The organism is Microbacterium sp. NPDC077644 (genome assembly GCF_040702785.1).
Lineage (GTDB): Bacteria > Actinomycetota > Actinomycetes > Actinomycetales > Microbacteriaceae > Microbacterium.
In genome coordinates, this window is the sequence record NZ_JBFBME010000002.1 from 899,689 (window position 1) to 955,650 (window position 55,962).

Below are 55,962 nucleotides of genomic sequence, written 5' to 3' on the forward strand. Positions count from 1 at the left end.
GCTCGGGGCTGCCGGGGGCGGCCTTCAGCGCCTGCTGGAACCAGACGTGCTGGTCGGAGGAGTGGTTGGGGACGAGGTCGACGATGACGCGGATGCCACGGGCGTGGGCCTGCGCGAGCATCTCGTCGAAGTCGGCCAGGGTGCCGAAGATCGGGTCGACGTCGCGGTAGTCGGCGACGTCGTAGCCGGCGTCCTTCTGCGGGCTCGTCATGAACGGGCTCAGCCAGATCGCGTCGATGCCGAGATCCTTCAGCGAGTCCAGGCGGCTGGTGATGCCGGGCAGGTCGCCGATGCCATCGCCGGAGGCGTCTGCGAAGGAGCGAGGGTAGATCTGATAGATGACGGCGCTGCGCCACCACTCGGAACCGGGGGCTGCGAACTGTTCGAGCTCTGTCATGGGGACGAGCCTACTGCAAACGCTTACAGACGCGCTACCGTGCGGATCGAATCGGTTCGATGTTCAGCCGTCGATGACGATGTTCGCCGGAGTCTCGCCGCGCAGCATCCGCTCGATCTGCTTGCGGATCAGGCGCGCGATCCGCGGATTCATGGCGGTGGATGCCCCACCGACGTGCGGCGCGATGAGGACGCCGGGTGTGCTCCACAGCGGATGCTCTGCCGGCAGCGGCTCGGGGTCGAGCACGTCGAGCGCGGCGCGGATGCGACCCCGCTGGCGGGCGAGCGCATCGCTGTCGACCAGCGTGCCGCGACCGACGTTGACGAGCAGCGCGCCGTCGGCCATGCGGCCGAGCATCCCGTCGTCGAACAGGTGGCGGGTCTCGGGTCCGCCGGGGAGGGCGAGGATGACGATCTCGGCTTCAGGCAGCAGCGCCGGGAGCTCGTCGATCGCGTGCACCTGCACGCGCCCCAGACGCTCGTGCCAGACCGGCCGAGCGGTCCGGGCGACGACGGTCAGGTCGACCTCGAAGGGCTCCAGGCGCATCGCGATCGCCTCGCCCACGCCGCCGAACCCGACCAGCAGCACCTTGCGATCGGCGAGGCTCTCGGCGAACACCGGCGACCACTCGCCGCTCTGCTGGGCGAGCACGAATCGGGGGAGCTGCCGCTGGGCGGCGAGCGTGAGCGCGAGCGCGAGCTCGGCCGTCGAGGTCTCGTGCACGCTCGCGGCGTTCGCGAACGGGATGCCGGCGGGCAGGGTGTCCTCGACGCCGTCGTAGCCGATCGACTGGCTCTGCACGAGGCCGATGTCGAGGCCGGTGAGGGCGCCGAGCGCCTTCGTGCCGCCCATGTACGGGCCGACCACCATGTCGATGCGTTCGCGCGGGGCGGGGGATGTCAGATCCCAGACCTCGAGTTCGACCCCCTCGGGGAGATCGCCGAGGTTCTCGGCCAGGCGCGTGGTGGGGACGGTGACGAAGAGGCTCACCCATCGAGCCTATCGACCGCGGTGCCTATCGACCGCGGATGACGCCGCGCGGTACGCTCGGCCTCATCGCACCTGAGGAGGCGTCATGGTTCCCGAGATCAACTACTGGGCAGTGCTGCTCGCGATGCTCTCGAGCATGGTCGTCGGTTCGCTCTGGTACACGCCGAAGCTGTTCGGCACCCGGTGGGCGCGGCTAGCGAACGTCGACATGACCGGTTCGGCGCGCAGCGCCGTGTGGCCGATCATCACCACGGTCATTGTCAGCTTCATCACCGCGTGGGTGCTCGCCGGAGCATCCGCCATCGCCTGGCACTTCTACGAGGGGTCGTTCTTCCTCGGCACGGTCGTGACCGGCGTGCTGCTGTGGGCCGGATTCACGGCGGCGCGATTCATCACGCACGATGCGTTCGAGGGGCGGCCGACTCAGCTCACGACGCTGAACATCGCGCACGAGCTCGTGACGATCGTGATCATGGCCGTGATCATCGGCGTGTGGCCGCCGGCCGGTACGGTCTGAGCGGGATCTACGCGGCGACGCGGGCGACGGCGGCGATGGCGCTCGCGAAGAAGCCGAGTCCGTCGATGCCGGAGCGCATGGCCGCCGACGTGTCGGGGCCGAAGCCCGGCTCTGTGGCGTGCTCCGGATGCGGCATGAGACCCACGACGTTGCCCGCCTCGTTCGTGACACCGGCGATGTCGCGCAGCGACCCGTTCGGGTTGACCCCGGCGTAGCGGAAGGCCACCAGCCCCTCGCCCTCGAGCCGGTCGAGCGTCTCGTCGTCGGCGATGTAGCCGCCCTCGCCGTTCTTCAGGGGGATGACGATCTCCTGGCCCGTTTTGAACGTGTTGGTCCACGCGGTGTCGGAGTTCGCGACCGTGAGCTTCTGATCGCGTCGCACGAAGTGCTGGTGATCGTTGCGGATGAGCCCGCCGGGCAGCAGGTGCGCCTCGACGAGCATCTGGAAGCCGTTGCAGATGCCGAGCACGGGCATGCCCTTCGCGGCGGCATCCTTCACCTCGGCCATGATCGGCGAGAGCGCGGCTATCGCTCCGGAGCGCAGGTAGTCGCCGTAACTGAATCCGCCGGGCAGGACCAGCGCGTCGACGCCCTCGAGGTCGTGCGAGCCGTGCCACAGGGCGACGGGTTCGGCGCCGGCGAGGCGGACGGCGCGCTGCGCGTCGCGATCATCGAGCGATCCCGGCCAGGTGATGACCCCGATGCGGACGGTCACTCGACGACCTCGATGCCCACGACGTCCTCGATGACGGAGTTCGACAGGACGTCGCCGGCGATCTTCTCGGCCGCGGCGAGCACCTCGTCGGTGACCTCGCCGTCGACCGTGAGCTCGAAGCGCTTGCCGATGCGGACGTCGCTGAAGTCCGTGACGCCCAGGCGCGCGAATGCACCGGAGACGGCCTTCCCCTGCGGGTCGAGCAGTTCGGACTTGGGCATGACGTCGACGACGATGGTGGGCATGAACGGCTCCGGATGTCGCGGGATGGCGGGCGCTGCCAGTCTACCGGCCCGACGGCCCGAGCCCGATGCGGGTGCAGGTCGCCCGGGCGGACGATGGACCCCCCGTTCATCCGCCCGAGCACGTCGAGAGCAGCTCATCGACGCTCCCGCACCCTGCACCCCCAGCGGCGAGAAGAGTCCCTGCGTATGCAGGTTAGAGTCATCGCCCGCATGGCGCACCGTGGAGAGTTGTGAGGCCCGCTACTCTCCAAGGGCAGGCCCGGGGAGGACGCCATGAAACTCAGCGAGCTCGCCGCCCGCAGCGGGGTCAGCACGACGACGCTGAAGCACTGGATGCGGGTCGGCATCCTCCCGACGGGAAAGCTGCGCAACCGGACGACCGCTGTGTACGAACAGGGCCACGTCGACCGGGCCCTGCTGATCGTCGTGATGCGCGACTCCTTCGGCGCATCCACCACCGCGATCCGCTCCCTGACCGATCTGATCGACTCGGAAGGCGTATCCACGCTCGAGGTCATGAACGCGTGTCAGGCCTTCGCGCTCGGGACGCCGGAGGGCATCGCCGCCGATCCCGAGATGCAGGAGTACCGCGAGCGCACGTACGAGCTGATGCGGCGGCGGGACTGGCGCGGCTACCCCGGGGCCGCCGAGCAGGGTCTCGCCCACGCCCTGGCGCAGGCCGCCGAGGTCGGCCTCGACTACGACGTCGACGAGCTCATGCAGTACGCCGATGCGCTCGAGCCCTTCGCCGGTCGCAACATCGCAGCTCTCCAGCCGGACGGATCACCGGACGTGGTCGCCCGGCGGATGCTCCTGGCCGTCAACGCTCGAGCCCGCCAGCTCGTCGCCGTGAGCAGCCTCGCGCATGCGGCGATCTCGATCCGCACCGCGATCGAGCGCGGCGTCGCGCCGCCGGATCTCGCGAAGCCGCCCGCGGCCGAGCGCTGAGGCGGCGCCGCGGACTCCTCAGGAGTGGAAGACCGTGTGCAGGTCGCCGATCGCGTCGCGTCCGCCGAGCCCCTCGATCTCGAACAGCACCGAGATGCCCGTGACGTGAGAGCCCAGCCGCTCGACGAGTTCGCGCCCCGCGGCGAGGGTTCCGCCGGTTGCGAGCACGTCGTCGATGAGCAGGACGCGTGATCCTGCCGGGAGGTCGTCGTGCATCTCGATCGTCGCGGTGCCGTACTCGAGCGCGTAGTCGACGGATGCTGCGGGGCGCGGCAGCTTGCCCGCCTTGCGGATCGGGATGAGTCCGACACCCGCGGCGATCGCGGCGGCGCCGGCGATGAGGAAACCGCGCGCCTCGATGCCGGCGATGACGTCGAACTGCCCGGCGAACGGCTCGACGATCGCGTCGGTGGTCGCCCGGAGCGCCTCGGCGTCGGCGAGCAGGGGCGTGATGTCGCGGAACAGGATGCCGGGCTCCGGGTAGTCCGGGATGCTGCGGATCAGCGATTCGGCGCGGGCGAGAGCGGGTGAGAGTTCGCTGGAGGGCACCCGGCAAGGGTACCCGAGCGCCTTCAGCGCGTGGTTCGCAGCTGCTCGATTCCGCTGATCAACGCGTCGCGTCCGAAACGGTACGAGCGTTCGGCGTCTCCGAGCCCGTAGTCCTCTCCTGCCGCCTGTCCGACGCGGCCGGAGACCGGGTACTGCGATCCGTCCATGACCTCTTCGAGCACCGCGCCGGTCGAGGTCCACCACTCGATGTCCGTGTCGCCGAGGCGCATTCGCGCCTGCTCCCCCGCCCAGTGGCGTGCGGCACCGTGCACGTAGGCGACGATCGCCGTGACGATCTGATCCATCGTGATGTCGTCGAACCCCTCGCCATCGATAGCAGCCACCTGCCACTCGTACCGATGCGATCCGCCGGGCCCGATCCACGGGCGCGGCAGTCGAGCATCGACGATCCACGGGTGACGACGGCACTCCGCGAACTGCTCGTCCGCTACAGCCTCGAGTCGTTCGCGCATCGTCCCCGTGTGCGGCGGGCGCACCCCTTCCGTGGCGATCTGGTCGATCATGAGCCCGAGCAGCTCGTCGCGACCCGGGACGTAGCCGTACAGAGTCATGACGCCGACGCCGATGCGGTCGGCGACTGCGCGCATGGTGACGGACTCCAGGCCCTTCTCGTCCGCGAGCGCGACGGATGCGTCGACGATCGCGTCGACCGAGATCCTCGGCCGAGGGCCGCGCCGCGGAGCGCCGTCGTCGATGGATGCCCGCCACAGCAGACGCAGCGTTCGCGCCGGCTCGTCCGGGGGAGTCTGCTCTGCTGCCATCTCATGATTGTACATCTTCTCCGTATGGTGTACGGTATCTCAGCGACAGTTACTTCGTACACTGTACGCGGAAAGGGTAATCATGAGTTCAACACCGGCCATCTCGGCGGATGGCCTCCGGAAGAAGTACGGAACGCTGGATGCCCTCGACGGTTTCGACCTGCACGTCCAAGCCGGAACGATCCATGGCCTGCTCGGGCCGAACGGGGCAGGCAAGAGCACGGCGGTCGGCGTGCTCGCGACCCTGCTCGATGCGGATGCCGGCACGGCGACCGTCGCGGGATTCGACGTGGGCACCCAGGGTGCGAGCGTCCGCCGCTCGATTGGTCTCGTCGGCCAGGCGCATGCGGTCGACGACATCCTGGGCGGCCACCAGAACCTCGTCATGTTCGGCAGGCTGGCGGGTCTCGGCAAGAGTGCGGCGCTCTCGCGGGCGTCAGAGCTGCTCGCCCGCTTCGACCTCGAGGGCGCCGCCGATAAGCCCGCGGCGCAGTACTCGGGCGGTATGCGCCGACGCCTCGACATCGCGATCGCGCTCATCTTGGAACCGGCAGTGCTGTTCCTGGACGAGCCGACCACCGGCCTCGATCCCCGCGGGCGTGCCGAGGTGTGGCTGGCTGTTCAGGAGGCCGCCGCGCGCGGAACAGCTGTGCTGCTGACCACGCAGTACCTGGACGAGGCCGATCGCCTCGCGGCTCGCATCGCAGTCATGCAACAGGGCCGGGTGATCGCCGAGGGCTCACCCTCGGAGCTGAAGCGCTCGATCGGAGGAGACCGCATCGTCGTCACACCGTCCGTGGCTTCGCAGGTGGCTGCGGTCGCGAGCGCGATCTCCGGCGCCGGCCTCGTGCCCGACGCCGATGCCAACGCCGGATGGGTCACGGTGGCCGCCCCTCGAGGCACGGCCGAACTCGTCCGGGTGGTCAGGGCCATCGACGAGGCCGGTATCCCGTTGGCCGACTGCGAACTGCGTCGGCCCACCCTCGACGATGTCTTCCTCACCCTCACAGCGAAGGAGTCCCGATGAACGCCACTCTCACCCACGCGTGGGTCCTCACTCAGCGCGAGCTGCTGCACTGGGCGAGGCAGCCGATGATGCCGGTGTTCAATCTCGCGTTCTCCATGATGCTGCTCCTCATGTTCGGGCTGCTCTTCGGTGGCGCGATGGACGTGCCCGGCGGCGCGGACTACGTGTCGTTCCTCGTCCCGGGCATGCTCACCGTGACCATGATGTTCGGCATCCAGGCCACGATGATCTCGATGGCCGCTGACGCGAAGCGGGGCATCACCGACCGGTTCCGGTCGCTGCCCATCGGCGGCTCGGTCGTCGCTCTCGGGCGAAGCGGCGCGGACATGATCACATCGATCGTCGAACTCGCCGTGCTCGTCGGCGGCGGACTTCTCATCGGGTGGCGTGTCGATGCGGGACCTGGTCCCGTGCTGCTCGCCCTGCTGCTGCTGCTCTGGCTGCGCTACTCGCTCATCTGGTTGGGCATCTTCCTCGGGCTCACCTTCCGAACCGAAGGGGCCTCGACCGCGATACAGGTGCTGGTGTGGCCGATCGCGTTCGCCTCGAACGCGTTCGTCGCTCCGGAGACGATGCCCGCCTGGCTGCAGCCGGTAGCCGACTGGAACCCGATCTCCGCCACCGCCACGGCGACGCGCGAGCTCTTCGGGAACGCCACCGGCATCACCGCGACTTGGCAGGTGGACGCATCCATGTGGCTCGCGATCGCCTGGCCGCTCGTCATCACGCTGGTATTCCTGCCTCTCTCGGCGCGCGCATACCGGCGGCTCCGCCGCTGAGCGCGACAGCACCCTGACCGTCTGCATCGTCGCCCTTCGGCGGTGCAGACGGTCTTTCGCGTGTCGGGGCCGCGCCGTCTCGCAGGTGCCGCTTGACAGTCGTGGGAGCGCTCCCATAGATTGGCTCAAGCGTTCGTGAGAGCGCTCCCATCGCACTATCCATCCACCGCACTACATCCACTGACACGAAGGAGTGACCTGTGAACACGCATGCCCGCCGACGGATGCTGGCAACAGCCGCCGTCGCATCCATCTCAGCTCTCGCCCTTGCCGGCTGTGCCGCGTCCGGCGACGACCAGGCTGCCGATCCCGAGGCTGACGTCACACTGACCATCACGACGTTCGGCACGTTCGGCTACGACGACCTCTACGAGGAGTACGAGGACCTGCACCCGAACGTCACGATCGAGGCGACCAACATCGACACCGGCGGCAATGCCCGCACCGACGCCTTCACGAAGATCGCCGCTGGTTCCGGCCTCAGCGACATCGTCGCGATCGAGGAGGGCTGGCTCGGCGCGATCATGGACGTCTCGGACACGTTCGTCGACCTGCGCGACTACGGCATCGAGGACCGCAAGGGCGACTGGGTGGACTGGAAGTACGCCCAGGGCACCGATGCCGACGGCCGCGTCATCGGCTACGGCACCGACATCGGACCGAGCGGCATCTGCTACAACGGCGCCGCGTTCGAGGCGGCGGGCCTGCCCAGCGATCGCGAGTCGGTCGCCGAGCTGCTCAGCGGCGACTGGGAGAACTTCTTCGCCGTGGGCCAGGACTACACCGACAAGACCGGCAAGGCCTGGTACGACCACTCCGGCTTCGTGTGGAACGCCATGGTCAACCAGCTCGACGAGGGCTACTACACCGCTGACGGCGAGCTCGACGTCGACGGCAACGCCGAGCTGAAGGAGCGCTTCGAGCTGCTGGGAGCGGCAACCGAGGGCGGCCAGTCCGCGGCTCAGGCGGCGTGGGACTGGAACGGGGGCAAGTCGTTCGTCGACGGCACGTTCGCGACCTTCGTCTGCCCCGGCTGGATGCTCGGCGTCGTGCAGGGCCAGGTCGAGGCCGGCGGCGGCGACGCCTCCACCGGCTGGGACTTCGCCGACGTCTTCCCCGGCGGGGCTGCGAACTGGGGCGGCGCGTGGCTGTCCGTTCCCGAGACCTCGGCGCACAAGGAGGCCGCCGCGGCGCTCGCCGACTGGCTGACCCAGCCCGAGCAGCAGGTGAAGCAGTCGGCTGCGGCCGGCAACTTCCCCTCGACGGTGGAGGCGCAGGAGACCCTCGCCGCCGATGCCACCCCGAACGCGTTCTTCAACGACGCGCCCACCGGGGCCATCCTCGCCGAGCGCGCCCAGGGAGTCGTCGCCCAGTTCAAGGGCGCTGACGACTCCGTGATCCAGGAGAACGTCTTCGGTCCTGCGCTGAGCGCGCTCGACCGCGGCGAGACCGACACGCAGGGAGCGTGGGATCAGGCCATCGATCTCCTGAACGAGCTCGTCGGATGACCCCGTCGACAGGCTCGGTGATCGAGGAGACAGGCTCCGTGATCCAGAACCCGGTCTCCGAGCCTGTCGACCCGCCCCGCGCTCCCCGGGCGTCCTGGCGGCACCGCCTCTCGCGGTTCGATCAGAACGCATCGCCGTACTTCTACGTCTCGCCGTTCTTCCTGCTGTTCGGGCTCGTCGGCCTGTTCCCGCTGCTGTACACCGTCTACGTCGCGGTTTTCGAGTGGGACCTGCTCAAAGGCCAGGGCGAGTTCGTCGGGATCGGCAACTTCGTCGAGATCCTCGGCGACAGCATGTTCTGGAACTCGATCCTCAACACGCTGAGCATCTTCCTGCTCTCGGCGATCCCGCAGCTCGCCGTCGCGCTGCTCATCGCGTATCTGCTGGACCGCGGGCTGCGGGCGCCGACGTTCTGGCGCATGAGCATCCTCATCCCGTTCGTCGTCACCCCTGTGGCCGTGGCCATCATCTTCTCGAGCGTCTTCAACGAGGCCGACGGTCTCGCCAACAACCTGCTGAACCTCATCGGCATCGCCGATCAGGAGTGGAAGCACAACACGTTCCTGTCGCACATCGCGATCGCCACCATGGTGAACTTCCGCTGGACCGGGTACAACGCCCTCATCCTCCTGGCCGCGATGCAGGCCGTGCCGCGCGACCTCTACGAGTCGGCGGCGATCGACGGCGCAGGCCCCATCCGCCGGTTCTTCTCGATCACGATCCCGACGATCCGGCCGACGCTGATCTTCGTCATCATCACCGCGACCATCGGCGGGCTGCAGATCTTCGCCGAGCCCCGGCTGTTCGACGTCTCTACCGCCGGCGGCATCGGCGGCAGTGACCGGCAGTTCCAGACGACGGTGCTGTTCCTGTGGGAGATGGCGTTCTTCCGTCGCGATCTCGGCGAGGCATCCGCCGTCGCCATCCTGCTGTTCGTGCTCATCGTGCTGATCGGCGTCGTCAACTTCCTCATCACCAGACGCATCTCCACCGGCGACGCGCCGCGCGCGGCGCGTCGGAGAGCACGCCGCACCACGAGAGGAGTCCGGCGATGACCGCGACCCAGGCACTGAGCGTGCCGGAGAAGATCCGCCGACGCCGCAGCAGTGCGACCGGCACCGCGGGGATCGGCAGCCGCCCCGGCTTCCTGACCTACGGTCTGCTCGCCGCGTTCATCATCGGCAGCGTCTACCCGCTGTGGTGGTCGGTCGTCGTCGCCAGCGGAACCAATGCCACGCGCGGCGAGACGCTGCCGCTCATCCCCGGCGGCAACTTCCTGGCGAACGCCGCGAAGGTGTTCGACGCCATCCCGTTCTGGCTGGCGCTGGGCAACTCCGTCCTCGTGTCGGCGGTGATCACGGTATCGGTCGTGAGCTTCTCGACGCTCGCCGGCTACGCGTTCGCGAAGCTGCGGTTCCGCGGTCGTGACGGACTCATGATCTTCGTCATCGCGACGATGGCGATCCCGACCCAGCTCGGCATCATCCCGCTGTTCATGGTCATGCGCGAGCTCGGCTGGACGGGAACGATCGGCGCCGTCATCGTGCCGACGCTCGTCACCGCCTTCGGGGTGTTCTTCATGCGGCAGTACCTGGTCGACGTCATCCCGGACGAGCTCATCGAGGCGGCGCGGATGGACGGCGCGAACCAGTTCCGCACGTTCCTCACCGTCGGGCTTCCTGCGGCGCGACCCGCGATGGCGATCCTCGGTCTGTTCACGTTCATGACGGCGTGGACCGACTACCTGTGGCCGCTTATCGTGCTCTCCCCGCAGAACCCGACCCTGCAGACGGCACTCAGCCAGCTGCAGTCCGGCTACTACATCGACTACTCGATCGTGCTCACCGGTGCGGTGCTCGCGACCCTCCCCCTGCTCGTCCTGTTCGTGATCGCGGGTCGGCAGCTGGTCAGTGGCATCATGGCGGGCGCGGTGAAAGGATGACCCCTATGACGTCTCGGCCGTTCCCGGATCGGTTCCTCTTCGGTGCGGCGACCGCCGCCTATCAGATCGAGGGGGCGGCCTTCGAGGACGGACGCACGGCTTCGATCTGGGATGCCTTCGCCCGCGTGCCCGGGGCGGTCATCGGCGGCGACGACGGCGACATCGCGTGCGACCACTACCACCGCCACGAGGACGACGTCGCGCTCATGCGCGAGCTGGGGCTGCAGACGTACCGCTTCTCGACGTCGTGGTCGCGCGTGCGCCCGGACGGCGGAGCGGTGAACCCGGCAGGCGTCGACTTCTACAGCCGCCTCGTCGACGAACTGCTCGGCGCCGGCATCCTGCCCTGGCTCACGCTGTACCACTGGGACATGCCTCAGGCTCTCGAGGAGGACGGCGGTTGGACGAACCGCGACGTCGTCTCGAGGTTCCTCGACTACGCCGGAACCGTGCACGACGCGCTCGGCGACCGCGTGAACGTGTGGACGACCCTCAATGAGCCGTGGTGCTCGTCGTTCCTCTCGTACACCGGCGGTGAGCACGCCCCGGGGCGGATGAGCATCGCCGACGGCCTGCTCGCCGCGCACCACCAGTTGCTCGCACACGGCGAGACGATCCGCGAGCTCCGCGGGCGCGATGCGGGCCTGAACCTCGGCATCACCCTGAACCACACGGTCGCCGACGCGGCCGATCCGCAGAATCCGGCGGATGCGGATGCCGCGCGCCGGGTCGACGGGCAGTTCAACCGCTGGTTCCTCGACCCCATCCACCGAGGCGAGTACCCGGCCGACATCGTCGAGGACATCCGCGCGGTCGACGCCGAGGCGGTCGCCCGCTTCGAGGCGGCGGTGCACGACGGCGACCTCGAGACCATCTCGCAGCGCATCGACACGCAGGGCGTGAACTACTACCACGGCGATCTCCTGTCGGGCACGGCGCCGGAGCATCCGCCCGTGTCCGGTGCCCCGGCGACGACGCGGAAGGGGCGCAGCCCCTACCCCTCGGATGCCGGCATCCATGCGGTCGAGCGCGGGCTCGACCGCACCGCGCAGAACTGGGAGATCCAGCCCGAAGGGCTCACGCGCCTCCTGCGCCGGCTCTCCGACGAGTACACCGGCGAGCGCGGTGTGGCGCTGCACGTGACCGAGAACGGCGCCGCGTTCGACGACGTCGTGGATGCCGACGGTCGCATCCGCGATGCGGATCGCACGGAGTACGTGCGCGCACACCTCGGCGCGGTGCTGGATGCTGTGGATGCCGGCGTGGACGTGCGGGGCTTCTTCTACTGGTCGCTCATGGACAACTTCGAGTGGGCATGGGGGTACGACAAGCGCTTCGGCATCGTCCGCGTCGACTACGACACCCAGCAGCGCACGGTGAAGGACAGCGGTCGCGAGTACGCTCGGATCATCGCCGCACGATCCCTCTGACCGCCGGGAGCGGCGGCAGAAGGGAGCATCGTGGCCTCACGCGCGACGATCGAAGAGGTGGCCGCCGCGGCCGGGGTCTCCCGGTCGACGGTTTCGCGCGTCGTGAACGGCTCCACCGCGGTCAGCCCCGAGGCGCTGCACGCCGTGCAGTCGGCGATCGCGGAGCTCAACTACGTCCCGAACCGGGCGGCGCGCTCGCTCGCCTCGCGGCAGACGCACGCGATCGCGCTGATCGTTCCCGAGGACACCACGCGCTTCTTCGGCGACCCGTTCTTCGCGTCGATCGTGGCCGGGATCACCGGCGCGCTGGGGGGCTCTGACTATCTGCTCAATCTGCTGATCGCCACCGGCGACCCCGGCGACAAGATGACGAGCTTCGTGCGCAACGGCGGAGTCGACGGGGCGCTGATCGTCTCGCACCACACGAGTGACGCGTTCGTCGAGCGCATCGCCGACGCCGTCCCGGTGGTCTGGGGCGGCCGGCCGCTGCACCAGCGGCCCAGCGAGTACGTCGTCGACGTCGACAACGCCTCGGCCGCCCGCATGGCGACGCAGCACCTCATCGACACCGGTCGCACGCGCATCGCGACGATCACGGGCCCGCGGACGATGCTCGCCTCGGTCGACCGGCTCCAGGGGTTCCGATCGGCGCTCGCGGATGCCGGGCTCGAGCCGTTCGCCGAGACGGCGGGCGACTACAGCGAAGCCAGCGGAGCGGAGGCGGCCAGGCGTCTGCTCGCCGCAGGACGGCCGGATGCGATCTTCGCCGCCAGCGACCTCATGGCGCGCGGGGCGCTGCGGATGCTCAGCGCCAAGGGACTGCGCGTTCCCGACGATGTCGCGATCGTGGGCTTCGACGACTCGCAGGTCGCCCTGAGCACCGATCCGCAGCTGACGACGGTCCGGCAGCCGATGTACGCGATGGGCGAGACGATGGCCGGGGTGCTGCTGTCGCGCCTGGCCGGCAATGAGCCGCCCGAGGTTACGATCCTGCCGACCGAGCTCGTGGTGCGCGGGTCGGCGTGAGCCGCACGGCGTCCCTCGGGGCGCCTACGCGGCCAGCTGCGCCTTGAGGGTGTTGTTCCACGGGTCCTGGAAGGTCAGCGTCCGCCCGTCGTCGGCGACCTGCGTGCCGAAGTGCGTCAGACGCTCGCCGAGCTCGCCGAGGGCGTCGGCATCCGGCAGGGCGAGGTCGACCTGGCCGAGGCCGAGCGCCGGCATCCGGGGTCCTGCGCCGCGCGAGTTCCAGACGTTCATCGCCATGTGGTGGTGGTAGCCGCCGGCGCTGACGAACAGAGCCTGCTCGCCGAGGGATGCCGTGGCATCGAACCCGAGCCGCCGAACGTAGAAGTCGCGGGCTGTCGCGACGTCGCCGACCGACAGGTGCACGTGGCCGATCCGCGCGGCGTCGGTCGCCGTCGCGCCGGCCGCAGCCTGCTCCGTCAGATGCTCCTGCAGGAACGCGTTCGGATCCAGGTACAGGGTGGCCATCTCGACCTGCCCGTGCGTCCACGACCACTCCGTCCGGTCGCGGTCCCAGTACAGCTCGATGCCGTTGCCCTCGGGGTCATTGAGATAGAACGCCTGGCTGACGAGGTGGTCGGCGCTGCCCGTGAACAGCTGAGGCGCGCGCTGCGCGACCGACAACAGGGCGGATGCCAGCGCCGCCTGCGTCTCGAACAGGATGGCCGTGTGGAACAGACCGGCCGAGCCGCGCGCCGCGTGCCCCAGCTCGGGCGAGTGATGCAGCACGACCAGCGGCGCGCCGGCCCGGCCGAGCGTCACGGTGTCGCCCTCGGCGCCGAGCACCTGCAGGGTGACGACGTCGCGGTAGAAGGCCGTCATGGCGTCGAGATCGGCGACATGGAGGGTGACGGCACCCATCGTAGTTGCCGCGGCAAGTTTTTCGTTCATGCGGGATGAAACGCCTCCGGTCGCGATCTATTCCCTAGCCCCGGCCCATCCGGGCGAAGGCGCCGAGCACGAGGCGCTCGGACTGGATCAGGTACTCCTCGAGCGCGTCGGCGGCAGCCGCCGGACCCTTGCTGAGCAGAGCGTCCAGGACGATCCGATTGCGCCGGACGAACGGCTCGTGCAGCGCCCTCGGGTCGTCGATCTCGAGGAAGACGAGTCGCAGTTCTGCGGCCAGGTTGCGATAGGTGCGGGCCAGGCGCGGGCTGTCGGCGAGGTCGATGATCGCGACGTGGAAGGCCATGTTGGCGCTGCCGACGAGCTGCCACTCCTCCTTGGGCAGCCATCGCTCCGACTCGGCGAGCGCATCGCGCATGCGCTGCACGGCAGGATGCTCCGGCTCGCACTCGCGCAGCACTGTGCACTCGATCGTGCGCCGTGCGCGATAGATGTCGATGACGTCGCCGATCGTGGGGGCGGCGACGGAGACGCCGCGGTGCGGTGCGTGGTCGAGCAGTCCCTGCTCCGCGAGCACGCGGAAGGCCTCGCGCACGGTGTTGCGGGAGACCTCGAACCGCTCCGACAGCATCGCCTCGGACAGCTTCGACCCCGGCGCGAACTCGCCGTCGATGATGCTCTGCCGGAGCGAGTCGGCCAGCACGCCCTGCTGGATCAGGCCCTGTTGGATCACGCCTTCATGTTAGGCGCCTGCGACCTCGTCGTAGCATCCCCGAAACAAAGTTGTAGAACAATCTGACCCCAAAGTGTTCTACACTCGGTGTCACTCGACACCCAACAACGACGATGGGAACCCTCTCCATGCCTGAGCACACGCAATCAGAGCAGTCTCAGACCGGCGCGAAGCTCGCAGCGGTGAAGAAGCGCGCGGGCCGCAGTGCCGTCATCGGCGCGATCTTCCTGATGGCCACCAGCGCCATCGGCCCCGGCTTCATCACGCAGACCGCCACCTTCACCGCCACGATGGGCGCGGCGTTCGCCTTCGCCATCCTCATCTCGGTGCTCGTCGACATCGCAGTGCAGCTGAATATCTGGCGCATGATCACCTCTTCGGGCAAGCGCGCCGGCGAGCTCGCCAATGCCGCGATCCCGTTCTCGGGCCACGTCATCGCGATTCTCGTCGTCATCGGCGGTCTCGCCTTCAACATCGGGAACATCGCCGGCGGCGGACTGGGCCTGAACGCACTCCTCGGTATCGACGCCAAGTGGGGCGGGCTGCTCACCGGCGCCCTGGCGATCATCATCTTCCTGATCAAGAAGGCCGGCAAGGTGATGGACATCGTCCTCGTCATCCTCGGCGTGGGCATGATCGTCATGACCGTGATCGTCGCGATCATGTCTCAGCCGCCGATCGGCGACGCCCTGCGACAGACCTTCGTCCCCGACACCCTGAACTTCGCCACCATCACCACGATCGTCGGCGGCACGGTCGGCGGTTACATCACCTACTCCGGCGCGCACCGCTACCTCGACTCCGGTCACACCGGCCCCGAGCACGCCGGCCCCGTCATGCGGGCCGCGGCCAACGGCATCCTCGTCACCGGCATCATGCGCTACGTGCTGTTCCTCGCGATCCTCGGCGTCGTGGCATCCGGAGTCGCGCTCGACCTGTCGAGCCAGGCCGCCAACCCGGCCGGCCAGGCGTTCGGCATCGTCCTCGGTGACGCGGGCCTGCGGATCTTCGGCGCGATCTTCTGGGCCGCCGCGATCAGCTCGGTGATCGGCGCCGCCTACACTTCGGCGACCTTCCTCTCGACCTTCCACAAGCGGTTCCTCGGCGGCTGGTCGCTGCAGTGGGCGACGATCGGCTTCATCGTCGTCTCGCTGATCATCTATCTGCTCATCGGCACCGCGCCCGCCGCGATCCTCGTGTTCGTCGGCGGCTTCAACGGACTGATCCTTCCGATCGGCCTGACGGTGTTCATGTACATCGGGTGGTTCCGCCGCGACCTGCTCGGTACCCGCAAGTACCCGCTCTGGCTGCTCATCGCGGGCACCCTGGTGACGCTGCTGACCTGGTACATGGGTATCGTCTCGATCGGACCCATCTTCGCCTTCCTCGGAATCGGAGCCTGACCATGGCAGTGATCGACCTCAACTCCGACCTCGGAGAGAACGTCGCCGACCGCGTCGTGAGCGACGACGCGGCGATGCTCGAGATCGTCACGAGTGCGAACGTGTCGTGCGGCTTCCACGCGGGCAGCCCCGAGGGCATCCGCGAGACGCTCGCCGCGGCCGTGCACCGCGGCGTGGTCATCGGGGCCCACCCCGGTTACCGCGACTACGAGAACTTCGGTCGCACCAACGTCGAGATCGACTCGCCGACGCTGCAGGCGCACGTCGAGTACCAGCTCGGGGCGCTGATGGGTCTCGCTGCGGCGGTCGGCGGTCGCGTGGCGTACGTGAAGCCGCACGGCGCGCTCTACAACAACATCGCGCGGGACGAGCGACAATCGGCGGACGTCGTCGCGGCGATCAAGGCCATCGACCCGAGCCTCGTGCTGCTCGGGCTCGCCGGCGGCGTCGTGCTCGACGTCGCTTCTCGAGCGGGTCTGGCGGTCGCGGCCGAGGCCTTCGCCGATCGGGCTTATCAGCCCGACGGCCAACTCGTCTCGCGCACGCAGTCCGGGGCCGTGCTGCACGACCCCGCCGCGGTCGCCGAGCGCATGGTGCGACTTGCGGACGAGGGCGTCATCCGCGCGATCGACGGCACCGACGTGCGCGTCGACGCGCAGTCGATCTGCGTGCACGGCGACAGCCCAGGATCGATCGCGATGGCCGCCGAGACGAAGCGGATGCTGCAGGACGCCGGCATCGCGATCGCGCCGTTCGCGGGGGCGTGAGGATGGCCGTGCTCGCATCCGCCGATCAGGTCGCCTCCGCGCGGGCAGCCCGCGCCGCCTACCGTTCCGGTGTCGCAGAGCCGACCAGCGGCGTCGCCGCCGGCCTCACGCAGGCGAACCTCATCGCGGTGCCGGCGGACTGGGCCTTCGAGACGCTGCTCTACGCGCAGCGCAACCCAAAGCCTTGCCCGGTGCTCGAGGTCATCGAGGCGGGACAGGTCGAGTCCGCGCTCGCGCCGGGCAGTGACATCCGCACCGACATCGGGCGGTACCGCATCTGGCGCGACGGCGAGCTCGCCTCGGAGCAGAACGATGCGCGAGACGCGTGGGAGGAGCATCCCGATCTCGTCGCCTTCCTCATCGGCTGCAGCTTCACGTTCGAGACCGGGCTGGTGGATGCCGGCATCCCGATCCGTCATCAGGAGCTCGGCCGCAACGTGCCGATGTACCGCACGAACATCGACTGCACCCCCGCCGGACGCCTGCGCGGCGAGATGGTCGTCTCGATGCGTCCGATCCCCGCGGGGCGGGTGGCGGATGCCGTGCAGATCTCGGGCCGCACCCCGGCTGTGCACGGCGCCCCCGTGCACGTCGGCGACCCGTCCTCGCTCGGCATCGCCGACCTGTCGCAGCCGGACTTCGGCGACGCTCCCGAGGTGCGCGACGGCGAGATCCCCGTGTTCTGGGCCTGCGGCGTCACCCCGCAGGCGGCGATCATGGCCTCGAAGCCCCCGTTCGCGGTGACCCACGCGCCGGGATACATGTTCATCACCGACGTGCCTGATGCGGAGTACATCGTCTGATGCGCATCCTCACGGCATCCGACCGGTCGCTGCTCGTCGAGGCGGCCGACCTCGACGAGGCGATGCGCCTGAACCTCGCGTGGGACGGCGTGCCCGGAATCGTCGAACGCATCCCCGGCGCGCGCACCGTGCTCGTGCGGTTCGATCCGGTGCGGGTGTCTTCTTCGTCTCTCGCGGCGGTGCTGTCGGCGACGGTGGTGGATGCCGAGCACGTGCCCCATACGCGCGAGGTGACGATCCCCGTGCAGTACGACGGTTCTGATCTGTCGGAAGCAGCTTCGCTGTTGAGCGTCTCTGCTGAGGAACTCGTGAACCGCCACCTCGCCGCCGACTGGCAGGTCGCCTTCTCGGGCTTCGCGCCCGGGTTCGGGTACGTCGTCAGCAGCGACCCGCTGTTCGACGTGCCGCGGAGGTCATCGCCGCGCACGCGGGTTCCGGCCGGGTCGGTCGCGCTCGCTGGAGCCTTCACGGGCGTGTACCCGCGCGAGAGCCCCGGCGGCTGGCAGCTCATCGGACGCACGGATGCCGTCATGTGGGACATCGACCGCGACCCCCCTGCGCTCCTGGCGCCGGGAACGTCGGTGCGGTTCGTCGCCTCTCGGGAGCGCCTCGCGATGGGTGCGGCGGGGAGCGCTGCGCAGGGGATGCCTCGGGGGAGCTCCGCGATGGATGCCTCCGGCCGAGACATGCCCCTGCACGCCTCCGGCGCGCTCCCGCCAGACCCGATGCCAGCTCGACCGGAGGCATCCATCGCTCCGCTCGAGTCCGCTGCGGGCGCACGGGATGCTGAGGAGGAGGAGAGGCTTCGGCTCGCTGCGCTCGCTCAGCCCGTTTCGTCTGCGGAGGCTTCGCCTCCTCCGCTCAACGACCCGGAATCTGTGTCCGCGGGCTCTGGTGGCGGGGCGTTGAGCGAGCGAAGCGAGACGAAACGGGGTGAGCGAGCCGTAGGCGAGTCGAAGCCTCACCCAACCCTCGAGGTCGTCCGCCCGTCACTGCAGTTGCTCGTGCAAGACCTCGGCCGTCCGGGCCACGCGGCCCTCGGAGTCTCCGAGTCCGGAGCCGCCGATCGCACGGCCATGCGTGACGCCAACGGAGCTGTCGGTAACCACCGCGGCGCCGCGGTGCTCGAGAGCGTCGGCGGCGCGACCCTCCGTTTCCACGGCGATGGCGTCGCCGCCGTCACCGGTGCCGCAGGTGACATCACGCTCACCGACGTGGCCGGGCTCACCCGCAGCATGCCTCACGGCACGCCGTTCGCCACCGTCGACGGCGACGAGCTCACCCTCGGTCACCCGACGCACGGGCTGCGCTTCGTCATCGGTATCCGAGGCGGCATCGACGCGGCATCCGCCCTCGGCAGCCGTTCCAGCGACACGCTCGCCGGCCTCGGACCGGCCGTGCTCGCGGCGGGCGACGTCCTCGCGATCGGCGATCAGGCGTTGGCGGCGGTCGACCCCGACCCGCAGCCGCGTGAGCTCCCGGCATCCGGTGACCTCGTCGAGCTCGACATCACCCTCGGCCCGCGCGACGACTGGTTCACAGCATCCGCTCTCGAGACTCTGACAACGCAGGAGTGGCTCGTCACGCCGCGCTCCGACCGCGTCGGCATCCGTCTGCAGGGCGACGTGCCGCTCGAACGCGAGACTCCGGGGGAACTGCCCAGCGAGGGCGCGGTCACCGGCGCGATCCAGGTGCCGCCGGACGGCCAGCCCGTGCTGTTCCTCCCCGACCATCCGCTCACCGGCGGCTATCCGATCATCGGCGCGGTCACCGACCGGTGCCTCGATCTCGCAGCTCAACTGCCTCCCGGCGCCCGCATCCGCTTCCGCATCGAAGGAGCACAGTCATGAAGAAGGTCCTGATCGCCAACCGCGGCGAGATCGCCGTGCGCGTGGTCCGCGCGTGTGCTGAGGCCGGGTACGGTTCGGTCGCCGTGTACGCCGATCAGGATGCCGATGCGCTGCACGTCCGCCTCGCCGACGAGGCCGTCGGACTCGGCGGGCAGGCCGCGGCGGATACCTACCTGTCGATCCCCGCTCTGATGGACGCTGCGCGGAAGTCCGGCGCGGATGCCGTGCATCCCGGGTACGGATTCCTGTCCGAGAGTGCGGCATTCGCGCGCGCCGTGGAGGAAGCCGGGCTCACCTGGATCGGTCCGACCCCCGACAGCATCGACGCGCTCGGCGACAAGATGACCGCCCGCCGCATCGCGCAGAAGGTCGGCGCGCCGCTCGCAGCCGGCACCGACCAGCCGCTGTCAGGACCCGCCGAGGCCGTCGCCTTCGCGGAGGAGCACGGCGTGCCGATCGCGATCAAGGCCGCCTACGGCGGAGGCGGCCGCGGTATCAAGGTCGTGCGCGAGCTGTCCGAGGTCGCCGAGGCCTTCGACGCCGCGACGCGCGAGGCGATCGTCGCGTTCGGTCGCGGTGAGTGCTTCGTCGAGCGGTTCCTGGAGAGCCCTCGCCACATCGAGGTGCAGGTGCTCGGCGACGGGCGGGGCAACGTCGTCGTGGTCGGCGACCGGGACTGCTCGATGCAGCGCCGCAACCAGAAGCTCATCGAAGAGGCTCCTGCGCCGCGTCTGACGTCCGAGCAGCGCCAGCAGTTCCACGAGGCAGCCCGTCGCATCTGCGCCGAGGTGTCCTACCGCGGCGCAGGCACGGTCGAGTTCATGCTCGCCGCCGACGGCACGATTTCGTTCCTCGAGGTGAACACGCGCCTGCAGGTCGAGCATCCCGTCACCGAGGAGGTCACCGGTGTCGACCTCGTGCGCGAGCAGTTCCGCATCGCCTCGGGCGAGGGACCGTCGTTCGCGGCCACGCCTGAGCCGCGTGGCCACGCTTTCGAGTTCCGCATCAACGCGGAGGACCCGGGGCGCGGCTTCCTGCCGAGCCCTGCGCTCGTCACCGCGCTCGGCGTTCCGGGTGGCCCCGGTGTGCGCTGGGACAGCGGCATCGAGGCGGGCGATGCGGTGCAGCCGGCGTTCGACTCGATGATCGCCAAGCTCATCGTGCACGCCGATTCGCGGGATGCCGCGCTGGTGCGCTCGCGCCGCGCGCTGCGCGAGCTGCAGATCGAGGGGCCGGCGACGGTCGTCCCGTTCGACCGGCTCGCCGTGGATCAGCCGGAGTTCGCCACCGACACGTTCGGGGTGCACACGCAGTGGATCGAAGCATCCCTGCTTCCGCGTCTCGAGCCGCAGCTGCGCCCGGCGCCCCTCGAGGATGCCGGGATGCAGCGCTTCGGCGTCGAGATCGACGGTAAGCGCGTTGTGCTCGGAGTTCCCGCGGCGCTGCTGCGCGGATTCGCCTCGTCTTCTTCGGGAGCGGGAGTTTCGGAGCCGGCATCCGCCGATCCGGCCGACCTGCGGGCGCCCGCACCCGGCAGCCTCGTCCGCTGGCTTGTCGACGACGGCGCCGAGGTCGCGGCGGGGGATGCCGTCGCCGTCCTGGATGCCATGAAGATGGAGACCCAGGTCACCGCGCACCGCGCAGGCACGTTGTCGCAGACGGCATCCATCGGCGACATGGTCGCGGCCGACGCCGTCATCGGCCGCATCGGCTGATCCGCCGGCATCCGGTCCCGCGCCCCGATCTGCGGACATGAGCCCGATCTGCTGACGTTCTTCGCGGATTCGTCAGCAGATCGGGGCAAGGTCAGCAGATCGGACCGGTCGCCGGTCTATTCCGGGTCGCCGCCGAGCGGGCCGACGGCGGGGATGGGGCCGCCGTCGGCCGCGCCGGTCTTGCGGGCACGGGCGATCGCGTTGCCCAGGTGGTAGATCAGCAGCGCCGCCACCGTGCCGAGCACGATCGCTCCGAGCTGGAACGCGCCCCAGTTCATCGCGAAGCCACCGACGGCGATCACGAACGACACCGCGACGGTGTACTGGTTGACGGGGCGCGAGAAGTCCACGCGGTTGTCGACCCAGATCTTGATGCCGATGACGCCGATGAGGCCGTACAGGGCGGTGGTCACGCCTCCGAGCACTCCGGCCGGGATGGAGTTGAAGATGACGCCGACCTTGGGTGAGAATGCCAGCAGGATCGCCGCGACACCTGCCACCCAGTACGCCGCGGTCGAGTAGACGCGGGTCGCGGCCATGACGCCGATGTTCTCGCCGTACGTGGTGGTCGCCGATCCGCCGAAACCGCCGGCGAGGGTGGTCGCGAGGCCGTCGGCGACGAGCGCGCGACCGGTGTGCTTGTTTATCGACGGGTCGTTGGTCATGGTGGCGACGCCGCGGACGTGCCCGACATTCTCGGCGATGAGCACGAGCACGACCGGCAGGAACATGGGCACGTACAACCAGGCTGCAGGGTCGGCGACGGCGGCGAGGTGGAACTCGGGCAGACCGATCCAGGCGGCCTCCTCGATGCCGTCGAACTTCACCTGATTCGTGAAGATCGCCACGACGTACCCGACGATCACGCCGAGGAAGATCGAGATGCGCCCGAGGAACCCGCGGAACAGCACGCTGAACAGGATCACGGCGATCAACGTCACCGAGGCGAGCTCGGGCTGGAGGGTGAAGTTGTTCCAGGCGGCAGGGGCGAGGTTGAAGCCGATCAGCGCGACGATGGAACCGGCGACGACGGGCGGCATGAACCGGTCGATCCACTGCACGCCGACGGCCTGCACGAGGAAGCCGATGCCGGCGAGCAGCACGCCGACCACGATGACGCCGACGAGAGCCTGCGTGATCTGCTGCGGTGTCTCGAGCGCCTGCCCGGCGTTGATGGCGGTGATCGGGGCGAGGAACGCGAACGAGGAGCCGAGGTAGCTGGGGAGCCGGTTGCGGGTCAGCAACAGGAACAGCAGCGTGCCGATGCCCGAGAACAGCAGTGTCGTCGACACCGGGAACCCGGTGATGATCGGCACGAGGAAAGTCGCACCGAACATGGCGACGACGTGCTGTGCGCCGATCGCGAAGGTGGCAGGCCAGTTCAGGCGCTCTTCGGGGCGGACGACGTTGCCCGGCGCGACGGTGCGGCCGTCGCCGTGGATCTTCCAGACCGGCATGGGGTGCTCCTCATTTTCGGGGTCGGAGCAACATTACCGATTGCTGAGTGCCGGCCGTGTGCGCGACAGTCCGGGGGACACTGCGACGGATGTCGGACCGATCGGCCGGATCCGTCCGACATGTGTGCAGAAGGCCCCCGAAGCGTCGGACCGGGCCGGGCCGCAGCGCGACGAGGATGCTGCTTAGGCCGTCAGGCGCTCGATGAGCTCGCGGTACCGGTCTGCGGTGCGCTCGACGATCTCGTCCGGGAGTGCCGGCGGCTCGCCCTGCTTGTCCCAGTTGGAGGCCAGCCAGTCGCGGACGATCTGCTTGTCGAACGACGCCATGCGCTCCGCCGGCGTCGACCCCGACTCCCATGTGGCGGCATCCCAGTACCGCGACGAGTCGCTCGTGAGCACCTCGTCGGCGAGGCGCAACGTGCCGTCGGCATCCGTCCCGAACTCGAACTTCGTGTCGGCGAGGATGAGGCCGCGCTCCTCGGCGATCGCCGCGGCACGCGCGTAGATCGCGAGTGACGTGTCGCGCAACTCTGCCGCGCGCTCGGCACCGACCAGCTCGACGACGCGGTCGAAGTCGATGTTCTCGTCGTGCTCGCCCATCGGCGCTTTGTACGCGGGGGTGAACAGGGGCTCGGGCAGGCGGTCGCCGTTCTCGAGGCCGACCGGCAGCGGGATGCCGCACACCGTTCCGCTCTCCTGATACTCCGCCCAGCCGGAGCCGGTGATGTACCCGCGCACGACGCACTCGATCGGCAGCATCTCCAGAGACTGCGCGAGCATCGCGCGGTCAGCGACCGCCTCCGGCACCTCGCCCTCGGCGAGGTGGTTCGGGAAGTCGAGCTGCTCGAACCACCAGCGGCTGAGCCTCGTGAGCAGTGCGCCCTTGTCGGGGATGCCAGGGGAGAGCACGAAGTCGAAGGCACTCACCCGGTCGGATGCGACGACGAGGATGCGGGTGTCCGCCGGGTCCTCCGATGCATACAGATCGCGGACCTTGCCGGAGTAGAGATGACGCCAGCCGGGGATGCTCTTCGCTTCGCTCACGTGCCCATTATCCCGGTCCCGGGGCCGTCGTCGGATGCCGGGTGTACCGTTGCCGGGTGACCGACGTCCCCGCACCTCGCACCGCACCCGCTGCAGCATCGCCGCGCAGCCCCTGGCCCGCACTCTGGGCTCTCGTCATCGGTTTCTTCATGATCCTCGTCGACACGACGATCGTGACCGTCGCGAACCCTGCGATCAAGGCGGCTCTCGATCCCGAGTCCAACAACCTCGACCGGGTGGTCTGGGTCACGAGCGCATACCTGCTGGCCTACGCCGTTCCGCTGCTCATCACCGGCCGCCTCGGCGACCGCTTCGGGCCGAAGAACCTCTACCTGATCGGGCTCGCCGTCTTCACACTCGCCTCGCTCGCATGCGGGCTCTCGACGAGCCTGGACGTGCTCATCTGGGCGCGCGCCGCGCAGGGCCTCGGCGCAGCACTGCTCACGCCGCAGACCATGGCGGTCATCACCCGCACGTTCCCGCCCGAGCGGCGAGGAGCGGCGATGGGCCTGTGGGGCGCGGCATCCGGTGTCGCCATGCTCGTCGGGCCGCTCGCCGGCGGGTTCCTCGTCGACGGCCTCGGCTGGGAGTGGATCTTCTTCATCAACCTCCCGGTCGGCGTGGTCGGGTTCGTGCTCGCGTGGATGCTCGTCCCGAAGCTCGAGACGCATCCGCACCGCTTCGACGTGCCCGGCGTCTTCCTCAGCGCGATCGCGATGTTCCTCATCGTCTTCGGACTGCAGGAGGCGGAAGCCTACGACTGGGGTGTGATCTGGGGGCCGATCTCGGTGTGGGGTCTCATCGGCGCCGGCGTCGTCGTGATGGGGCTGTTCCTCTGGTACCAGGCGCGCACGAACAACGAGCCCCTGGTGCCGATGGCGCTGTTCCGCAACCGCAACTTCACCTGGTCGAACATCACGATCGCCGTCGTCGGGTTCACCGTGACGGCTCAGGGTCTGCCGCTGATGTTCTTCCTGCAGCTCGCCCGCGGACTCACCCCGACCGAGTCGGCGCTGCTGCTGATCCCGATGGCGCTCGCCGCGGGCATCGTCTCGCCGTTCGCCGGCAGGCTCCTCGACCGCGTCGACCCGCGCGTCATGCTCGTGCCCGGTCTTCTTCTCGTCGCGGTGTCGCTGTTCCTGTTCGCGTGGATGATGAACACCGACACCCCGATCCTGTGGATGCTCCTGCCGTCGCTGATCCTCGGCTTCGGCAACGCCGGCATGTGGGGGCCGCTGGCGACGACGGCGACGCGCGACCTGCCGATGCACCAGGCCGGGGCAGGTTCCGGCATCTACAACACGATGCGCACGATCGGCTCGGTGCTGGGATCGGCTGCGATCGCCGCGTTCATGCAGAGCCGCCTCGAGGCGAACCTGCCCGGTTCCCAGGACGCATCGACCGGTTTCGGCGAGGGGGCGCTTCCGGACTTCATCGCAGCCCCGTTCGCGGATGCCATGGCCCAGACGATGCTGCTGCCGGCGGCGTTCATCCTGCTCGGGGTCGTGGCCGTGCTCTTCCTGCGTCGTCCGAAGCACCTACGCTGAGACGATGACGATCGCCCTCACCCGCCCGACCGCAGACCTCTACGACTCCTGGGCGGCGGCGGTCGATGAGTTCGGCGGCATCCACATCGACGGCTCGGGAATGACCGCGCCCACCGACAGCGAGCGCGGAACATTCGACGAACTGCTCGCGAAGGCCGAGGAACTGGCCGACACGAGCATCCCCGCACCCGACGGACGAGTGCACAACGACCTGTTCTGGATCACCGACGACGGAGAGGTCGTCGGATTCGTGTCGTTCCGGCACGAGCTGAACGAGTGGCTGCGGCACTTCGGCGGGCACATCGGGTACTCGGTGCGTCCGACCCGCCGCCGGCAGGGCTACGCCCGCGCGGGGCTCGCGCTGGCCCTCGACCACGCTCGCGAGCTCGGGCTCGAGAGCGTCATGCTCACATGCGACGACGACAACGCCGGGTCGTACCGCACGATCGAGGGCGCGGGCGGGGTGCTGCAGGACGTGGTGGATGCCGCGGAGCAGGGCCACCCGCGCCTGCGGCGCTACTGGATCGAGCTGTAGGTTTCGACTCGCTTCGCTCGCTCAACCCGTTTCGACTGCGGCGCTGTGCGCCTTCGCTCAACGACCCGTATGCGAATCAGCGGGTAGAGAAGGCGCTGTCGAACGCGGCATCCGACGGCCGGTACGACGAAAGCTTCCGCACGAACTCCAGGGCCTCGGGGGCCCCGACGAGCCGGTCCATGCCGGCGTCCTCCCACTCCACGGACAGCGGGCCTTCGTAACCGATCGCGTTCAGCATCCGGAACGCGTCCTCCCACGGCACGTCGCCGTGGCCGGTGGAGATGAAGTCCCAGCCGCGACGCGGGTCTGCCCAGGGCAGATGAGAGGAGAGGCGGCCGTTGCGGCCGTTGCCGAGGCGCTTCTTCGTGTCCTTGCAGTGCACGTGGTAGATCCGGTCCTGGAAGTCCCACAGGAACGCGACCGGGTCGATGTCCTGCCACACCATGTGCGACGGGTCCCAGTTCAGCCCGAACGCCTCGCGGTGGCCGATCGCCTCGAGCGCGCGCTTGGTGGTCCAGTAGTCGTAGGCGATCTCCGAGGGATGCACCTCGTGGGCGAAGCGCACGCCGACCTCGTCGAACACGTCGAGGATGGGGTTCCAGCGGTCGGCGAAGTCCCGGTAGCCGGCATCGACCATGTCGTCGGTGGCCGGCGGAAACATCGCGACGTACTTCCAGATCGACGACCCGGTGAAGCCGGTCACGGTCTTCACGCCGAGCTTCGCCGCGAGACGTGCGGTGTTCTTCAGCTCCTCTGCAGCGCGCTGCCGCACGCCCTCGGGGTCGCCGTCGCCCCAGACCGTGTCGGAGAGGATGTTGCGGTGGCGCTGATCGATCGGGTCGTCGCACACGGCCTGGCCCTTGAGATGATTCGAGATCGTCCAGACCTTGAGCCCGTTGCGCTCGAGGATCGCCAGGCGGTCTTCGATGTAGGCGTCGTCGTCCCACCGCCACGGGTCGAGGTGGTCGCCCCAGCAGGCGATCTCAAGGCCGTCGTAGCCCCACTCGCCGGCGAGGCGGCAGACCTCTTCGAACGGCAGGTCGGCCCACTGGCCGGTGAACAGCGTGATCGGTCGTGACATCGTCGTCCTCTTCTCGTGCGTTTCGTTCGTGGTCAGATGCTCGTCCAGGCCGAGCCGCTCTGCGCGCTGCGCTCGACGGCGTCGAGCACGCGCTGCACGCGCAGCCCGTCGGCGAAGGTCGGCTGCGGGTCGACGCCGCCGGCGATCGCCTCGGTGAGGTCCTTCACCTGGTGCGAGAAGCCGTGCTCGTAGCCGAGCATATGACCGGTGGGCCACCAGCCGGAGAGGTACGGATGCTCCGGCTCGGTGACGAGGATGCGGGTGAAGCCCTGTTCGCCGGAAGGACGTGTGGCGTCGTAGAAGTCGAGGGTGTTCATGTCTTCGAGGTTCCAGTGCAGCGCACCGGCGTCTCCGGAGATCTCCAGATCGAGAGCGTTCTTGCGTCCGGTCGCGAAGCGGCTCGCCTCGAAGGTGGCGAGCGTGCCGGAGTCGAGGCGCCCGGTGAACAGGGCGACGTCGTCGACGGTCACGGTGCCGCGTTCGGTGCCGGCGGTGCCGCCCAGGCCCACCGATTCGGCGAGAACGGGGCGTTCGCGCACGAGCGTCTCCATGACGCCCGAGACCTCGGTGACCGACTGGCCGGTGACGAACTGGGTCATGTCGACGATGTGGGCGCCGATGTCGCCGAGGGCGCCCGAGCCCGCCCGATCCTTGTCGAGGCGCCACGTCATGGGGGACTCGGGGTCGGCGAGCCAGTCCTGGCGGTACGAGGCGCGCACCTGACGGATCGTTCCGATGCGGCCTGCGGCGATCATGTCGCGCATGAGGGTGACGGCCGGAACCCGGCGGTAGGTGAAGCCCACCATGGCGCGGATGCCGTGGGCTGCGGCATCCCGTGCCGCCTGCTCCATCGCGAAGGCCTCGTCGACCGAGTTCGCCAGCGGCTTCTCGCACAGCACGTGCTTGCCGGCGGCGAGGGCGGCGATCGCGATCTCGGCGTGCGAGTCGCCCGGGGTGACGATGTCGATGAGGTCGATGTCGTCGCGCGCGATGACGTCGCGCCAATCGGTGGAGGTCTCGGACCAGCCCCACTTCTCAGCGGCCGCGGCGGTCTTCGCAGCATCCCGCCCGACCAGCACGGTCATGTGCGGGGCCAGTGGGAGATCGAAGGCCGCCGGCGCCTGCCGCCAGCCGACGGAGTGCGCCGCTCCCATGAATCCGTGGCCGATCATGGCCACTCGCAGCTGTGTCGTCATCGTGTACTCCAGGGAACGGGTCTTCGGGGAACAGTGCGGGGCGAGCGCCGAGGCGCCCGCCCCGCGAGAGGTGTCAGGACTCGAAGGCGAGGTCGATGAACTCGGCGACGTTGTCCTTGGTGACCACGGGTGCGTCCAGCACGATGCGGTACGGGACGCTCGGGGTGACCAGGTCGCTCATGGTCTTGTCCTGAGCGATCAGGCGCGCCATGGCGATGCCGTCCGCGGCCTGCGTCGACGGGTAGATGACGGTCGCCTTGATGACGCTGTCGTCCGCCTCGATGCGGTCCATCATGTTCACGCTGCCCGCACCGCCGACGAGGAAGAACTCGTCGCGGCCCGCCGACTCGATCGCGGCCATGACGCCGACGCCCTGGTCGTCGTCGTGGTTCCAGATCGCGTCGATCTCGGGGTTGGCGGAGAGCAGCTGGGATGCTGCACTCTCGCCGCCGGCGACGGTGAAGTCGGCAGCGACCCGCGGACCGACCTCGAGGCCGCAGCCCTCGAGGGCATCCTTGAAGCCCTGCGAGCGGTCCTGCGTGAGCGGCAGCGAGTCGATGCCGGCGATCTCGGCGACGACGGCGTCGGACTGCCCGTCGAGCTGTTCGCAGATGTAGGTGCCGGCGCTGACGCCCATGCCGTAGTTGTCGCCGAGGATCGTGATGCGCGACGCGAACGGGTTCGAGAACTCGCGGTCGACGTTGATGACCGGGATGCCGGCCTCCATCGCCTTCATTGCGACCTCGGTGAGCGCTGCGCCGTCGGTGGGCAGCAGCACGATCGCGTCGACGTCCTCGTTGATGAACTGCTCGACCGCGGCGATCTGAGCGCTGGCGTCGTTCGTGCCCTCGGCCTGGCGCAGTTCGACGTCGTCGAAGCTCTCGGCGGCGTTGATGGCACCGGAGTTGATCGCGCCGAGCCAGCCGTGGTCGGCCTCGGGGCCCGACCAGCCGATGACGACGGTGTCGCCGGACGCCGCGTTCTCCTCGCTCGTGGTGCCCTGGTTCTCACCGTCGTTTTCGCTCTCGGAGCCGTCGCTGGTACAACCGGCCAGCAGGGTGATGGCGAACAGTGCTGCTGCTCCGGCCATCAGCGGGCGGAGCCCGCGGGTGCGCATGCGATGCATGTCTTTCCTCCTTGAAATGTGATGCAGATGCGTGCGGTGCGAGCAGGGGATCCGGCTTCAGGTTCGATGCGCACCGGCACTGACAGGGCGAGGCTAACAGAAGATGTCACGACTTAGCCACCTTTTGTTGAAAGAAGATCAAAAGTCGTGATCGAGGATCGATCGCCGAGATTTCAACGATCCAGGGATGCTTCAGCGCGGATGAGGCGGCTGATCGATCCGAAGATCGCCTCTCGCGTTCGCCCGCCGAGCATGTTATGTTCACTGCTGTGATCAAAGATGACCAGTTCCCGGCATTACTGGAGATGCGCGGAGTCGAGAAGAGCTTCGTCGGCGTGCGAGCACTTCGCGGCGTCGACCTCGAGGTGCGGCCCGGTGAGGTGCACTGCCTGCTCGGTCAGAACGGCGCAGGCAAGTCGACGCTGATCAAGACCCTTGCGGGCGTCCACACGCCCGACGCGGGCGAGATCCGCTGGATGGGAGAAGCGGTCGACATCGCGAACCCGCAGGCGGCGATCTCACTCGGGATCTCCACGATGTACCAGGAGCTCGACGTCGTCGACGGCCTCACGATCGCCGAGAACGTGTTCCTCGGACACGAGTTCGACCGGTTCGGCTTCACGCGCCGTGGGCAGCTCGCACAGGAGACCAAACGGCTGCTGCAGCGGCTCGGCCATGGATCGATGTCGCCGCACGCCGAGGTCGGCACTCTCAGCGCCGCCGAGAAGCAGATCGTCAGCATGACGCGTGCTCTTTCGCACGACACGAAGCTCATCATCATGGACGAGCCCTCCGCCGTCCTCGACTCCGAGGAGGTGCGCAACCTCTTCGCCGTCGTCAAGGAGCTCACCGCTCAGGGCATCGCGGTGGTCTACATCACCCACCGCCTCGAGGAGATCCGCGAGATCGGCGACCGCATCACGGTGCTGAAGGACGGGGCGACCGTCGCCAGCAACCTGTCCGTCGCCGATACGCCGACGGCCGAGCTGATCAAGCACATGACCGGCCGTACGGTGCAGAACGTCTTCCCGCCAGCCGAGCCCATCGCCGCCGATGCACCCGTCCTCCTCGAGGTCGAGGGTCTGGGCCTCGACGGCGTCTTCGCGGACGTCTCGTTCTCGGTGCGCGCCGGTGAGATCATCGGTCTCGCAGGTCTCGTGGGCTCCGGGCGGAGCGAGATCCTCGAGACGATCTACGGAGCGCGGAAGGCCTCGGCCGGCACTGTCCGCATCGAGGGCCGGGAGCTGCCGCGCGGCTCGGTGGCGGCCGCCGTCGCCGCCGGCGTCGGGCTCAGCCCCGAGGAGCGCAAGTCGCAGGGGCTCGTGCTCGGCGAACCCATCTTCAAGAACGTCACGCTGTCGTCGTTCGGCCGCTTCGCCAAGGGCCCGCTGCTAGACGAGCGCACGGAGCGGCGCATCACCGGGGAGCAGATCGACGCTCTCGAGCTGCGCCCTGCCGACCCCGAACGACCAGCCGCGACGCTCTCGGGCGGCAACCAACAGAAGATCCTGCTCGCCCGCTGGCTCGTGCACGGCAGCTCGGTTCTGCTGCTCGACGAGCCCACCCGCGGCGTCGACATCGGCGCGCGTTCCGAGATCTATGCGCTGATCCGCCGTCTCGCGGCATCCGGCCATGCCATCGTCGTCGTCTCGAGCGAGATCGAAGAGGTCCTCGGCCTCGCCGACTCCGTGCTCGTCATCGGGGACGGCCGCGTCCTCACCACCCTTCCCGCATCCGAGATCGACGAGCACGGCGTGCTCGACCTCGTCATGAAAGGAGTCGCCGCGTGAGCGTGCAGACCCCACCCACCGCTCCACCCGCACAGCCGCCCGCTGAGACCGTGTCGCCGCTGCGGCGGCTCATGTCGGGGTCCGTCGGCCGCAACCTCGGCCTGGTCCTCGCTCTGCTCGTGCTCATCATCGTCGGAGCAGTGACCTCGTCGAACTTCCTGAACTTCGACAACGCGCTGGTGATCCTGCGTCAGGCCTCGATCATCGGTGTCATCGCCATCGGCATGACCTTCGTGATCATCTCCGGCGGCATCGACCTGTCCGTCGGCGCGGTGATGGCGCTGGCCTCCGTCGTCGCATCGCTCGCCGCGATCCAGGACATCGCCGAGTCCAGCCACTGGATCGTCACCGTCGTCGTCGCCCTGCTCGTCGGTCTCGGCGCGGGGCTGATCAATGGTGTGGTGATCGCCTACGGCAAGGTCGCGGCGTTCATGGCGACCCTCGCGATGATGGTCGGCGCACGCGGGCTCGCCGAGATCCTGGCCAACAACCGCACGCTGGTCATGAACGATCGCGATTTCGTCCGCGCCATGAACGTCGATCTGCTGGGCATCGACATCCTCATCTGGATCTTCATCGTCGTCGCCGCTGCCGGTTGGTTCCTGCTGAACCGCACGACCTTCGGGCGCCGCACGGTCGCGATCGGCGGCAACCCCGAGGCCGCGCGCCTTGCGGGTATCAAGGTCAAGCGCCACACGATGTGGTTGTACGCGCTGCTGGGCCTGACGACCGGCATCGCGGCTGTCATGATCCTCGGACGCACGACGGCCGGCACCTCGACGCACGGTCAGCTGTACGAGCTGGACGCCATCGCCGCCGTGGTCGTCGGCGGCACCCTGCTCGTCGGCGGGCGCGGAACCATCACCGGCACGGTGTTCGGCGTGCTGATCTTCGCGACGCTGTCGAATGTGTTCGTGCAGAACAACCTCACCTCGTCGGCGCAGGCCGTGGCCAAGGGCCTCATCATCGTCGTGGCCGTGCTGCTTCAGCAGCGGTTCGCGGTCGGCAAGGTCAAGGGTCGCAGGGACATGACCGTCGGCGGCGTAAACTTCTCAGTTCCGAAGCAGAAATGAACTGGCGCCCTCGTGAACCGCTGATGTCGCGAGCACCACAGGCGACTCGCGAGAATCACAGAGGAAGAATGGCCGGTAATCTCAGCGCCGTCGGCGTCGGCGAACTGTTCCAGTTGCTGCGAGACGGCGCGCCGCGCACGCGCGCGGAGCTCGCGAAGTCATCGGGTCTGGCCCGCTCGACGGTCGCGGCGCGCGTGGACGAGCTCATGCGCATGGGACTCATCGCCCCCGTCGCCGACGCCGCATCGACCGGTGGTCGCCCCCCGTCGCAGTTCGCGCTGAACCCGTCCGCGAAGGTGGTCATCGCGGCCGACATCGGCGCATCGCACACCACGGTCGCGGTGACAGACCTCGCCGGCACGATCCTCGCCGAGCGCACCGGTCAGCTGGCCGTCTCGCTCGGGCCGGAGCCCGTGCTCACCTGGATGGTCGACACCGCGAACGAGCTGATCACCGAAGCCGGTCTCGGTCACGAGCAGATCGCCGCGATCGGCGTGGGTGTGCCCGGGCCCGTCGAATACTCCACGGGTCGCCCTGCGAAGCCGCCGATCATGCCGGGGTGGGATGGCTTCGACGTGCCGGGGTGGGTGCAGCAGCATCTCGAAGTGCCGGTGCTCGTCGACAACGACGTGAACATCTCGGCGCTCGGGGAGCGTGCCGTCGCGTGGCCTGCGACCGACCACCTCATCTTCGTCAAGGTCGCCACCGGCATCGGCGCGGGCATCATCTCGGGTGGCAGGCTGCTGCGCGGCGCCCAGGGCATCGCCGGCGACTTCGGGCACGTGCGCGTGGCGCGCGGCGCCGATGTGCCGTGCCACTGCGGGAACACCGGATGCCTCGAGGCGCTGGCATCCGGGCCGGCGATCGCCCGGTCGCTGACCGCGAAGGGCATCGACGCCAAGGACGGCAACGACGTCGTCGAGCTCGTCAAGAGCGGGAGCCTCGAGGCCATCCAGGCCGTGCGTCAAGCAGGTCGCGACCTCGGCGAGGTGCTCACGGCATCCGTCAGCCTGCTCAATCCCTCGGTCATCTCGATCGGCGGCGCGATGGCGCGCGTCGGCGAGCATCTGATCGCCGGCGTCCGCGAGGTCGTCTACACCCGGTCGATGCCGCTGGCGACCGAGCACCTCGCGATCGTGCAGTCGGTCACGGCGGGGGAGGCTGCGGTGCGCGGCGCGAGCATGCTCGCGGTCGAGTACGCCCTCTCGCCCGAGATCCTGCCGCAGAGCTTCGGCTTCGACGGCTGAGTCGTCCCGCGACGGACCGTCCTTCGAGACGGCCCCTGGCTACTCCGCGACGGCCGCGGCGATGTCGCGGCGGTAGTGCGCGCCGTCCAGGCCGATGCGACCCATCGCCTCGTAGGCGCGGGTGCGCGCGTCGGCGAAGTCCGATCCGACCGCGACGACGTTGAGCACGCGGCCGCCGGTCGCGACGAGGTCGCCGCCCGGAGCATCCGGCCCCGCCGTGGCGGCATGCACGATCCGCACGCCCTCGATGCCCGCGGCATCCGCGAGGCCCGAGATCTGGCGGCCCGTCTGCGGCGCCTCCGGGTAGCCCTCGCTGGCGAGCACGACGGTGATCGCCACATCGTCGGCGAATTCCGGCTGCGGCTGCGCCTCGAGATTTCCGGATGCCGCTGCCAGCAGCAGCTGCGACAGCGGAGTGCGCAGGCGCGGGAGCACCACCTGGGTCTCGGGGTCGCCGAAGCGGGCGTTGAACTCGATGACCTTCACGCCTGCGGGGGTGAGGATGAGGCCGGCGTACAGCAACCCGATGAACGGTGTGCCCTCGGCATCCAGCTGGCGGATGACGGGCAAGGCGACCTTCTCGGTGACGAGGTCGACGAATGCGCGCTCGCCGCCGAACTGCTCGCCCAGCCACGGCAGCGGGGAGTACGCGCCCATGCCGCCGGTGTTGGGGCCCTCGTCTCCATCGAAGGCGCGCTTGAAGTCCTGCGCCGGGCTGAGCGCGCGCACGGTGTCTCCGTCGGAGAGGAAGAAGAGCGAGACCTCGGGTCCGGAGAGGAACTCCTCCACGAGCACGGGTCCTGCGGGAAGGTACTGCGACGCGTGTGCGAGCGCCTCGGCGCGGTCGGAGGTCACGATGACGCCCTTGCCGGCTGCGAGCCCATCGGCCTTGACGACGTACGGGGCGCCCAGATCGTCGAATGCGGCCTCGACATCGGCGACGGATGCCGCGCGCACGGCGCGTCCGGTCGGAACGCCTGCGGCATCCATGATCCGCTTCGCGAAGGCCTTGGAGCCCTCGAGCTGGGCGGCCGCCCTGCCGGGGCCGAACACCGGGATGCCGCGCTCGCGCAGCGCGTCGGCGACGCCGGCGACGAGCGGAGCTTCGGGACCGATCACGACGAGGTCGATCGAGTGCTCGTCCGCGTATGCGGTGACCGCGCGACCGTCGAGCTGGTCGACCGTGACGAGGGTCGCATCCGCGGCGATGCCGGCGTTGCCGGGGGAGCAGAGCAGCTCGTGGCCGGCGTCCTCCGCCTTCAGCGCGAGGATGATCGCGTGCTCACGGGCACCGGAACCGAGGACGAGGATCTTCACCCGTCCAGACTACCCAGCACGGATGGTGCCGCGTCGTGGTCATGACGCCAGGCGTCGTCGCCCGGGATTGCTAGGCTCACGGCCTGGGGAGCATCATCAGGATGCTTCGGAGGGAGCAGCATGACCGATCAGCAGCCGTACGAGCCGCCGCCCGCGCCGCAGCAGCCGTATCCGGGTGCGCCTCCGGTGTATTCCGCTCCGGGCGCGCAGCCCGCGTATCCGGCGCCGCCCGCTCAGCCGGGTTACGCCGCCCCGACGGCGCAGCCCGGTTATCCCGCCCAGGCCGGTTATCCGGCTCAGCCCGGCTACCCCGCTCAGCCCGGCTACCCCGCTCAGCCCGGTCATCCCGTCCAGGGCGGCTATCCCTCGCAGCCCGGCTACCCCGCTCAGCCCGGGGCGCAGGGCTACCCGCCGCCGGCGTACGGCGCCGCGGCGTATCCGACCTATCCGGTATACCCCGCCGTGCCGCGCGGCGCCGCCAGCCCGGACGATCTGACGCTGCCGTTGTACGGCGCGACGTTCGGCCAGGCGATCAGCCGTTACTTCACGAAGTACGCCACGTTCACCGGACGGGCATCACGCAGCGAGTACTGGTGGGTGCAGCTGTTCCTCGCGCTCGTGTGGACCGTCCTGTTCGTGATCGTCGGCGTGCTGGGCGGCGTCGGAGCGGCACAGGCATCCACCGCCGGAGACTCCGCCGGGTGGGCGGCCGCCATCTCGGGACTGTTCGTCCTCATCATGATCGTGGTCGGGCTGGGCACGATCGTGCCGAGCCTCGCGATCGCGTGGCGCCGACTGCACGACGCGAACTTCGCCGGGCCGTTCTGGTTCCTGTCGTTGACGTACATCGGCGGGCTGGTCGTGCTGGTCTTCACGATCCTGCCCTCGAACGCGCAGGGGCAGCGCTTCGATCGGCTCTGACGTTCGGGGCCGGTTTCAGACGGCGACCGGTCGCTCGCGGGTCTGATCCCACGGCACGGTCCATCCGCACGCGTCGAACAGGCGGTCGAGCACCATCGCCGTGAAGCCCCACACGATCGTGCCGTCGACATCGAACGCCGGGCCTGTGAACGTCATCGAGCCGCGCGTCGTCACGGATCGGAAGCGGGTCGCGGGGTCGAGCAGCTGCGCGACGGGCACGCGGAACACCTCGACGGTCTCGGCATGATCGACCGCGGCGACCTTCGAGGGCTTCGTCCACCAGCCCAGGACCGGCGTCACCTGATGATTGCTGACGGCCAGCGGCAGGGCGGGGAGCGTCGCGAGGATCTCGACGCCGGCAGGGTCGAGCCCCGTCTCCTCCTCGGCTTCGCGCAGGGCGGTGTCGACATCGTCGCGGTCGGCTCGTTCACGCCCGCCGCCGGGGAACGAGACCTGTCCCGGGTGCGATGACAGCGTGGGCGCACGGCGCTGCAGCAGCACGTCGAGGTCCTTCGCGACGGCGGCATCCGGGGTCTGCGCCGGGATGCTGTCGAGCACCCCGAAGAGCACGAGCACGGCCGAGCGCCGCGCCCGGACGCCTTCCGGCAGCTGCGGGAGCACCCCGGGGCTCCAGTTCTCGCTGCGCGCCGCCGCCAGCAGGTCGGCGCGGGCGCCGTGGGTGTGCTGGCGGTCGGTCATCCCTTTCAGCCTACGCCCGCCATAGGCTCTAGGCATGGCCCGCAAGATCGATCTGTTCCTCGGGCGCTCGGCGCTGGATGCCGTCCGTGATGCGCGCGCGGCAGGGGACAAGCCTGCGCGCACCGTGCTCGCCACGGCCGTGCGATACCTGCTGCAGCTGCTCGACGAGAAGGCTCCGGGCAACAGCGTCGAGGTGCGCGTGCCGCCGTTCGGCGCGGTGCAGGTCGTGCAGGGCCCGCGGCACACGCGCGGCACCCCGCCCAACGTGATCGAGATGGATGCCGCGACCTGGATCGACCTCGCCACCGGGGCGGAGGACTGGGCGGATGCCGTCGCCGCCGGCCGCGTTCACGCATCCGGGACCCGTGCCGACCTCGAGGGACTCCTGCCGCTGCGCCCCTAGGGATGGATCCGAGTCGCACGCGAAGGCGACGACCCGCACCTCAGCACTTCGAGATAAGGTATACCTAACTTGAGTCCTGCGGCGGAGCCGTGGACGCATCGAAGGAGCAGGAATGGCAGCCCCCGAACGCCCGCAGCAGCGCCCGCAACGTCCTCAGGTCGTCCTGGAGGTGATCGAGTGCATCCGCCTCACGCCGCACCTCGTGCGGATCGTCGCTGGCGGGCCGGGCATCTCGGCCGTCGAGGACAACGGCTCCACCGACGCGTATACGAAGATGCTGTTCGCGCCGGCCGAGGCCGGACTGACGCCGCCGTACGACATCGAGCGGCTGCGTGAGGAGCTGCCGATCGAACTGCTGCCGTCGACGCGCACCTATTCGATCCGGCGCTTCGATCTGGACGCCGGGCAGATCTGGATCGACTTCGTGACGCACGGGGATGAGGGGATCGCCGGGCCCTGGGCGGCGTCGGCGCAGCCGGGGGACCCTGTCGTACTCGGCGGCATCGGCGGCGGGTACGCCCCGGATCCGGATGCCGACTGGCACCTGCTGGCGGGCGACGAGTCGGCGATCCCGGCGATCGCCTCGGCGCTGGAGGCGATGCCGGCGGATGCCATGGGCGTCGCCCTTCTCGAGGTGCAGAACGCATCGGAACAGCTCGAGCTTGTCGCTCCCGCGGGCATCGAGGTGCGCTGGCTGCACCGCGGGGACAGCGAGGCGGGCACGACGGACCTGCTCGTCGACGCCGTCCGCGGGCTCGATTGGCGGGACGGCCGCGTGCAGGTCTTCGCGCACGGCGAGCGCGGGGCGATGAAGCAGCTCCGCCCGCACCTGACCGGCGAACGCGGAGTCGACCGCACGCAGCTCTCGCTGTCGGCCTACTGGGCGCACGGTCGCCGTGAGGACGCCTTCCAGGCTGAGAAGCGCGAGGCGATCGGTCAGATCTGAGCGGCCACCGCGGTCGCTCGGGAGCGTGGGACAATGGAGGCATGTCCTCCCCCGAACCCCGTGAGACCGTCGAAGCGACTGTGCGGCGCGTGCCGCGCTACGGCGTCTTCATGGCGATCGGCGTCGTGCTCGGAATCATCGCCGCCGGCATCCTGACGATGGTGGGCAGCTACGAGCCGTCGACGACGCTCGACGTCGTCTACCCGCCGGGGCAGGTCTTCGGGTTCGCGCTGCTGTGGACGGTGCCGATCGGCATCGCGCTCGGCGGTCTCGTCGCCATCCTGCTCGAGCGCATCGCCCGTCGTCACGACCGTGTGGTGCGCGTCGACCGCGAGACGGTCATCGAGCAGGACTGACCGCTACGCTGGATGCTTTTGGTCGGTTCTGCGCGCGCAAAACCGACCAAAAGCATCCAGCATCGGCGCTGACCTCTAAGCCAACTCGCCGATGATCGGCCGGATGGCGGCGTCGAAGGCCACGACGTCGCGCCGCATCCCGTCCGTCACGGCGACCGTGAGTGCGCCGATCCACCAGATGCCCCGTTGCGAGAACGGCAGCACCTGCACATTCAACTCGAACGAGTGGGCTCGCCGTCCCACCTCGCGCTCGAACTCGGCGATCGCACTGGCGTATGCGCGGTAGGCGCCTCCGCCAGTGGCGGTCTTCATCGTGTCGAAGTACCTGCCCCGGGCCTTCTGCGCGTACTGCAGGGCGGAATCCGCGAGCGGAGCGATCGCCGCGCGAAGCTCATCCGCGCCGGTGGCGGGGAGCGCGACCAGCGTGTCGAAGCCGTCGACGAGCTCGAGCGGGACGTCGGACGGGTGCGCGCGCGGCTCGACGGTCATGTCCCAGTACTCGCGCCATTGCTCCTCGAGCGCGGGCGTCGCGTCAGCGGCATCCGGCGCGCGCACCGGCAGGTCGCGCAACGCGGGGAGGTCGTCGGGCACGCGGATGCCGAGCATCTGCCGGAGCGCGAGCGCGATGAGCACCGGCACTCCGGCGTCTTCGCGGATCAGCCACTGCGGCTTGTCGGACATGGCCCCATCCTATGGAGGTCTCGTGGACGGGGAAGGGCAAGCGGGAAACTCGGCGGGTGCGGGCCGGTAGTCTTGTCTCGTGGCTGCCTCCCCCACCAATCCCTATTCCGAAGCCGGTGTCGACACCGCTGCCGGCGACCTCGCCGTCGAGCTGATGAAGTCGTCGGTGCGCGCGACGCACGGCCCCGAAGTGCTCGGGGGAGTCGGCGGCTTCGCCGGCCTCTTCGACGCGAGCGCTCTGCTGGGCTGCACCAAGCCGCTGCTCGCGACCAGCACCGACGGCGTCGGCACGAAGGTCGCGATCGCGCAGGACATCGACAAGCACGACACGATCGGGCAGGACCTGGTCGGCATGGTCGTCGACGACATCGTCGTGGTCGGCGCCAAGCCGTTGTTCATGACCGATTACATCGCGTGCGGCAAGGTCGTCCCCGAGCGGATCGCCGACATCGTCCGCGGCATCGCCGACGCCTGCACGGCCACCGGTACCGCGCTCGTCGGCGGCGAGACCGCCGAGCACCCCGGGCTCCTCGGTCCGCGCGATTACGACGTCGCGGGGGCGGCGACCGGCGTGGTCGAGGCGGATGCCGTGCTCGGCGCCGACCGCGTCCAGGACGGCGACGTCGTCCTGGCACTGGCATCGAGCGGCCTGCACTCCAACGGCTACTCGCTCGTGCGCCACATCATCACGGGCGCGGGCATCGGCTACGGCGACGCCGCGGCGGACTTCGGCGCGACCTGGGGCGAGACGCTCCTCGAGCCGACCCGTCTGTACACGCTGCCGCTGCTGCGCCTGATCGACGCGCTCGCCGAGGGCAGCATCCACTCGCTCAGCCACGTCACCGGCGGCGGAATCGCCGCCAACCTCGCCCGCGTCCTGCCCGTCGGCAGCTGGGCGGAGGTAGACCGTTCGACGTGGTCGCCGAGCCCGGTCTTCCGCGTGCTCAGCGACATCGCCGGCACGCCCCTGGAAGAGACCGAGGGCACCTGGAACCTCGGCATCGGATTCCTCGCCGTGATCGACCAGAGCCAGAAGGACGCCGCGATCGCCGCGCTCGCCGCGGAGGGCATCGACGCCTGGCAGGTCGCCACGGTCTTCACCGGCGCGCGTCCTGCCGGTGCATTCGAAGAGGGCGCCAAGGGCGTCGACGGCGGAGCGGTGCGGCTGGTCGGCTCGTACCGGGACGGAGCGAAGTAACACCCCATGTGCGGAATCGTCGGAATGGTCGCAGGCGGCCCCGTCAACCAGGACATCTACGACGCACTCCTGCTGCTGCAGCACCGCGGGCAGGACGCGACCGGCATCGCCACCGCCGAGCCGAACGGCATCATGCACATCGCCAAGGCCGAAGGCCAGGTGCGCGAGGCCTTCCGCACCCGCGACATGCGATCGCTGCTCGGGAACGTCGGCCTCGGCCACGTCCGCTACGCCACCAAGGGCACGGCATCCAGCGAGGAGGAGATGCAGCCGTTCTACGTGAACGCCCCGTACGGCATCGTCCTCATCCACAACGGCAACCTCACCAACACCCGTGAGCTGACCGCCGACATGGCCCGCCGCGATCGCCGGCACCTGAACTCCTCCAGCGACACCGAGCTGCTGCTGAACGTGCTCGCCGGCGAGCTGCAGCACACCACCAGCGATGTCGACCTCGACCCGGAGCGCATCTTCGAGGCCGTCGGGCGCACGCACGAGCGCATCGAGGGCGCCTACGCCGTGATCGCCGTGATCGCCGGCTACGGACTGCTCGCCTTCCGCGATCCGTTCGGCATCCGCCCGCTCATCCTCGGGCGACGCAGCGGTGCGGCATCCGACGGTGCGGCGCGCGACGAGTGGATCGTCGCCAGCGAATCGCTCGTGCTCGAGAACGGCGACTACGAGGTCGTCCGCGAGGTGGCGCCCGGCGAGGCGATCTTCATCACCGAGCAGGGCGAGCTGCACACGCGGCAGTGTGCTGCGGACCCGCAGCTGTACCCGTGCGCCTTCGAGTACGTCTATCTCGCACGGCCCGACTCGACGATGAACGGCATCGCCGTCTACGAGTCCCGACTGCGGATGGGGGAGCGGCTCGCCGACACGATCGCCAAGCACGTCCCGCGCGACAAGATCGACGTCGTCATGCCGATCCCGGACTCCGCCAGGCCGTCCGCGATGGAGGTCGCCCGCAAGCTCGGCATCGAGTACCGCGAGGGCTTCTACAAGAACCGCTACGTGGGCCGGACCTTCATCATGCCCGGGCAGGCCGTGCGCAAGAAGAGCGTCCGGCAGAAGCTGAACGCGATGTCGACCGAGTTCCGCGGCAAGAACGTCCTGCTCATCGACGACTCGATCGTGCGCGGGACGACGAGCAAGCAGATCATCCAGATGGCGCGGGATGCCGGCGCCCTCTCGGTCACGTTCGCCTCGGCCGCGCCGCCGGTGCGCTTCCCGCACGTCTACGGGATCAACATGCCGTCCAAGCACGAGCTCATCGCCCACGGCCGGACGATCCCCGAGATCGCCGCGGAGCTCGGCGTCGACCACCTCGTGTACCAGGAGGTCGATGACCTGAAGGCGGCGATCATCGAGGGCTCCGAGGTCGCCGACCTCGACATGAGCTGCTTCGACGGACGCTACGTCACCGGAACGGTCACCGAGGAGTACCTCGACTGGGTGGAGAGCTCGCAGTCGTCGTGAACACCGCCGCGCCCTTGTGGCGGGGGCGGGCGCTGGCCGTCCTCGGCATCCTCTTGTGCGCGTTCTCGCTGCGCTCGGCCGTGGCGTCGCTGTCGCCGGTTCTCGACCACATCGCCGCGGACTTCGACCTGCCCACCGCGGTCGTCGGACTCATCGGAACCGCGCCGCCGGTGTGCTTCGCGGTGTTCGGACTGTGCACACCGCTGCTCGAGCGGCGCTTCGGCATCGAGCGGGTGACGATCATCGCCCTGATCGTGATCGCCGTGGGGCTCGTGCTGCGCGGGCTCGCGTTCGACGCGACCGGACTGCTCCTGACCTCGGCGCTGGTTTTCGCCGGGATCGGGATGGGCAACATCCTCGTGCCGCCGCTGGTCAAGAAGTACTTCCCCGACCGCATCGGCATGATGCTCACGCTCTACACGACGGCCATGGCGCTGTCGACGTTCCTGCCACCGCTTGTCGCGGTGCCGGTGGCGGATGCCGCGGGCTGGCGCACCTCGCTGGGACTGTGGGGCGTGTTCGCGCTCGCCGGGGCCGTGCCGTGGATCCTCATGCTCGTGTCCGGGCGCGCCGCATCGCAGCCCGAGCCGGCCGCGCAGTCGGGGCCCGTCGCGCGGACGTCGGCTGCCGGCGCCTCAGACCCGGCCGAACTCGCCACCGGCCCGATCGTCGTGGCGCCCGCCGACTCGCGGGTGTTCCTCCGCCTGCTGCGGCTGCCGCTCGCCTGGGCGATCGCCGTGGTGTTCGGCACGTCATCGACCATGGCCTACGTGTCGTTCGCGTGGCTGCCGGCGATCGTCACCGACACCACTGGGGTGTCGGCGACCGTCGCCGGCCTGCTGCTGTCGCTGTTCGCGATCATGGGACTGCCCGCCTCGTTGCTCGTGCCGACCCTCGTGGTGCGCTTCCAGGCGACACGGACGCTGTTCCTCGTCGCCGTAGCGTGCGGGCTCGTCGGGGTCGCCGGGCTCCTGTTCTGGTCCGACGCGGTCACGGTCTGGCTGTGGGTCGCCGTCTTCGGGCTCGTCGGCATCCTGTTCCCGCTGGCGCTCGTGCTCATCAGCATCCGTGCCCGCACGACGCAGAGCGCCGTGGCGCTCAGCAGCTTCGTGCAGAGCACCGGCTACGTCTTCGCCGCCGTGTTCCCGCTGCTCGTCGGAGTTCTGCACGAGGCGACCGCCGGATGGACGGTGCCGCTGATCGTCCTGGCCGGGGTGCTCGTCGTGGCGATCCCGTTCGGTGTCATCGCCGGCCGCCGCCGCACGGTCGAGGACGAGTGGGAGTCCCGGTACGGACGCTGGTGATCAGCGGATGCCGCGGCCGGCTGTCGCACGACAAAGACCCCGCTGCTGCGGCAACGGGGTCGACGATCGAGCAGGCTCAGGCCCGCTCGAGCTCGTCTTCGTCTTCGTCCGCGTACTGGTCGGCCCACTTATCGACGTAGGCGTTCTCGTCATCCGACGGGTGACCCAGTTCGCGCTCGAGCGCGGAGTAGTTCACCGACGGACTGTACGCCTTGAGTTCGCGGGCGATTTTGGTGTGTTTCGCCTTCTGACGGCCACGGCCCATGCGCGAGACCCCCTAACGAGTTCAGCTGCCGGGCGAACTGGCGCCCGGGGCATTTCACGACACCGGCGTGCGGCCGGTAAGAGTAGCATTCAGAATAGCACGAGGGCCAGGTCCTCTGGCCTTCGCCGGCAGGTGAAGGGAACGATCAACATGACAGACCAGGCCTCCTCCCCGTCCGACGAACTGGCTCAGAACGCCGAGCTCCAGAAGGCCGTGATCGTGGGCATGCAGCCCGATCAGGCCGGCCACGTGCTCGATGAGGCGGTGCGCTACGCGAAGCTGCTGGGAGTGCCCCTCGTCGTCGCCCACGTCGACGTCACGCGCTTCGTCACGTACGAGGACCCGGACGGCTACGTGCACTCCGCGCCGATCGATCTGAACATCGAGGCCGGTGCCGCGGAATTCGAGGCGGTGCAGGCGGCGGCGGCGACCGCTCTGAAGGGCACCGACCTGAAGTGGACGGCCCGTCAGCTGGTCGGCGACCCGGCTCTGGCGATCAAGCAGCTCGCGAACAAGCTCGACGCGCAGCTCATCGTCGTCGGCACCCGCAAGCGGGGCCTGGGCGAATCGATCCGCGAGTTCTTCACCGGCTCGGTGGCCGCCCGGCTCGCCCACCGGCAGCACCGCTCTGTTCTCGTGGTGCCGCTGGAGGATGCGGTTCCGGACGACCAGCCCGAGATCTGGACCGAGTAGGTCCTCAGCGACCTCCGGAGCTCAGCGCGCGCGTGACGGCGTGCGCTGCGGCATCCAGCGCGTTCTCGAGCTCGGTGACGACACCCGCCGCGAGCGCGCCGCCCTTGGCGACGTGCGTGCGCAGGTCGGTCCGCACCTGGGCGCGGAAGGCGTTGACCGCGGCATCCGCTCTGTGCAGCTGATCGCGACTGCCCGCCCGTTCGTCGCCGACGTGTGCCGCGGTCGACGGACGCGACTGCGCCGTCGTGCGCTCGGCGCTGGCTGCGGCGGCGAGATCGGCGCGCAGACTCTTCATCGCCGACTGCACGCTCTGGCGCACCTCGTTGGCGATGAGCCGGACGGAATCGGCGAGTCCGGACTCGATCCCCGCGAGGTCGCCCTCGCGCTCGGCGAGCTCGGCGCGTCCGGCATCCGTGATCGCGTAGATCGTGGTGCGGCCGTCGACGGTCTTGGTGACCAGGCCCTCTTCCTCGAGCTTCGCCAGCCGAGGGTAGATGGTGCCCGCGCTCGGCGTGTACGTGCCGCCGGTGCGGTCGGTGAGCGCCTGGATGATCCCGTATCCGTGCTGCGGCGCCTCGGCGAGCAGCGAGAGCAGGTACAGGCGCAGGTCGCCGTGCGAGAACACGGCGGGGGTCACGAGTCCCACTCCTCGTCGTCCGCGACGGTCGTGAGCGCCCGGCGCAGCACCGTGGTGTCGCCCGAGACGGATTTCGAGCGGACGTCGACGAAGGACCCCGCCAGCTCGCCCGTGGACCCGGTGAAGCTCGTCGGTCCGGAGGTTCCACGGTCGATGCCGTCGACCGTGACCTTGCCGCTCATGGAGCGCACGACGTAGTTCGCCGGCAGAGTCTCCTCGAGTCGGATCGTGCTGTTGCCGGAGATCGTGTTGAGGTTGATGGTGTTCACGGCGCCGGCGGCATCCACCCAGATGCTGCCGGAGACCGTGTCGACGGTCGCCTTGCGCACGGAGCCGGTCAGCGCGACATCCCCCGACACGCTGTTGGCGTTCGCGGAGCCGGTCAGCCCGCGCACCTGCACGTCTCCGGATACGGAGTTCAGGGTCAGATCACCCGTGTGGGTGTCGACGATGATGTCGCCGGAGACGGTGTTCAGGCGCGCGTCGTTCGCGAGGCCCGACACGAGGGCGCCGGCGCTGACGACGCCGAGGTTCAGGGCGATGCTGCGGGGGACGGCGATGCTGACCTCGGCCTTCGGTCCGCCGGAACCGAAGTTGCGGAAGACCTCGAGGAAGTTGTCCCAGCCCAGCTGCGGGTGGTCGATCTCGATCTGGGTGCCGTCGGATTCGATGCGGAGGTCCTTCACGGTCACACCGCTCACCTCGATGCGGATGCCGGGGTCGTCGTGGGCGATGACGTCGACCTGCCCGCCGACCAGACCGACCTTGAGCCGGGTCGCCTGGGCGATGTCGATGACGCGTTCCTCGCCGGGGGCGATGAGCCACTTCTCGGTCATGTTCTCTCCTGAGTTCGTAGGTCGCGATATATCGCGTTGAAGCGAGAGTAACACGATATATCGCGAGTTCGTCAAGATCTTTCGAGATTTGGCTTGACCTTGACGTAGCGTCAACTTCTACCGTTGAAGTATCGAGAACGGAAGGGATGCTGTGAGCGCACAGGACTGGTCGATCCAGGAGATCGCGAAGCTGGCGGGAACCACGAGCAGGACGCTGCGTCACTACGACGACATCGGACTGCTCGCCCCGTCGCGCGTCGCCGGCAACGGCTATCGGCATTACGACCAGGCGGCCCTCGTCCGCCTGCAGCGGATCCTGCTGCTGCGCGGGCTCGGGCTCGGGCTGCCGCAGATCGCTGAGGTGCTCTCCCGCGAGGGAGTGCGCGAAGCATCCGCTCTCGAGACGCACCTCGCGTACCTGCGCGAGGAGCAGAATCGGCTGTCGCGGCAGATCGCGGCGGTCGAATCAACCATCAACGCACTGAAAGCAGGTGAATCTCTCATGGCAGAGAACATGTTCGACGGGTTCGATCACACCCGGTACAAGGACGAGGTCGAGGAGCGCTGGGGCAAGAAGGCCTACGCCGACGGCGACCGCTGGTGGCGGAGTCTCTCCGCCGACGAGAAGGCCGATTGGCAGCAGCTCGTCTCCGACCTCTCCCGCGACTGGAGCGCCGCCGCCGAGAGGGGAGCCGCGCCCGAGTCCGACGAGGCCCAGGCGCTCGCGAAGCGCCACGTGGACTGGCTGACCGGAGTGCCCGGCACGCCGGCATCCGCCCTTCGACAGGCTCAGGGACCGAATGCTGAGGTCAAGGCGTACGTCACGGGACTCGGTGAGATGTACGTCGCCGACCCGCGCTTCGGCGCGAACTACGCCACGGCCGACGGCAGCACACGCGGCGCGGAGTTCGTCCGCGACGCGCTGCGCATCTACGCCGAGGCGAACCTCTGATAGCCGGCGTTCCACCAGTCGAGCACTCGTGTGCCGATCAGGGTCAGCCAGCGCGACGGCTCCCCTTCCCCGACGTCGACGTCGAACCACGTCCGTCCGGGGAGGGGAGTCGTCTGCAACCAGGTGCCGTCCGGCTGCCTCATCGAGCGCACGAGCTCGACGGCTTCGTGCATCCGTGCATCCGGGGCTGAGCCCTCTGCGAGCGACGCATCCCGGAAGTGATCGAGCGCCGTCAGTGCACTGTACCGATGCGTGTTCGGGTAGACGAACTCCGTCACGAAATCCCCCACGATCTCCCCGGTGGACGCCCGCCGCATGAGCCCCCGTTCGAGCAGATACTCCTCGCCGCCGTGCCGTGCCTCGCGCATCGAGAGGTCGCCTGTGAACAGCTCGTAGGCGAGGATGCCGCGCACGGCGTTGAGCGTCGAGTGGAAGGAGGAGCGCACCGAGTCGCCCTCCTCGGCCTCGCAGTTCCACCCGCCGTCCGCGAGGCGGTGCGCCGGGAACCACGCGACCAGGCGCGAGACATCGGCGCCGAGCCACGCCCCGGCTGCGAGCGTGTACGAGTTGATGCAGACGTCGACCTCGCCGCCCCAGAAGGGCATGTCGTCGTACTCCCACCGGCAGCTCTCCGCGAGCCTGCTGACGGTGCCCTCGAGTGCTGCGGCATCCACGCCCCATTCGCGCAGGTCCTTGAGCGACCAGCTCGTCGCGAGCCACGGCTGGCCCGGCTCCTCGCGCTCGTCGCTGTCGAAGAACCCGGCCGGGAAATGCGCGCCGCCCGCCCAGCGGCCGTCCGCGTCCTGCTTCGCCAGCAGTGCTGCGCCGAAACCCTCCGTCGCGACGCGCTCCCGCGTCGCCTGCCACACCTCCTCAAGCGCCCCGACCAGGTCGCGCTCGACCTGCCAGCGGATCGCCGGGTCGGAGTCGAGAAGCCATTCCAGGGTCTGTGCGGAAGCCGGCATGCCCCGCAGGCTACTCCGCTCGCGGCGTGCACGGGAGGAGATCTCACGAAACGGAGGGCGGTGCGCCCGGCATCCGTCCTCCCGTCCGTGAGATCTCCTCCGGATCGAGGCGGGCGGATGCCCGGACTAGAGTTGCCGCGTGACCCTCCGCCGGCTGCTCCTCGTCGTCATCGGCGGGATGCTGGGCACCGCAGCCCGGCTCGGCATCGGGCTTCTCGTCCCGGATGCCGGTGGATTCCCTGTCGCGACCTTGATCGCGAACGTCGTCGGCGCCCTGCTCATCGGCCTGCTGTCGGCACGACTGCCTGGCTCCTCGGACCGGCGGGTGTTCCTCGGCACCGGCATCCTCGGCGGGTTCACGACCTACAGCGCCTTCGCGGTCGGCGCGGTCGGGCTCTGGTCGCAGGCGCCGCTGCTCGCCGCAGGCTACGCCGCCCTCACGATCGTGCTCGGCGTCGCGGCAGTCGTCGCGGGAATGCGGATCGGCAGGAGGCGACAGGCGTGACGCCCCTCGCCTTCGTGCTCGCGTCCGTCGCCGGCGGCGTCGGCGCAGGCCTGCGCTATCTCGTCGACGTCGGGGTCATGTCACTGGCACGCGGGCGCTTCCCGTGGGGGATCGTCGTCGTCAACCTCACCGGGTCGTTCGCGCTCGGGGTGGTCACGGCATCCGTCCCCGATGCGGCGTTCATCGTCGGGGCGGGTCTGCTCGGCGGGTACACGACCTTCAGCACGGCGATGCTCGATGCGATCGCGCTGTGGCGCGACGGCGAGCGGCCCGCGGCGGCAGGGCACGTGATCGGAACGTTCGCCGGCGCGGTGCTCGCCGCACTCGCCGGACTCGGCGTCGGCTTCCTGATCTGAGCAGGCACACGACTCAGCCACCGCACAGGAACCGTTCTGTACAAAAGTACATGTACAGATGTCCAGGAGGATGATGTCCGAGTCCACGCGTCGTCGTCGCGATCCCGAGGCCCGGCGGAGCGCGATCGTGCTCGCCGCCGCCGAGCTGATCGTCGAGGTCGGCATCGCCGCGATCACGCACCGCATGGTCGCCGCTCGCGCCGATGTGCCGCTGGGCGCCACGACGCAGTACTTCGACACCCTCGACGACCTGCGCGAGGCAGCGCTCTCGCTTCTCGTCGAACACGTCGAAGCCCACCTGCAGCAGATGCGCGACGCGCTCGCCGCCGACGGCGCCTCCGCCGCGTCGATCGCCGAGTTCGTCTGCTCTGCGCTGACCGATGCGCCGGCCGTGCACGCCGATCGCGCTGTCGTCACCGCCGCCGTGCACGACCCGAAGCTCCGTGAGCTCATCCGGACGTTCTCGCACGCGATCATCGGCATGCTCGAACCCGCGCACGGGACGGAGCGGGCGACGGCTGCAGCCGTCTTCATCGACGGCGTACTGTGGCACTCGCAGATCAACGACGTTCCGCTGCCTCGCCACATCATCGAAACAGCGCTCGCCGGCATCCTCGCAGGCGACCAGAGCACCACCTGACCCAGAGAGAACCAGTCGTGTCGAAACTCGCCGTTCTGAGTCTGCGCAACCGTGCGCTGATCGCCCTCATCACGATCGTCGCCGCCGTGTTCGGCGGGCTCGCCCTGACGAACCTCAAGCAGGAGCTCATCCCCTCGCTCGAGCTGCCCTCGCTCGTCGTCATGACGACCTACCCCGGGGCATCCCCCGAGGTCGTCGAGAACGACGTCTCCACGCCCATCGAGACGGCGATCCAGGGGGTGCCGGGGCTTGAGGAGACCAGCGCGACGAGCACGACGAACGCCTCGATCATCCAGGCCACGTTCACGTACGGCGAGAACCTCGCGACCGCCGAGCAGAAGATGCAGCAGGCGATCAACCGGATCTCCTCCACGCTGCCCGCCGACGTCGAGCCGCAGGTGCTCTCGGTGTCGATCGACGACTTCCCCGTGATCCAGGTCGCGGTGACCGGGTTCGCGGATGCCGAGACCGCGCAGGCCGATCTCGAGAACGTCGCCGTCCCCGCGCTCGAGGACGTCGACGGCGTGAACGCCGCCGAGATCATCGGCGGGCTCGGGCAGCAGATCACGATCACGCCCGACCAGGCCGAGCTCGCCGCAGCCGGCGTCAGTACGCAGGCGATCCGCGATGCCCTCGATCAGAACGGTACGCTGTTCCCCGGCGGCGACATCACCGAGGACGGCGAGACGCTGACGGTGCAGACCGGCGCGAAGATCACCTCGGTCGACGAGCTCGCGGCGCTTCCGCTGGTCGGAACGGATGCCACGATCGCCGATGTCGCGACCGTCGAACTGACCACGGAGCCGGTGACCTCGATCTCGCGCGTCAACGGCGAAGAGGCGCTGTCGATCTCGATCACCAAGCTCCCCGCGGCGAACACCGTCGAGGTGTCCGATGGCGTCATCGCCGCGATCGACGACCTGAAGGCGAGCTTCCCCGATGCGGAGTTCACGGTCGTCTTCGACCAGGCGCCGTTCATCGTGCAGTCGATCGAGACGCTGGCCACCGAGGGTCTTCTCGGGCTCGTGTTCGCGGTGATCGTCATCCTCGTGTTCCTGCTGTCGATCCGCTCGACGCTCGTGACGGCGATCTCGATCCCGACGAGCGTGCTCATCACGCTCATCGGACTGCAGGCGTTCGGCTACTCGCTCAACGTGCTCACCCTCGGCGCCTTGACGATCGCGATCGGACGCGTGGTCGACGACTCGATCGTCGTGATCGAGAACATCAAGAGGCACTACGTCGGCGATGCCGACAAGGGCGATGCGATCCGGCTGGCGGTGAAGGAGGTCGCGGCGGCGATCACGGCATCCACCATCACGACGGTCGCGGTGTTCCTGCCGATCGTGTTCGTCGGCGACATGGTCGGCGAGCTGTTCCGGCCGTTCGCGATGACGGTCACGATCGCGATGGTCGCATCCCTCCTCGTGGCGCTCACGATCGTGCCGGTACTGGCGTACTGGTTCCTCAAGCCCGGCAAGGAGCTCACGGACGAGAACGGCGAGGTGATCGACCCCGAGCACCCGGATGCTCCGCCCACCGCCCTGCAGCGCGGCTACCGGCCGATCCTGCACTGGACTCTGAAGCACTCGGGGCTCACGGTGATCATCGCCGTCGTCGTGCTCGGCGCAACGCTCGCGGCGGCGCCGCTGATGAAGATCAACTTCCTCAGCGACACCGGTCAGAACACCATGACCGTGACGCAGGACCTCGGCCCGTCCGCGAGTCTCGAGGCCAAGGACGAGGCTGCCGCCGTCGTCGAGGACGCCCTGGAGGGCATCGACGGCGTCGAGAACATCCAGGTGTCGATCGGTTCGAGCGGTTCGGCGCTGCGCGACGCCTTCTCCGGCGGTGCCGGTGTCACGTACTCGATCATGACGGAGTCGGGCGTCGACCAGGAGAGGCTCCGCGCGGACGTGCAGGATGCTGTGGACGGTCTCGAGGACGTCGGCGAGATCAGCGTCGCGGCCTCCGCCGGATTCGGGTCCACCGACATCGAGGTCGACATCACCGCACCGAACGGAGACGCGCTCTCCGAGGCGGCGGACGCCGTGACCGCCGAGCTCGAGGGACGCGACGGCATCGGCCAGGTCACGAACAACCTCGCCGCATCCCTGCCCTACATCGCCGTGGTCGTCGACCGCGACGAGGCGGCGGCGCGCGGGCTGAGCGAGGTCGCGGTCGGATCGCTCGTGTCGAGCACGATGCGTCCGCAGCAGATCGGCTCCGTCGAGCTCGACGACACCGCGCTGACCGTGTATCTCGCGGCATCCGAGCCGCCGGCGACGATCGACGAGCTGCGCACGCTCACGATCCCGACCGCCACCGGGCTCGTCGAGCTGCAGGATGTCGCGACCGTCGAGCAGGCCGAGGGCCCGACGTCGATCACGACCGAGCAGGGCCGGCGGACCGTCACCATCACGGTGCCGCCGTCATCGGACAACCTTGCCACCGCCACGGCGTCGGTGAACGCGGCGCTCGAGGCTGTGGATCTGCCGGACGGCGCGTCCGCCTCGGTCGGAGGCGTCGCATCGCAGCAGGCCGACTCGTTCTCGCAGCTCGGACTCGCGATGCTCGCGGCGATCCTCATCGTCTACGTCGTCATGGTCGCCACCTTCAAGTCGCTGCGCCAGCCGCTGCTGCTGCTCGTGTCGGTGCCGTTCGCCGCGACGGGCGCGATCCTGCTGCAGATCGTCACGGGCGTGCCGCTGGGCGTGGCATCCCTGATCGGCGTGCTGATGCTCATCGGCATCGTGGTCACGAACGCGATCGTGCTCGTGGATCTGGTGAACCAGTACCGCGAGAAGGGACTGTCGACGGCGGATGCCGTGATGGCCGGCGGTGAGAAGCGTCTGCGGCCGATCCTCATGACGGCGCTCGCGACGATCTTCGCGCTCACGCCGATGGCGCTGGGGATCACCGGGCACGGCGGGTTCATCTCGCAGCCGCTCGCGATTGTGGTGATCGGCGGTCTCGTGTCGTCGACCGTGCTGACGCTGATCGTGCTGCCGACGCTCTACAACCTCGTCGAGGGCGCGCGCGAGCGCCGGGCCGCCCGCAAGGCGGGGCCCGATGCCGCGGCGTCGGGCGGCAGCGACGACCCCGCGCCGGAGGACCCGGAGAACCCCGACCACCCGGACCACCCGCTCACTCGTCGCGAGCTCCGCGAGCACCACTGACCCCTCCGCACAGACCTCTCCCTAGCTACGAGACCCCGTCGTATTCACGTCGATACGGGGAGGTTTCGTAGGTACGGAGAGGTCTGTGGGAGGGGAGGCGTGCGTGCGGGGAGGCGCGCGTGCGTGCGGGCGGGGCGGGGCGGGGGCTCAGCCCAGCTCGATGCCCCACTCCAGAGTCCAGGTCTCGCCGGGCGCCAGGCGTCGGATGCCGAGACCGCTGTTGAACGCGTCGGCGGGAGCCGTCATCGGCTCGATGGCGACGGCGAGGTCCTGCCCCGGGTATCCCGTGCTCGTGTACACCTGCACATAGTCGAAGCCCTCGCCCTGCCAGAGCGTGAGCTGCCGGCCGTCGGGGGCGGTGAGGGTGTGCCGCACACGCCCGTCCGCGTTACGGGTGAGGTCGGTGAAGCCGGTGTCGAGTTCGACGTCTCCGAGCCGCACGCCGTCTCGTAGCGACTCCGGTGCCGGCGAGGTGCCGGTCGGCAGCATCCGATCGTCGACGTCGAACTGCGTCGCAGCCGGAACGCGCAGCACGAGCTCGCGCGCGTCGGCATCCCCGATCGTGACGAACGGGTGGGTGCCGAGCGCGACCGGCGCGGGTGCATCCGACCGGTTCGTCAGGGTGTGCGTGACCAGGATGCCGGCATCCGTCAGCGTGTACGTGACCGTCGTCGCGATCTCGTAGGGGTACCCGGTCTGCGGGTGGATCGTCGCGCTCAGGGTGGCCGCGGCATCCGCCTGCCCGATCTCGTAGGCGGTGAAGCGCAGCAGTCCGTGGCTAGCGTTGTCGAACTTCGGCTCGGTGATCGCGAGCTGGCGCACCGTTCCGCCGTCGGACCACCTGCCGTCTCGGATGCGGTTCGGCCACGGTGCGAGGACGACACCGGAGCACGACGGCGTGGGCACGTCCTCGGGATAGCGGGCGACGAGGTCGACCCCGCCGACGGCGAGGCCGCGCAGGGATGCTCCGACCTGGGCGATCTGCGCCGTCACGGCGCTGCGGGTCAGGTGGATCTGGGTTCCTGTGGGGGAGAGGGAGGTCACCTGCACATCGTACGAGGGCTCTCCCAGGTGCGTCCGGTAGGCTTGGGATGTCGGCTTCGGGCACCCGCGTCACGCGGGGGATCTGAATCAAAGTGTGAGCCCAGGGGCCGATGGTTCATTAACCATCACATGAATGGCCCCGGCCGATGGATGCTCGGGTATGTCCGCCGTGCGCTGATCTCTGTGCGCCGCTTGCGGATGCTGTTCTCGTGTCAGAGACAGTCAGGAAACACCATGCCCAAGAACGGCAAGCCCAAGGGCGGTCGCCCGTCCCGCAACTTCGAGCCGCGTTACGCGAAGAAGACCTCGTTCCGCGACCGTCACGCCGGCGGGCGGCCCGGTGCCGGTCGCCCCGATCGTGATGCCCGTGACGAGCGCACGGATGCCGGCGACCGCGGCTTCTCCTCCGACCGCAGCCGCACGTCCGATCGCGGCTTCGACCGCCGCCCCGGCAGCAAGAGCCCTTCGACAGGCTCAGGGCAGGCCTGGCAGCGGCCTGGCAGCCGCAGCCCGAGTCATCGCGGCTACCGCCCCGCCGAGGCCGACGGCGGCGCGCCCAAGCGCCGCTGGACCGACCAGGAGCGCGCCGGTCGTGACGAGGCTCGCGGCATCCGCGGCCGCGCCGTTTCCGGGCGCCGCGAGGCACCGCATCACCGCGACGAGCGCTCGCAGGACTCCCGCGGCTCGTACGGCGAGCGTCCGCGGTACGGCAATGACCGCGCCACCGGCGACCGCCGGTACGAGGACCGTCCCCGTCGCGACGAGCGCGGCGGCGAGCGTCCCCGGTTCCAGGGCGAGCGTCCCCGGTTCCAGGGCGACCGTCCTCGTTTCCACAGCGACCGGAACGAGCGTCCTCGCTACAACGACGACCGCGGGGGCGACCGTCGTTCGTCGAGCCGCGATGATCGTCCGGCCCGCGACGACCGCCGTCCGTTCAACGATCGCAACGACCGTGGTGACGACCGCCGGTCGTCGGGTCGAGACGAGCGCCCGGCTCGCGACGACCGTCGTCCGTTCGCGAACGACCGCAACGACCGTCCGCGTCGCAACGAGGACCGTTCGCGTTTCAACCGCGACGAGCGCCCCGCTCGCGATGACCGTCGTCCGTTCACCCGTGACGACCACGCGCGTCGTGACGACCGTCCCCGTTTCGACCGCGACGACCGTCCGCGCCGCGACGACCGGGGCGCGACCGACCGTCCGCGTCGCGACGACCGCGCGCAGCGTCCGAGCCGCGACGACTGGAACAAGCAGGCTCCGGCCCGCTTCGAGCCGACCGAGGACGTCGTCCACGAGCGCCTCGAGGCCCAGGTCGTCGCCGCTCCCGAGCTCGAGGGCACGACGTTCGCCGATCTCGGACTCGGCTCGAACATCGTCGAGACGCTGAAGAACATGGGCGCCACCGCCCCGTTCCCGATCCAGGGCGCGACGATCCCGTCGATCCTCGAGGGACGCGACGTGCTCGGCCGCGGCCGCACCGGCTCGGGCAAGACCATCGCGTTCGGAGCGCCGCTCGTCGAGAGCATCCTGACCTCGCAGGCCGGCAAGCGCCGCGAGATCGGACGCGCGCCGCGCGCGATCATCCTCGCGCCGACGCGTGAGCTCGCGCTGCAGATCGACCGCACGGTGCAGCCGATCGCCCGCAGCGTCGGCCTGTTCACCACGCAGATCTACGGCGGCGTGCCGCAGGGCCGCCAGGTCGGCGCGCTCAAGAAGGGCGTCGACATCGTGATCGGCACTCCCGGTCGCGTCGAGGACCTGATCAACCAGGGCAAGCTCGACCTGTCCGACTGCCGCGTCGCCGTGCTCGACGAGGCCGACCACATGTGCGAGCTCGGCTTCGTCGAGCCCGTGCAGCGGATCCTCCGCCACACGCAGGAGGGCAGCCAGAAGCTGCTGTTCTCGGCGACGCTCGACCGCGAGGTCGCCGCCCTCGTCGACGAGTTCCTCGTGGACCCCGCCGTGTACGAGGTCGCCGGCGAGGACCAGGACTCGAGCACGATCGACCACCGCGTGCTCGTGATCGACCACCGCGACAAGGCCGAGATCCTCACGTCGATGGTCGACCGCGACGGCAAGACTCTCATCTTCGCCCGCACCCGTGCCTATGCCGAGATGCTCGCCGAGCAGTTCGAGGATGCCGGCATCCCGGCCGTCTCGCTGCACGGCGACCTGAACCAGGCCAAGCGCACGCGCAACCTGCAGAAGATGACCTCGGGTCGTGTGAACGTGCTCGTCGCGACGGATGTCGCAGCCCGCGGCATCCACGTCGACGACATCGATCTGGTGATCCAGGCCGATGCGCCCGACGAGTACAAGACGTATATGCACCGTGCCGGTCGTACCGGGCGTGCGGGCCGCTCCGGCCGGGTCGTCACGCTCATCACGCGTCAGCGCCAGCGCCGCATGAACGAGCTGCTCGAGCGCGCCGAGATCGACGCGCCGTTCGAACAGGCGCGCATCGGCGACGACGTTATCGAGGAGCTCGCCGGGCGCATGCCGTCCGACGCCGACCTCACCGCCTGATCGCCGTCGGCGCGCGCCCCGCACTCACACCGCGGGGCGCGCGTGCACGGCGGAGCTCAGCGTCGTGCCGTTCAGGTCGAGGTAGAGCTGCCGCTCGGTCACGGTCAGCGTGACGGCGTTGCGGCGCTCGAGAAGTCCTGCCGCATGGTCGACGAATCCGGGGTCGAAACTGAACACCTCGATCGCCTCGGCGTTGTAGATCTTCTTGCCTGCCCACGGCGCGATGACCTTGACGGGATCGCGGTGCGCGTACACGGCGACGCGTTCGGCGAGCCGACTGCCGTGATGCAGGCGCTCGGCATCGGGGGCGCCGACCTCGATCCACGCCGTGACGGCGCCGGTCAGATCGCGCGCGATGACGGCCGGCTCGTCCGTGGACGAGATGCCCGAACCGAATTCGATCCCGTCGACGTATTCGAGGCAGTAGGCCAGCAACCGGGTCACCATGTACGCGTCGGTCTCGGACGGATGCTTCGCCACGCGCAGCGCGAGATCGTCGTAGACGCCGCGGTCCATGTCTGCCAGCTGCACCGCAAACGTGTGGATCGTCGAACCGATTGCCATAGCTCTCGAGCCTACGCGGCGCGGTGCCGGGCTCAGAACAGCGTCTGCTGCGGGGGAGGCGCCGGTGGTGTGAGGACGGCCGGCCGGGTGAGCGTTCGCGCCGGATAGGCGTCGTCGGAGTGCCGGGCCTCGAGTCCATGCGCGCGGATCAGCGGTCGGATCCGCTTCGCCAGCCACTGCCGGTACGCCTTCGGCGCGTCGGCGGCAGCCCCCGGGTAGAGCCCGCGATACGACGACATCAGCTCGGGATGCTCGCGCCCGAGCCACTGCAGGAACCAGGGCTTGACGCCGGCGCGCAGGTGCAGCGCGCCGTAGATGACGTGGTCGGCGCCGGATTCCTTGATGCGTCGGAGCGCGTGATCGATGTGCTCCACCGAGTCGGTCAGGTGCGGAAGCACGGGCATGAGGAAGACCCCGATGCGGAACCCGGC

General features: G+C 69.3%; 56 protein-coding genes (2 of these 56 cut by a window edge). 33 read left to right on the plus strand and 23 right to left on the minus strand.

All coding sequences use genetic code 11. The features are described from left to right. Positions 1 to 397, minus strand: the 5' portion of a protein-coding gene (locus AB0269_RS11335; protein ID WP_366211297.1) for a glycoside hydrolase family 13 protein. Its footprint begins 1,265 nt before the window's first position; the window shows 397 of its 1,662 coding nt (coding positions 1–397); the start codon lies at positions 395 to 397; its stop codon lies off the left edge, out of view. Between the two features lie 63 nt (positions 398 to 460). Beyond that, complete coding sequence (locus tag AB0269_RS11340) at positions 461 to 1,387, minus strand: 2-hydroxyacid dehydrogenase (protein WP_366211298.1); 927 nt, start codon at positions 1,385 to 1,387, stop codon at positions 461 to 463. Positions 1,388 to 1,472: 85 nt separating this feature from the next. Here AB0269_RS11340 and AB0269_RS11345 point away from each other — a divergent pair, with 85 nt between their 5' ends. After that, positions 1,473 to 1,904, plus strand: a complete 432-nt coding sequence (locus AB0269_RS11345; RefSeq protein ID WP_366211299.1) for a DUF1761 domain-containing protein — start codon at positions 1,473 to 1,475, stop codon at positions 1,902 to 1,904. Between the two features lie 7 nt (positions 1,905 to 1,911). On the opposite strand, the gene purQ is transcribed toward AB0269_RS11345, so the two are convergent. Both purQ and purS read right to left on the minus strand, forming a co-directional pair. Further along, positions 1,912 to 2,619: a phosphoribosylformylglycinamidine synthase subunit PurQ gene (gene purQ, locus AB0269_RS11350; RefSeq protein ID WP_366211300.1), complete on the minus strand. Its 708-nt coding sequence runs from the start codon at positions 2,617 to 2,619 to the stop codon at positions 1,912 to 1,914. After that, complete coding sequence (gene purS, locus AB0269_RS11355) at positions 2,616 to 2,864, minus strand: phosphoribosylformylglycinamidine synthase subunit PurS (protein ID WP_366211301.1); 249 nt, start codon at positions 2,862 to 2,864, stop codon at positions 2,616 to 2,618. The genes purQ and purS overlap by 4 nt, the downstream gene beginning before the upstream one ends. A 273-nt stretch (positions 2,865 to 3,137) precedes the next feature. Here purS and AB0269_RS11360 point away from each other — a divergent pair, with 273 nt between their 5' ends. After that, the gene (locus AB0269_RS11360; protein ID WP_366211302.1) at positions 3,138 to 3,812 is read left to right on the plus strand and encodes a MerR family transcriptional regulator; all 675 of its coding nucleotides are present in this window, start codon (positions 3,138 to 3,140) and stop codon (positions 3,810 to 3,812) included. A gap of 18 nt (positions 3,813 to 3,830) precedes the next feature. On the opposite strand, the gene AB0269_RS11365 is transcribed toward AB0269_RS11360, so the two are convergent. Then, positions 3,831 to 4,361, minus strand: coding sequence for an adenine phosphoribosyltransferase (locus tag AB0269_RS11365; RefSeq protein WP_366211303.1), 531 nt, complete (start codon positions 4,359 to 4,361; stop codon positions 3,831 to 3,833). A gap of 23 nt (positions 4,362 to 4,384) precedes the next feature. Continuing rightward, complete coding sequence (locus AB0269_RS11370; protein ID WP_366211305.1) at positions 4,385 to 5,143, minus strand: TetR/AcrR family transcriptional regulator; 759 nt, start codon at positions 5,141 to 5,143, stop codon at positions 4,385 to 4,387. A gap of 82 nt (positions 5,144 to 5,225) precedes the next feature. Here AB0269_RS11370 and AB0269_RS11375 point away from each other — a divergent pair, with 82 nt between their 5' ends. From AB0269_RS11375 to AB0269_RS11405, 7 genes are all read left to right on the plus strand, one after another. Then, complete coding sequence (locus AB0269_RS11375; protein ID WP_366211306.1) at positions 5,226 to 6,170, plus strand: ATP-binding cassette domain-containing protein; 945 nt, start codon at positions 5,226 to 5,228, stop codon at positions 6,168 to 6,170. Next, complete coding sequence (locus AB0269_RS11380) at positions 6,167 to 6,949, plus strand: ABC transporter permease (protein ID WP_366211307.1); 783 nt, start codon at positions 6,167 to 6,169, stop codon at positions 6,947 to 6,949. Before AB0269_RS11375 ends, AB0269_RS11380 begins: the two co-directional genes overlap by 4 nt. Before the next feature lie 200 nt (positions 6,950 to 7,149). Beyond that, on the plus strand, positions 7,150 to 8,457 hold the full coding sequence (locus AB0269_RS11385; protein ID WP_366211309.1) for an ABC transporter substrate-binding protein: 1,308 nt from the start codon (positions 7,150 to 7,152) through the stop codon (positions 8,455 to 8,457). Next, positions 8,454 to 9,512: a sugar ABC transporter permease gene (locus AB0269_RS11390; RefSeq protein WP_366211310.1), complete on the plus strand. Its 1,059-nt coding sequence runs from the start codon at positions 8,454 to 8,456 to the stop codon at positions 9,510 to 9,512. Before AB0269_RS11385 ends, AB0269_RS11390 begins: the two co-directional genes overlap by 4 nt. Next, a complete protein-coding gene (locus AB0269_RS11395) occupies positions 9,509 to 10,399 on the plus strand; it encodes a carbohydrate ABC transporter permease (RefSeq protein ID WP_366211311.1) in 891 nt (296 codons plus the stop codon). Before AB0269_RS11390 ends, AB0269_RS11395 begins: the two co-directional genes overlap by 4 nt. Positions 10,400 to 10,404: 5 nt before the next feature. After that, the gene (locus tag AB0269_RS11400) at positions 10,405 to 11,829 is read left to right on the plus strand and encodes a GH1 family beta-glucosidase (protein WP_366211312.1); all 1,425 of its coding nucleotides are present in this window, start codon (positions 10,405 to 10,407) and stop codon (positions 11,827 to 11,829) included. A gap of 30 nt (positions 11,830 to 11,859) precedes the next feature. Further along, positions 11,860 to 12,855, plus strand: a complete 996-nt coding sequence (locus AB0269_RS11405; protein ID WP_366211313.1) for a LacI family DNA-binding transcriptional regulator — start codon at positions 11,860 to 11,862, stop codon at positions 12,853 to 12,855. Positions 12,856 to 12,879: 24 nt separating this feature from the next. On the opposite strand, the gene AB0269_RS11410 is transcribed toward AB0269_RS11405, so the two are convergent. Then, positions 12,880 to 13,743, minus strand: coding sequence for a VOC family protein (locus tag AB0269_RS11410; RefSeq protein WP_366211314.1), 864 nt, complete (start codon positions 13,741 to 13,743; stop codon positions 12,880 to 12,882). 34 nt (positions 13,744 to 13,777) lie between these two features. Then, positions 13,778 to 14,431 carry a GntR family transcriptional regulator gene (locus AB0269_RS11415; RefSeq protein ID WP_366211315.1) on the minus strand — a complete coding sequence of 218 codons (654 nt, stop codon included), beginning with the start codon at positions 14,429 to 14,431 and terminating at the stop codon, positions 13,778 to 13,780. A gap of 128 nt (positions 14,432 to 14,559) precedes the next feature. Between AB0269_RS11415 and AB0269_RS11420 the strand changes: the two genes are divergently transcribed. Genes AB0269_RS11420 through AB0269_RS11440 form a run of 5 tightly spaced genes read left to right on the plus strand, consistent with a single transcriptional unit; the run spans position 14,560 to position 20,969 of the window. Then, positions 14,560 to 15,834 carry an NRAMP family divalent metal transporter gene (locus tag AB0269_RS11420; RefSeq protein ID WP_366211316.1) on the plus strand — a complete coding sequence of 425 codons (1,275 nt, stop codon included), beginning with the start codon at positions 14,560 to 14,562 and terminating at the stop codon, positions 15,832 to 15,834. A gap of 2 nt (positions 15,835 to 15,836) precedes the next feature. Further along, positions 15,837 to 16,601 carry a 5-oxoprolinase subunit PxpA gene (locus AB0269_RS11425; RefSeq protein ID WP_366211317.1) on the plus strand — a complete coding sequence of 255 codons (765 nt, stop codon included), beginning with the start codon at positions 15,837 to 15,839 and terminating at the stop codon, positions 16,599 to 16,601. Positions 16,602 to 16,603: 2 nt separating this feature from the next. After that, entirely contained in the window at positions 16,604 to 17,404 is an 801-nt protein-coding gene (locus tag AB0269_RS11430; RefSeq protein ID WP_366211318.1) for a putative hydro-lyase, read from the plus strand. After that, complete coding sequence (locus tag AB0269_RS11435; RefSeq protein WP_366211319.1) at positions 17,404 to 19,254, plus strand: urea amidolyase family protein; 1,851 nt, start codon at positions 17,404 to 17,406, stop codon at positions 19,252 to 19,254. Before AB0269_RS11430 ends, AB0269_RS11435 begins: the two co-directional genes overlap by 1 nt. Next, positions 19,251 to 20,969: a biotin carboxylase N-terminal domain-containing protein gene (locus AB0269_RS11440; RefSeq protein WP_366211320.1), complete on the plus strand. Its 1,719-nt coding sequence runs from the start codon at positions 19,251 to 19,253 to the stop codon at positions 20,967 to 20,969. Before AB0269_RS11435 ends, AB0269_RS11440 begins: the two co-directional genes overlap by 4 nt. A 116-nt stretch (positions 20,970 to 21,085) precedes the next feature. Here AB0269_RS11440 and AB0269_RS11445 read toward each other — a convergent pair whose 3' ends face one another. Continuing rightward, the gene (locus AB0269_RS11445) at positions 21,086 to 22,426 is read right to left on the minus strand and encodes a solute carrier family 23 protein (RefSeq protein WP_366211321.1); all 1,341 of its coding nucleotides are present in this window, start codon (positions 22,424 to 22,426) and stop codon (positions 21,086 to 21,088) included. Between the two features lie 183 nt (positions 22,427 to 22,609). Continuing rightward, positions 22,610 to 23,470 carry a phosphoribosylaminoimidazolesuccinocarboxamide synthase gene (locus AB0269_RS11450; protein WP_366211322.1) on the minus strand — a complete coding sequence of 287 codons (861 nt, stop codon included), beginning with the start codon at positions 23,468 to 23,470 and terminating at the stop codon, positions 22,610 to 22,612. A 56-nt stretch (positions 23,471 to 23,526) separates the two neighbouring features. Between AB0269_RS11450 and AB0269_RS11455 the strand changes: the two genes are divergently transcribed. Then, positions 23,527 to 25,017, plus strand: a complete 1,491-nt coding sequence (locus AB0269_RS11455) for a DHA2 family efflux MFS transporter permease subunit (RefSeq protein ID WP_366211323.1) — start codon at positions 23,527 to 23,529, stop codon at positions 25,015 to 25,017. Positions 25,018 to 25,021: 4 nt separating this feature from the next. Then, positions 25,022 to 25,552 carry a GNAT family N-acetyltransferase gene (locus AB0269_RS11460; RefSeq protein ID WP_366211324.1) on the plus strand — a complete coding sequence of 177 codons (531 nt, stop codon included), beginning with the start codon at positions 25,022 to 25,024 and terminating at the stop codon, positions 25,550 to 25,552. A gap of 76 nt (positions 25,553 to 25,628) precedes the next feature. On the opposite strand, the gene AB0269_RS11465 is transcribed toward AB0269_RS11460, so the two are convergent. From AB0269_RS11465 to AB0269_RS11475, 3 genes are all read right to left on the minus strand, one after another. Beyond that, on the minus strand, positions 25,629 to 26,633 hold the full coding sequence (locus AB0269_RS11465; RefSeq protein ID WP_366211325.1) for a sugar phosphate isomerase/epimerase family protein: 1,005 nt from the start codon (positions 26,631 to 26,633) through the stop codon (positions 25,629 to 25,631). Between the two features lie 32 nt (positions 26,634 to 26,665). Continuing rightward, positions 26,666 to 27,829, minus strand: coding sequence for a Gfo/Idh/MocA family oxidoreductase (locus tag AB0269_RS11470; RefSeq protein ID WP_366211326.1), 1,164 nt, complete (start codon positions 27,827 to 27,829; stop codon positions 26,666 to 26,668). Between the two features lie 73 nt (positions 27,830 to 27,902). Next, a complete protein-coding gene (locus tag AB0269_RS11475; RefSeq protein ID WP_366211327.1) occupies positions 27,903 to 28,955 on the minus strand; it encodes a substrate-binding domain-containing protein in 1,053 nt (350 codons plus the stop codon). 305 nt (positions 28,956 to 29,260) lie between these two features. On the opposite strand from AB0269_RS11475, the gene AB0269_RS11480 reads away from it, so the two are divergent. The 3 genes from AB0269_RS11480 (at position 29,261) to AB0269_RS11490 (ending at position 33,065) form a co-directional block, all read left to right on the plus strand. Continuing rightward, positions 29,261 to 30,745, plus strand: coding sequence for a sugar ABC transporter ATP-binding protein (locus AB0269_RS11480; RefSeq protein ID WP_366211472.1), 1,485 nt, complete (start codon positions 29,261 to 29,263; stop codon positions 30,743 to 30,745). 71 nt (positions 30,746 to 30,816) lie between these two features. Beyond that, positions 30,817 to 31,818, plus strand: coding sequence for an ABC transporter permease (locus tag AB0269_RS11485; protein ID WP_366211473.1), 1,002 nt, complete (start codon positions 30,817 to 30,819; stop codon positions 31,816 to 31,818). A gap of 68 nt (positions 31,819 to 31,886) precedes the next feature. Beyond that, complete coding sequence (locus tag AB0269_RS11490; RefSeq protein WP_366211329.1) at positions 31,887 to 33,065, plus strand: ROK family transcriptional regulator; 1,179 nt, start codon at positions 31,887 to 31,889, stop codon at positions 33,063 to 33,065. A 39-nt stretch (positions 33,066 to 33,104) separates the two neighbouring features. Here the strand turns inward: AB0269_RS11490 and purD are convergent, their stop codons facing one another. After that, positions 33,105 to 34,382: a phosphoribosylamine--glycine ligase gene (purD, locus tag AB0269_RS11495; protein ID WP_366211330.1), complete on the minus strand. Its 1,278-nt coding sequence runs from the start codon at positions 34,380 to 34,382 to the stop codon at positions 33,105 to 33,107. Between the two features lie 120 nt (positions 34,383 to 34,502). Here purD and AB0269_RS11500 point away from each other — a divergent pair, with 120 nt between their 5' ends. Next, complete coding sequence (locus AB0269_RS11500) at positions 34,503 to 35,303, plus strand: DUF805 domain-containing protein (protein WP_366211332.1); 801 nt, start codon at positions 34,503 to 34,505, stop codon at positions 35,301 to 35,303. A 15-nt stretch (positions 35,304 to 35,318) separates the two neighbouring features. Here the strand turns inward: AB0269_RS11500 and AB0269_RS11505 are convergent, their stop codons facing one another. Continuing rightward, the gene (locus AB0269_RS11505; RefSeq protein WP_366211334.1) at positions 35,319 to 36,002 is read right to left on the minus strand and encodes a CoA pyrophosphatase; all 684 of its coding nucleotides are present in this window, start codon (positions 36,000 to 36,002) and stop codon (positions 35,319 to 35,321) included. Between the two features lie 34 nt (positions 36,003 to 36,036). On the opposite strand from AB0269_RS11505, the gene AB0269_RS11510 reads away from it, so the two are divergent. The 3 genes from AB0269_RS11510 to AB0269_RS11520 all read left to right on the plus strand — a co-directional run bounded on the left by AB0269_RS11510 (position 36,037) and on the right by AB0269_RS11520 (position 37,707). Then, positions 36,037 to 36,405, plus strand: coding sequence for a sterol carrier family protein (locus AB0269_RS11510; protein WP_366211335.1), 369 nt, complete (start codon positions 36,037 to 36,039; stop codon positions 36,403 to 36,405). A gap of 112 nt (positions 36,406 to 36,517) precedes the next feature. Then, entirely contained in the window at positions 36,518 to 37,351 is an 834-nt protein-coding gene (locus tag AB0269_RS11515) for a siderophore-interacting protein (RefSeq protein ID WP_366211336.1), read from the plus strand. A 41-nt stretch (positions 37,352 to 37,392) separates the two neighbouring features. Beyond that, entirely contained in the window at positions 37,393 to 37,707 is a 315-nt protein-coding gene (locus AB0269_RS11520) for a potassium transporter Trk (protein ID WP_227529905.1), read from the plus strand. Between the two features lie 75 nt (positions 37,708 to 37,782). Here the strand turns inward: AB0269_RS11520 and AB0269_RS11525 are convergent, their stop codons facing one another. Continuing rightward, positions 37,783 to 38,388, minus strand: a complete 606-nt coding sequence (locus AB0269_RS11525; RefSeq protein ID WP_366211337.1) for a zinc-binding alcohol dehydrogenase — start codon at positions 38,386 to 38,388, stop codon at positions 37,783 to 37,785. Between the two features lie 79 nt (positions 38,389 to 38,467). Here AB0269_RS11525 and purM point away from each other — a divergent pair, with 79 nt between their 5' ends. The 3 genes from purM to AB0269_RS11540 are packed head-to-tail and all read left to right on the plus strand — an operon-like array spanning position 38,468 to position 42,369. Further along, positions 38,468 to 39,586, plus strand: coding sequence for a phosphoribosylformylglycinamidine cyclo-ligase (gene purM / locus AB0269_RS11530; RefSeq protein ID WP_366211339.1), 1,119 nt, complete (start codon positions 38,468 to 38,470; stop codon positions 39,584 to 39,586). 6 nt (positions 39,587 to 39,592) lie between these two features. Further along, positions 39,593 to 41,065 (plus strand): amidophosphoribosyltransferase, encoded by a 1,473-nt coding sequence (gene purF / locus AB0269_RS11535; RefSeq protein ID WP_366211340.1) that lies wholly within the window; start codon positions 39,593 to 39,595, stop codon positions 41,063 to 41,065. Beyond that, entirely contained in the window at positions 41,062 to 42,369 is a 1,308-nt protein-coding gene (locus AB0269_RS11540; RefSeq protein WP_366211342.1) for an MFS transporter, read from the plus strand. Before purF ends, AB0269_RS11540 begins: the two co-directional genes overlap by 4 nt. A 76-nt stretch (positions 42,370 to 42,445) precedes the next feature. On the opposite strand, the gene AB0269_RS11545 is transcribed toward AB0269_RS11540, so the two are convergent. After that, positions 42,446 to 42,634 (minus strand): DUF3073 domain-containing protein, encoded by a 189-nt coding sequence (locus tag AB0269_RS11545; protein ID WP_175986667.1) that lies wholly within the window; start codon positions 42,632 to 42,634, stop codon positions 42,446 to 42,448. A 150-nt stretch (positions 42,635 to 42,784) separates the two neighbouring features. Between AB0269_RS11545 and AB0269_RS11550 the strand changes: the two genes are divergently transcribed. Further along, a complete protein-coding gene (locus AB0269_RS11550; RefSeq protein WP_366211343.1) occupies positions 42,785 to 43,327 on the plus strand; it encodes a universal stress protein in 543 nt (180 codons plus the stop codon). A gap of 4 nt (positions 43,328 to 43,331) precedes the next feature. Here AB0269_RS11550 and AB0269_RS11555 read toward each other — a convergent pair whose 3' ends face one another. Continuing rightward, positions 43,332 to 43,964, minus strand: coding sequence for a PadR family transcriptional regulator (locus tag AB0269_RS11555; protein ID WP_366211344.1), 633 nt, complete (start codon positions 43,962 to 43,964; stop codon positions 43,332 to 43,334). Next, positions 43,961 to 44,800: a DUF4097 family beta strand repeat-containing protein gene (locus AB0269_RS11560; RefSeq protein ID WP_366211345.1), complete on the minus strand. Its 840-nt coding sequence runs from the start codon at positions 44,798 to 44,800 to the stop codon at positions 43,961 to 43,963. Before AB0269_RS11560 ends, AB0269_RS11555 begins: the two co-directional genes overlap by 4 nt. A gap of 151 nt (positions 44,801 to 44,951) precedes the next feature. Between AB0269_RS11560 and AB0269_RS11565 the strand changes: the two genes are divergently transcribed. Beyond that, positions 44,952 to 45,752: a MerR family transcriptional regulator gene (locus tag AB0269_RS11565; protein WP_366211346.1), complete on the plus strand. Its 801-nt coding sequence runs from the start codon at positions 44,952 to 44,954 to the stop codon at positions 45,750 to 45,752. Here the strand turns inward: AB0269_RS11565 and AB0269_RS11570 are convergent. Further along, positions 45,731 to 46,717: a squalene cyclase gene (locus AB0269_RS11570; RefSeq protein ID WP_366211347.1), complete on the minus strand. Its 987-nt coding sequence runs from the start codon at positions 46,715 to 46,717 to the stop codon at positions 45,731 to 45,733. The two genes, AB0269_RS11565 and AB0269_RS11570, sit on opposite strands and share 22 nt — an antisense overlap. Before the next feature lie 139 nt (positions 46,718 to 46,856). Between AB0269_RS11570 and AB0269_RS11575 the strand changes: the two genes are divergently transcribed. The 4 genes from AB0269_RS11575 (at position 46,857) to AB0269_RS11590 (ending at position 51,397) form a co-directional block, all read left to right on the plus strand. Beyond that, positions 46,857 to 47,222, plus strand: a complete 366-nt coding sequence (locus AB0269_RS11575; protein WP_366211348.1) for a CrcB family protein — start codon at positions 46,857 to 46,859, stop codon at positions 47,220 to 47,222. After that, entirely contained in the window at positions 47,219 to 47,578 is a 360-nt protein-coding gene (locus tag AB0269_RS11580) for a CrcB family protein (protein ID WP_366211349.1), read from the plus strand. The genes AB0269_RS11575 and AB0269_RS11580 overlap by 4 nt, the downstream gene beginning before the upstream one ends. Positions 47,579 to 47,651: 73 nt before the next feature. Next, positions 47,652 to 48,218: a TetR family transcriptional regulator gene (locus AB0269_RS11585; RefSeq protein ID WP_366211350.1), complete on the plus strand. Its 567-nt coding sequence runs from the start codon at positions 47,652 to 47,654 to the stop codon at positions 48,216 to 48,218. Between the two features lie 17 nt (positions 48,219 to 48,235). After that, positions 48,236 to 51,397 (plus strand): efflux RND transporter permease subunit, encoded by a 3,162-nt coding sequence (locus AB0269_RS11590; RefSeq protein WP_366211351.1) that lies wholly within the window; start codon positions 48,236 to 48,238, stop codon positions 51,395 to 51,397. Positions 51,398 to 51,544: 147 nt separating this feature from the next. On the opposite strand, the gene AB0269_RS11595 is transcribed toward AB0269_RS11590, so the two are convergent. Next, entirely contained in the window at positions 51,545 to 52,441 is an 897-nt protein-coding gene (locus AB0269_RS11595) for an aldose 1-epimerase family protein (RefSeq protein WP_366211352.1), read from the minus strand. 234 nt (positions 52,442 to 52,675) lie between these two features. On the opposite strand from AB0269_RS11595, the gene AB0269_RS11600 reads away from it, so the two are divergent. Then, positions 52,676 to 54,967 (plus strand): DEAD/DEAH box helicase, encoded by a 2,292-nt coding sequence (locus AB0269_RS11600; protein ID WP_366211354.1) that lies wholly within the window; start codon positions 52,676 to 52,678, stop codon positions 54,965 to 54,967. A 24-nt stretch (positions 54,968 to 54,991) separates the two neighbouring features. Here AB0269_RS11600 and AB0269_RS11605 read toward each other — a convergent pair whose 3' ends face one another. Together AB0269_RS11605 and AB0269_RS11610 are read right to left on the minus strand one after the other, a co-directional pair. Beyond that, positions 54,992 to 55,531: a YaeQ family protein gene (locus AB0269_RS11605; protein ID WP_366211355.1), complete on the minus strand. Its 540-nt coding sequence runs from the start codon at positions 55,529 to 55,531 to the stop codon at positions 54,992 to 54,994. Positions 55,532 to 55,563: 32 nt separating this feature from the next. Continuing rightward, positions 55,564 to 55,962, minus strand: the final stretch of a protein-coding gene (locus AB0269_RS11610; protein WP_366211357.1) for an Rv2578c family radical SAM protein. Its footprint extends 645 nt past the window's final position; 399 of the gene's 1,044 nt are visible here — the last part of the coding sequence; its start codon lies beyond the right edge, outside the window; it ends in the stop codon at positions 55,564 to 55,566.

Excerpts from the sequence above, each read along its gene's own strand:
- AB0269_RS11345 (WP_366211299.1), top strand. The coding sequence starts at position 1,473 with ATGGTTCCCGAGATCAACTACTGGGCAGTGCTGCTCGCGATGCTCTCG.
- purS (WP_366211301.1), bottom strand. The coding sequence starts at position 2,864 with ATGCCCACCATCGTCGTCGACGTCATGCCCAAGTCCGAACTGCTCGAC.
- AB0269_RS11360 (WP_366211302.1), top strand. The coding sequence starts at position 3,138 with ATGAAACTCAGCGAGCTCGCCGCCCGCAGCGGGGTCAGCACGACGACG.
- AB0269_RS11370 (WP_366211305.1), bottom strand. The coding sequence starts at position 5,143 with ATGGCAGCAGAGCAGACTCCCCCGGACGAGCCGGCGCGAACGCTGCGT.
- AB0269_RS11375 (WP_366211306.1), top strand. The coding sequence starts at position 5,226 with ATGAGTTCAACACCGGCCATCTCGGCGGATGGCCTCCGGAAGAAGTAC.
- AB0269_RS11380 (WP_366211307.1), top strand. The coding sequence starts at position 6,167 with ATGAACGCCACTCTCACCCACGCGTGGGTCCTCACTCAGCGCGAGCTG.
- AB0269_RS11390 (WP_366211310.1), top strand. The coding sequence starts at position 8,454 with ATGACCCCGTCGACAGGCTCGGTGATCGAGGAGACAGGCTCCGTGATC.
- AB0269_RS11395 (WP_366211311.1), top strand. The coding sequence starts at position 9,509 with ATGACCGCGACCCAGGCACTGAGCGTGCCGGAGAAGATCCGCCGACGC.
- AB0269_RS11400 (WP_366211312.1), top strand. The coding sequence starts at position 10,405 with ATGACGTCTCGGCCGTTCCCGGATCGGTTCCTCTTCGGTGCGGCGACC.
- AB0269_RS11410 (WP_366211314.1), bottom strand. The coding sequence starts at position 13,743 with ATGAACGAAAAACTTGCCGCGGCAACTACGATGGGTGCCGTCACCCTC.
- AB0269_RS11420 (WP_366211316.1), top strand. The coding sequence starts at position 14,560 with ATGCCTGAGCACACGCAATCAGAGCAGTCTCAGACCGGCGCGAAGCTC.
- AB0269_RS11425 (WP_366211317.1), top strand. The coding sequence starts at position 15,837 with ATGGCAGTGATCGACCTCAACTCCGACCTCGGAGAGAACGTCGCCGAC.
- AB0269_RS11430 (WP_366211318.1), top strand. The coding sequence starts at position 16,604 with ATGGCCGTGCTCGCATCCGCCGATCAGGTCGCCTCCGCGCGGGCAGCC.
- AB0269_RS11435 (WP_366211319.1), top strand. The coding sequence starts at position 17,404 with ATGCGCATCCTCACGGCATCCGACCGGTCGCTGCTCGTCGAGGCGGCC.
- AB0269_RS11440 (WP_366211320.1), top strand. The coding sequence starts at position 19,251 with ATGAAGAAGGTCCTGATCGCCAACCGCGGCGAGATCGCCGTGCGCGTG.
- AB0269_RS11445 (WP_366211321.1), bottom strand. The coding sequence starts at position 22,426 with ATGCCGGTCTGGAAGATCCACGGCGACGGCCGCACCGTCGCGCCGGGC.
- AB0269_RS11460 (WP_366211324.1), top strand. The coding sequence starts at position 25,022 with ATGACGATCGCCCTCACCCGCCCGACCGCAGACCTCTACGACTCCTGG.
- AB0269_RS11465 (WP_366211325.1), bottom strand. The coding sequence starts at position 26,633 with ATGTCACGACCGATCACGCTGTTCACCGGCCAGTGGGCCGACCTGCCG.
- AB0269_RS11470 (WP_366211326.1), bottom strand. The coding sequence starts at position 27,829 with ATGACGACACAGCTGCGAGTGGCCATGATCGGCCACGGATTCATGGGA.
- AB0269_RS11475 (WP_366211327.1), bottom strand. The coding sequence starts at position 28,955 with ATGCATCGCATGCGCACCCGCGGGCTCCGCCCGCTGATGGCCGGAGCA.
- AB0269_RS11480 (WP_366211472.1), top strand. The coding sequence starts at position 29,261 with ATGCGCGGAGTCGAGAAGAGCTTCGTCGGCGTGCGAGCACTTCGCGGC.
- AB0269_RS11485 (WP_366211473.1), top strand. The coding sequence starts at position 30,817 with ATGTCGGGGTCCGTCGGCCGCAACCTCGGCCTGGTCCTCGCTCTGCTC.
- AB0269_RS11490 (WP_366211329.1), top strand. The coding sequence starts at position 31,887 with ATGGCCGGTAATCTCAGCGCCGTCGGCGTCGGCGAACTGTTCCAGTTG.
- AB0269_RS11500 (WP_366211332.1), top strand. The coding sequence starts at position 34,503 with ATGACCGATCAGCAGCCGTACGAGCCGCCGCCCGCGCCGCAGCAGCCG.
- AB0269_RS11505 (WP_366211334.1), bottom strand. The coding sequence starts at position 36,002 with ATGACCGACCGCCAGCACACCCACGGCGCCCGCGCCGACCTGCTGGCG.
- AB0269_RS11510 (WP_366211335.1), top strand. The coding sequence starts at position 36,037 with ATGGCCCGCAAGATCGATCTGTTCCTCGGGCGCTCGGCGCTGGATGCC.
- AB0269_RS11515 (WP_366211336.1), top strand. The coding sequence starts at position 36,518 with ATGGCAGCCCCCGAACGCCCGCAGCAGCGCCCGCAACGTCCTCAGGTC.
- AB0269_RS11520 (WP_227529905.1), top strand. The coding sequence starts at position 37,393 with ATGTCCTCCCCCGAACCCCGTGAGACCGTCGAAGCGACTGTGCGGCGC.
- AB0269_RS11525 (WP_366211337.1), bottom strand. The coding sequence starts at position 38,388 with ATGTCCGACAAGCCGCAGTGGCTGATCCGCGAAGACGCCGGAGTGCCG.
- purF (WP_366211340.1), top strand. The coding sequence starts at position 39,593 with ATGTGCGGAATCGTCGGAATGGTCGCAGGCGGCCCCGTCAACCAGGAC.
- AB0269_RS11545 (WP_175986667.1), bottom strand. The coding sequence starts at position 42,634 with ATGGGCCGTGGCCGTCAGAAGGCGAAACACACCAAAATCGCCCGCGAA.
- AB0269_RS11550 (WP_366211343.1), top strand. The coding sequence starts at position 42,785 with ATGACAGACCAGGCCTCCTCCCCGTCCGACGAACTGGCTCAGAACGCC.
- AB0269_RS11560 (WP_366211345.1), bottom strand. The coding sequence starts at position 44,800 with ATGACCGAGAAGTGGCTCATCGCCCCCGGCGAGGAACGCGTCATCGAC.
- AB0269_RS11570 (WP_366211347.1), bottom strand. The coding sequence starts at position 46,717 with ATGCCGGCTTCCGCACAGACCCTGGAATGGCTTCTCGACTCCGACCCG.
- AB0269_RS11585 (WP_366211350.1), top strand. The coding sequence starts at position 47,652 with ATGTCCGAGTCCACGCGTCGTCGTCGCGATCCCGAGGCCCGGCGGAGC.
- AB0269_RS11600 (WP_366211354.1), top strand. The coding sequence starts at position 52,676 with ATGCCCAAGAACGGCAAGCCCAAGGGCGGTCGCCCGTCCCGCAACTTC.
- AB0269_RS11605 (WP_366211355.1), bottom strand. The coding sequence starts at position 55,531 with ATGGCAATCGGTTCGACGATCCACACGTTTGCGGTGCAGCTGGCAGAC.